At 72.6% G+C, this 57,671-nt stretch carries 46 protein-coding genes, 1 tRNA gene and 2 pseudogenes (2 of these 49 only partly in view); 24 read left to right on the forward strand and 25 right to left on the reverse strand.

The genetic code is table 11. The features are described 5' to 3' along the window. On the reverse strand, positions 1-1,200 hold the 5' portion of the coding sequence (gene eccD / locus BXA10_RS02955; protein ID WP_076467156.1) for a type VII secretion integral membrane protein EccD. Its footprint begins 198 nt before the window's first position; the window shows 1,200 of its 1,398 coding nt (coding positions 1-1,200); it begins with the start codon at positions 1,198-1,200; its stop codon lies off the left edge, out of view. A gap of 101 nt (positions 1,201-1,301) precedes the next feature. Between eccD and eccCa the strand changes: the two genes are divergently transcribed. From eccCa to BXA10_RS02970, 3 genes are all read left to right on the forward strand, one after another. Beyond that, a complete protein-coding gene (eccCa, locus tag BXA10_RS02960; RefSeq protein ID WP_076467158.1) occupies positions 1,302-5,294 on the forward strand; it encodes a type VII secretion protein EccCa in 3,993 nt (1,330 codons plus the stop codon). Between the two features lie 75 nt (positions 5,295-5,369). Continuing rightward, positions 5,370-6,701 carry a type VII secretion-associated serine protease mycosin gene (gene mycP / locus BXA10_RS02965; RefSeq protein ID WP_076467160.1) on the forward strand — a complete coding sequence of 444 codons (1,332 nt, stop codon included), beginning with the start codon at positions 5,370-5,372 and terminating at the stop codon, positions 6,699-6,701. A 40-nt stretch (positions 6,702-6,741) separates the two neighbouring features. Then, on the forward strand, positions 6,742-7,476 hold the full coding sequence (locus tag BXA10_RS02970; protein ID WP_076467162.1) for a phosphatase PAP2 family protein: 735 nt from the start codon (positions 6,742-6,744) through the stop codon (positions 7,474-7,476). A 131-nt stretch (positions 7,477-7,607) separates the two neighbouring features. Here the strand turns inward: BXA10_RS02970 and BXA10_RS02975 are convergent, their stop codons facing one another. The 6 genes from BXA10_RS02975 to BXA10_RS03000 all read right to left on the reverse strand — a co-directional run bounded on the left by BXA10_RS02975 (position 7,608) and on the right by BXA10_RS03000 (position 12,871). Then, positions 7,608-8,786 carry a MarP family serine protease gene (locus BXA10_RS02975; protein WP_076467164.1) on the reverse strand — a complete coding sequence of 393 codons (1,179 nt, stop codon included), beginning with the start codon at positions 8,784-8,786 and terminating at the stop codon, positions 7,608-7,610. A gap of 63 nt (positions 8,787-8,849) precedes the next feature. Continuing rightward, a complete protein-coding gene (locus tag BXA10_RS02980) occupies positions 8,850-9,542 on the reverse strand; it encodes an NUDIX hydrolase (protein ID WP_076467165.1) in 693 nt (230 codons plus the stop codon). Further along, positions 9,539-10,174 (reverse strand): TlpA family protein disulfide reductase, encoded by a 636-nt coding sequence (locus tag BXA10_RS02985; protein ID WP_076467166.1) that lies wholly within the window; start codon positions 10,172-10,174, stop codon positions 9,539-9,541. Before BXA10_RS02985 ends, BXA10_RS02980 begins: the two co-directional genes overlap by 4 nt. Continuing rightward, complete coding sequence (gene nth, locus BXA10_RS02990) at positions 10,171-10,992, reverse strand: endonuclease III (protein ID WP_139337865.1); 822 nt, start codon at positions 10,990-10,992, stop codon at positions 10,171-10,173. Before nth ends, BXA10_RS02985 begins: the two co-directional genes overlap by 4 nt. Continuing rightward, positions 10,989-12,152, reverse strand: a complete 1,164-nt coding sequence (locus BXA10_RS02995; protein WP_076467168.1) for a CapA family protein — start codon at positions 12,150-12,152, stop codon at positions 10,989-10,991. The genes nth and BXA10_RS02995 overlap by 4 nt, the downstream gene beginning before the upstream one ends. A gap of 56 nt (positions 12,153-12,208) precedes the next feature. After that, on the reverse strand, positions 12,209-12,871 hold the full coding sequence (locus BXA10_RS03000) for an adenosylcobinamide amidohydrolase (RefSeq protein ID WP_076467171.1): 663 nt from the start codon (positions 12,869-12,871) through the stop codon (positions 12,209-12,211). 216 nt (positions 12,872-13,087) lie between these two features. Between BXA10_RS03000 and BXA10_RS03005 the strand changes: the two genes are divergently transcribed. From BXA10_RS03005 to BXA10_RS03045, 9 genes and pseudogenes are all read left to right on the forward strand, one after another. Next, positions 13,088-13,765, forward strand: a complete 678-nt coding sequence (locus BXA10_RS03005; protein WP_076467173.1) for a Crp/Fnr family transcriptional regulator — start codon at positions 13,088-13,090, stop codon at positions 13,763-13,765. Positions 13,766-13,879: 114 nt separating this feature from the next. Continuing rightward, positions 13,880-14,623, forward strand: coding sequence for a metallophosphoesterase family protein (locus BXA10_RS03010; RefSeq protein ID WP_076467175.1), 744 nt, complete (start codon positions 13,880-13,882; stop codon positions 14,621-14,623). 833 nt (positions 14,624-15,456) lie between these two features. Then, a pseudogene (locus BXA10_RS03015) lies at positions 15,457-16,063 on the forward strand (TetR/AcrR family transcriptional regulator). 39 nt (positions 16,064-16,102) lie between these two features. Further along, a complete protein-coding gene (locus BXA10_RS03020; RefSeq protein WP_076467177.1) occupies positions 16,103-16,939 on the forward strand; it encodes a TIGR03084 family metal-binding protein in 837 nt (278 codons plus the stop codon). Between the two features lie 56 nt (positions 16,940-16,995). Continuing rightward, positions 16,996-18,606 carry an acyclic terpene utilization AtuA family protein gene (locus tag BXA10_RS03025; RefSeq protein WP_245828112.1) on the forward strand — a complete coding sequence of 537 codons (1,611 nt, stop codon included), beginning with the start codon at positions 16,996-16,998 and terminating at the stop codon, positions 18,604-18,606. Further along, on the forward strand, positions 18,603-19,799 hold the full coding sequence (locus tag BXA10_RS03030; RefSeq protein WP_076467181.1) for an acyl-CoA dehydrogenase family protein: 1,197 nt from the start codon (positions 18,603-18,605) through the stop codon (positions 19,797-19,799). Before BXA10_RS03025 ends, BXA10_RS03030 begins: the two co-directional genes overlap by 4 nt. Beyond that, entirely contained in the window at positions 19,796-21,397 is a 1,602-nt protein-coding gene (locus BXA10_RS03035; protein WP_076467183.1) for an acyl-CoA carboxylase subunit beta, read from the forward strand. Before BXA10_RS03030 ends, BXA10_RS03035 begins: the two co-directional genes overlap by 4 nt. A gap of 67 nt (positions 21,398-21,464) precedes the next feature. After that, positions 21,465-23,579, forward strand: coding sequence for an acetyl/propionyl/methylcrotonyl-CoA carboxylase subunit alpha (locus tag BXA10_RS03040; protein WP_076467185.1), 2,115 nt, complete (start codon positions 21,465-21,467; stop codon positions 23,577-23,579). Next, positions 23,576-24,739, forward strand: a complete 1,164-nt coding sequence (locus BXA10_RS03045) for an acyl-CoA dehydrogenase family protein (protein WP_076467187.1) — start codon at positions 23,576-23,578, stop codon at positions 24,737-24,739. Before BXA10_RS03040 ends, BXA10_RS03045 begins: the two co-directional genes overlap by 4 nt. 7 nt (positions 24,740-24,746) lie before the next feature. Here the strand turns inward: BXA10_RS03045 and BXA10_RS03050 are convergent, their stop codons facing one another. The 3 genes from BXA10_RS03050 to BXA10_RS03060 form a co-directional block, all read right to left on the reverse strand. Continuing rightward, positions 24,747-25,841 (reverse strand): hypothetical protein, encoded by a 1,095-nt coding sequence (locus tag BXA10_RS03050; protein ID WP_076467189.1) that lies wholly within the window; start codon positions 25,839-25,841, stop codon positions 24,747-24,749. Then, complete coding sequence (locus BXA10_RS03055; RefSeq protein ID WP_076467191.1) at positions 25,838-26,776, reverse strand: transporter substrate-binding domain-containing protein; 939 nt, start codon at positions 26,774-26,776, stop codon at positions 25,838-25,840. The genes BXA10_RS03050 and BXA10_RS03055 overlap by 4 nt, the downstream gene beginning before the upstream one ends. A 122-nt stretch (positions 26,777-26,898) precedes the next feature. Continuing rightward, complete coding sequence (locus BXA10_RS03060; RefSeq protein WP_076467193.1) at positions 26,899-28,698, reverse strand: alpha/beta hydrolase; 1,800 nt, start codon at positions 28,696-28,698, stop codon at positions 26,899-26,901. Between the two features lie 214 nt (positions 28,699-28,912). Between BXA10_RS03060 and BXA10_RS03065 the strand changes: the two genes are divergently transcribed. Further along, entirely contained in the window at positions 28,913-29,236 is a 324-nt protein-coding gene (locus BXA10_RS03065; protein WP_139337866.1) for a hypothetical protein, read from the forward strand. A 10-nt stretch (positions 29,237-29,246) separates the two neighbouring features. On the opposite strand, the gene BXA10_RS03070 is transcribed toward BXA10_RS03065, so the two are convergent. From BXA10_RS03070 to BXA10_RS03095, 7 genes are all read right to left on the reverse strand, one after another. Further along, positions 29,247-30,785, reverse strand: a complete 1,539-nt coding sequence (locus BXA10_RS03070; RefSeq protein WP_076467197.1) for a serine/threonine-protein kinase — start codon at positions 30,783-30,785, stop codon at positions 29,247-29,249. A gap of 30 nt (positions 30,786-30,815) precedes the next feature. Further along, the gene (locus BXA10_RS03075; RefSeq protein WP_076467199.1) at positions 30,816-31,298 is read right to left on the reverse strand and encodes a hypothetical protein; all 483 of its coding nucleotides are present in this window, start codon (positions 31,296-31,298) and stop codon (positions 30,816-30,818) included. Between the two features lie 132 nt (positions 31,299-31,430). Next, positions 31,431-35,021, reverse strand: coding sequence for an adenylate/guanylate cyclase domain-containing protein (locus BXA10_RS03080; RefSeq protein WP_076467201.1), 3,591 nt, complete (start codon positions 35,019-35,021; stop codon positions 31,431-31,433). Then, complete coding sequence (locus BXA10_RS03085) at positions 35,018-35,851, reverse strand: MBL fold metallo-hydrolase (protein WP_076467203.1); 834 nt, start codon at positions 35,849-35,851, stop codon at positions 35,018-35,020. Before BXA10_RS03085 ends, BXA10_RS03080 begins: the two co-directional genes overlap by 4 nt. Positions 35,852-35,980: 129 nt before the next feature. Beyond that, a complete protein-coding gene (locus BXA10_RS03090; RefSeq protein ID WP_076467205.1) occupies positions 35,981-36,442 on the reverse strand; it encodes a RidA family protein in 462 nt (153 codons plus the stop codon). Continuing rightward, a complete protein-coding gene (gene sp36, locus BXA10_RS30685; RefSeq protein WP_132350902.1) occupies positions 36,439-36,594 on the reverse strand; it encodes a Sp36 family protein in 156 nt (51 codons plus the stop codon). Before sp36 ends, BXA10_RS03090 begins: the two co-directional genes overlap by 4 nt. 43 nt (positions 36,595-36,637) lie before the next feature. Beyond that, positions 36,638-37,126: a hypothetical protein gene (locus BXA10_RS03095; RefSeq protein ID WP_076467207.1), complete on the reverse strand. Its 489-nt coding sequence runs from the start codon at positions 37,124-37,126 to the stop codon at positions 36,638-36,640. Positions 37,127-37,832: 706 nt separating this feature from the next. On the opposite strand from BXA10_RS03095, the pseudogene BXA10_RS03100 reads away from it, so the two are divergent. From BXA10_RS03100 to bagB, 3 genes and pseudogenes are all read left to right on the forward strand, one after another. Further along, positions 37,833-38,396, forward strand: a pseudogene (locus BXA10_RS03100) (Rv0361 family membrane protein); the annotation flags it as partial. A gap of 26 nt (positions 38,397-38,422) precedes the next feature. Next, a complete protein-coding gene (gene bagA, locus BXA10_RS03105) occupies positions 38,423-39,400 on the forward strand; it encodes an ATPase BagA (protein ID WP_076467209.1) in 978 nt (325 codons plus the stop codon). Positions 39,401-39,454: 54 nt separating this feature from the next. Then, a complete protein-coding gene (gene bagB, locus BXA10_RS03110; RefSeq protein WP_076467211.1) occupies positions 39,455-40,606 on the forward strand; it encodes an ArsA family ATPase in 1,152 nt (383 codons plus the stop codon). Here bagB and BXA10_RS03115 read toward each other — a convergent pair. Then, entirely contained in the window at positions 40,593-40,904 is a 312-nt protein-coding gene (locus BXA10_RS03115) for a WhiB family transcriptional regulator (RefSeq protein WP_076467213.1), read from the reverse strand. The two genes, bagB and BXA10_RS03115, sit on opposite strands and share 14 nt — an antisense overlap. Before the next feature lie 404 nt (positions 40,905-41,308). On the opposite strand from BXA10_RS03115, the gene BXA10_RS03120 reads away from it, so the two are divergent. Further along, positions 41,309-43,750: a penicillin-binding protein gene (locus tag BXA10_RS03120; protein ID WP_076467411.1), complete on the forward strand. Its 2,442-nt coding sequence runs from the start codon at positions 41,309-41,311 to the stop codon at positions 43,748-43,750. A 196-nt stretch (positions 43,751-43,946) separates the two neighbouring features. Here the strand turns inward: BXA10_RS03120 and BXA10_RS03125 are convergent, their stop codons facing one another. After that, complete coding sequence (locus tag BXA10_RS03125) at positions 43,947-44,402, reverse strand: GatB/YqeY domain-containing protein (RefSeq protein WP_076467215.1); 456 nt, start codon at positions 44,400-44,402, stop codon at positions 43,947-43,949. A 25-nt stretch (positions 44,403-44,427) separates the two neighbouring features. Between BXA10_RS03125 and BXA10_RS03130 the strand changes: the two genes are divergently transcribed. The 3 genes from BXA10_RS03130 (at position 44,428) to mraY (ending at position 47,261) form a co-directional block, all read left to right on the forward strand. Continuing rightward, positions 44,428-45,321, forward strand: a complete 894-nt coding sequence (locus BXA10_RS03130; protein WP_076467414.1) for a metallophosphoesterase — start codon at positions 44,428-44,430, stop codon at positions 45,319-45,321. A 272-nt stretch (positions 45,322-45,593) separates the two neighbouring features. After that, positions 45,594-45,670, forward strand: a tRNA-Pro gene (locus BXA10_RS03135). 487 nt (positions 45,671-46,157) lie between these two features. After that, entirely contained in the window at positions 46,158-47,261 is a 1,104-nt protein-coding gene (gene mraY, locus BXA10_RS03140; RefSeq protein WP_076467216.1) for a phospho-N-acetylmuramoyl-pentapeptide-transferase, read from the forward strand. Between the two features lie 105 nt (positions 47,262-47,366). Here mraY and BXA10_RS03145 read toward each other — a convergent pair whose 3' ends face one another. Beyond that, entirely contained in the window at positions 47,367-47,891 is a 525-nt protein-coding gene (locus tag BXA10_RS03145; protein WP_076467416.1) for a GNAT family N-acetyltransferase, read from the reverse strand. A gap of 55 nt (positions 47,892-47,946) precedes the next feature. Here BXA10_RS03145 and BXA10_RS03150 point away from each other — a divergent pair, with 55 nt between their 5' ends. After that, on the forward strand, positions 47,947-48,372 hold the full coding sequence (locus BXA10_RS03150; protein ID WP_076467218.1) for a glutaredoxin domain-containing protein: 426 nt from the start codon (positions 47,947-47,949) through the stop codon (positions 48,370-48,372). A gap of 27 nt (positions 48,373-48,399) precedes the next feature. Here the strand turns inward: BXA10_RS03150 and BXA10_RS03155 are convergent, their stop codons facing one another. Together BXA10_RS03155 and BXA10_RS03160 are read right to left on the reverse strand one after the other, a co-directional pair. Then, on the reverse strand, positions 48,400-49,596 hold the full coding sequence (locus BXA10_RS03155) for a low temperature requirement protein A (RefSeq protein WP_076467220.1): 1,197 nt from the start codon (positions 49,594-49,596) through the stop codon (positions 48,400-48,402). Between the two features lie 87 nt (positions 49,597-49,683). Next, positions 49,684-50,157, reverse strand: coding sequence for a hypothetical protein (locus BXA10_RS03160; RefSeq protein WP_076467419.1), 474 nt, complete (start codon positions 50,155-50,157; stop codon positions 49,684-49,686). Positions 50,158-50,283: 126 nt separating this feature from the next. Here BXA10_RS03160 and BXA10_RS03165 point away from each other — a divergent pair, with 126 nt between their 5' ends. Further along, the gene (locus tag BXA10_RS03165; RefSeq protein WP_076467222.1) at positions 50,284-51,564 is read left to right on the forward strand and encodes an MFS transporter; all 1,281 of its coding nucleotides are present in this window, start codon (positions 50,284-50,286) and stop codon (positions 51,562-51,564) included. A 381-nt stretch (positions 51,565-51,945) separates the two neighbouring features. Here the strand turns inward: BXA10_RS03165 and BXA10_RS03170 are convergent, their stop codons facing one another. Next, the gene (locus BXA10_RS03170; RefSeq protein ID WP_076467224.1) at positions 51,946-52,725 is read right to left on the reverse strand and encodes a phosphodiesterase; all 780 of its coding nucleotides are present in this window, start codon (positions 52,723-52,725) and stop codon (positions 51,946-51,948) included. Between the two features lie 215 nt (positions 52,726-52,940). Between BXA10_RS03170 and BXA10_RS03175 the strand changes: the two genes are divergently transcribed. After that, on the forward strand, positions 52,941-54,362 hold the full coding sequence (locus BXA10_RS03175; protein WP_076467225.1) for a GGDEF domain-containing protein: 1,422 nt from the start codon (positions 52,941-52,943) through the stop codon (positions 54,360-54,362). A 41-nt stretch (positions 54,363-54,403) separates the two neighbouring features. Here BXA10_RS03175 and BXA10_RS03180 read toward each other — a convergent pair whose 3' ends face one another. Next, the gene (locus BXA10_RS03180) at positions 54,404-55,465 is read right to left on the reverse strand and encodes an aspartate-semialdehyde dehydrogenase (protein WP_076467227.1); all 1,062 of its coding nucleotides are present in this window, start codon (positions 55,463-55,465) and stop codon (positions 54,404-54,406) included. Between the two features lie 5 nt (positions 55,466-55,470). Continuing rightward, on the reverse strand, positions 55,471-56,736 hold the full coding sequence (locus tag BXA10_RS03185; protein ID WP_076467422.1) for an aspartate kinase: 1,266 nt from the start codon (positions 56,734-56,736) through the stop codon (positions 55,471-55,473). 341 nt (positions 56,737-57,077) lie between these two features. On the opposite strand from BXA10_RS03185, the gene BXA10_RS03190 reads away from it, so the two are divergent. Continuing rightward, on the forward strand, positions 57,078-57,671 hold the 5' portion of the coding sequence (locus tag BXA10_RS03190) for a hypothetical protein (protein ID WP_245828097.1). Its footprint extends 300 nt past the window's final position; only the first 594 of its 894 coding nucleotides appear in the window; it begins with the start codon at positions 57,078-57,080; its stop codon lies beyond the right edge, outside the window.

Consider the following 57,671-nt stretch of genomic DNA (forward strand, 5'->3'; position numbering starts at 1 on the left):
GCCCACGTCACCGGCACGCTCGGCGTGCACGGCGCCGAGCACGGCGTACCCGAGCAGGCCGCCGACCACCGGCGGCACCCGGTGCCGGACCGCCACGAACAGCCGGGAGCGAAGCAGCAGGACCGCGCCGGTGACCGCCACCAGCAACGCACCGGCGGTACCGCCCGTGACCGCCAGCACCGCCGCAGCCACGACGGCCAGCACGGCATGCCCGAGCAGCATCCCGGTGAGTATCTCCTCGGTGCGGGCCACCGCGGCGTACACCCGGCCCCGGTCGGGCAGGTCGCGGGCCGGCGCTCCGCCGTCGCTCGGATTCGGCAGGGTGATCGGCGGCAGTGGCAGCTTGCCGAGCCGGATCGCCAACAGCGGAATCACCCCGACGGCGAAGACCAGCACGCAGAGCAGCACCGCGGCGGTCCCGGCCGGGCCGAACGCCAGCCCGCCGAGGGCCGTCGGCGCGGCCACCAGCCCGACCGTCGCCCCGGCCACGAAGACGCGTAGCCGGGTCGCCACCCCGAGCAGGCCGAGCACCGACGCCAGCAGCAGGGCCACCGCGGCGGCCAGCACCTCCGCGGCGCCCATCCAGCGCAGCGGCCCGAACGGGCCGACCGGGTCTCCCGAGCCGACCGCCAGCGCACCGGCCGCGGCCGCGTACGGCAGGGCGTAGCCGCCGAGCGTCGCGGCGCTCACGCCGTCGCCGTGCGCCCGGGACGCGACAGTTCCCGCGAGCACCAGCAGCAGCGCCACGACGGCCGCGGCGAGCCAGCCGCCCCGGTGCTGCGGCCCGCCACCGAGCAGGGCGAGCAGCCCGACGGCGAGCGGCACGCCGGCACCGGCCAGTACGACCCCCCGGGTGGCCACTGACGACCACGCCCCGCCCCGGCGCCGCGCGCCGTCGACGATCGCCTCGACCACGTCGTCGTACTCCAGTTCGGGCCAGTGCGCCCGGGCCGGGACCAGGTACAGCACCTCGCCGTCGCGGACGCCCTGCGGATGCAGCGCCTGCGCGGTCGACAGCGCGGCTCCGTCGGTGCGCCGCAACACCCAGCCCTCGTGCCGCTCACCGTCGTCGGCCAGCCCGACACCTGCGTGTCTCAGCATGTCGGGCAGCAGCTCCGCGAGCGGGACCTGCTCCGGCAGGGCGACGTCCAGCCGCCGTCGCGGGGCGCTGATCGTGACGCGGGCCAGCCCGGTTGACATCGGCCTGTCTCCATATCGAGCGGGATCGGTGGCTGCGCGGACGACAGGACTTTACCTACGATGAGCCAGCTTCGGGTTACCGAGCGTTCTGGGGAGGGTTCTTGTCCACCGTCGTCGTCAAACGGCCGCCCCGCCGGCCGGCACCGGAGATCCCGGTAGGTGAGCTGCCCGTCGAAGCCCCACCGGAGATCCCCGCGGTGGCCGGCGGTCGCTGGCAGCAGCTGCTCATGCTGCTGCCCATGCTGGGCGGCACGGTGGCGATGGCGATGATGTTCGGCCGCGGTGGAGGCGCCTACTCGTACGTGGTGGGCGCGATGTTCGGGCTCTCCTCGCTGGCGATGCTGGTGACCTCGTGGGGCAGCGCGTCCGGCACGCCACGCAAGTCGGAGATGATGGCCGCCCGCCGGGAGTACCTGCGGCACCTGACCTCGCTGCGCCGCCGGGTCCGGGAGACCGCCGAACGGCAGCGGGCCGGGTTGCACTACCGGCACCCCCATCCCGGGCGGCTCTGGTCGACGGTGACCAGCCACCGGGTCTGGGAGCGCCGCCCCACCGATCCGGACTTCGCGGTGGTGCGGGTCGCCGTCGGGCCGCAGACCCTGGCCACCCCGCTGATCCCGCCCGTGACCCGCCCACTCGAGGAACTGGAACCGATGACCGCGGGTGCCCTGCGCCGCTTCCTGGACGCCTACTCGGTCGTGCCCGACCTGCCGGTGGCTCTCTCGCTGCGCAGCTTCGCCCGGGTCTTCGTACGCCAGGTCAGCGGCTCCGAATCCACCGACGGCACGGTCGCCGGCCCGGCTACCGACGGCGGGCCCGTCCAAGGCTCGTCGGCCCGGGCGATGATCCGCGCGGTCCTCACCCAGCTGGCGGTCTTCCACGCCCCGGACGAACTGCTGATCGCGGTCTGCGCCGGCCCGGAGCGGCGAGCCGCCTGGGAGTGGGTCAAGTGGCTGCCCCACGCCCGGCATCCGGACCGCACCGACGCCCTCGGCCCGGTACGTCTGGTCACCAGCTCCGCCGCCGAACTGGAAGGGCTGCTCGACGAGGTGCTGGGCAGCCGCTCCCGGTTCAGCCCGACCGGTCCGGCGACTGACGGGCCGCACGTGGTCGTCGTACTCGACGGCGCCGACCTCACCGGGGCCACCGACATGACCGGCGACAGCGGCATCGACGCGGTCACCGTGCTCGACCTGGACACTCCGCCACCCCGACTGCTCGACCGGTACGCGCTCCTGCTCGAACTGCGCGACGGACGGTTGCACTCGTACTCGGCGGAGGGGCACGCCGAGGTGGGCCTTCCGGACCAGCTCGACGCAACCGACGCCGAGGCGGTCGCCCGCCGGTTGGCCCCGCTGCGCCTCGCCGGCACGGTCCGCAACCCGGACGCCCCGCTGCACGCCGAACCGGGCCTGCCGGAGCTGCTCGACCTCGGCGACCCGCAGGCCTTCACGGTCGAGCAGGGCTGGGCACCCCGTTCGGCGCGGGACCGGCTGCGGGTACCGATCGGAGTGGGCGCCGACGGCGGCACCGTCGAGCTGGACCTCAAGGAGTCCGCGCAGGACGGCATGGGCCCGCACGGGCTCCTCATCGGCGCGACCGGCTCCGGCAAGTCCGAGCTGCTGCGCACGCTGGTGCTGGGGCTGGCCGCCACGCACAGCTCGGAACAGCTCAACTTCGTCCTCATCGACTTCAAGGGCGGGGCCACCTTCGCCTCGTTCGACCGGCTGCCGCACACCGCCGCCGTCATCACCAACCTGGCGGACGCTCTGCCGCTGGTCGACCGGATGGTCGACGCCCTGAACGGCGAACTGATGCGCCGGCAGGAGCTGCTCCGCCGGGCCGGCAACTTCGCCAGCGTGCGGGACTACGAACGGGCCCGGGTCGCCGGCAACGCCCTCCCCCCGTTGCCGTCACTGCTGCTGATCTGTGACGAGTTCTCCGAACTGCTCTCCGCCAAGCCGGACTTCATCGACCTCTTCGTGCAGATCGGCCGGTTGGGCCGGTCGCTCGGGGTGCACCTGCTGCTCGCCTCGCAGCGGCTCGAGGAGGGGCGGCTACGTGGGCTGGACACCCACCTGTCGTACCGGATAGGCCTGCGCACCTTCTCGGCTCTGGAGTCCCGGACGGTGCTCGGCGTGCCGGACGCCCACGAACTGCCACGCACCCCCGGGCACGGCTACCTGCGTTCCGGCACCGATCCGCTGGTCCGGTTCAAGGCCGCGTACGTCTCCGGCGCGCTGCCCCGCAGCGGCCCGGCGGCAGGCCCCGACCTGGACGGCCCACCTCGACTGCTCGCCTTCACCACTCACTTCGTGCCGGTGCCCGAGCCGGACACGCAGCCCGCACCGGCCGCTGCGGAGGAGGGCCGGGAGAGCCTGCTGGACCTGCTGGTGAACCGGCTGGCCGGTCAGGGGTCACCGGCGCACCAGGTCTGGCTGCCCCCGCTCGATGAGCCGTCGGCCCTGGACGAGCTGCTCGGCCCGGTGGGCGTGGCTGCCACGCGTGGCCTCACCACCGGCAACCCGGAGCTGCACGGCGCGCTGAGCGTCCCGGTGGCCCTGGTCGACAAGCCCTTCGAACAGCGCCGCGACCTGCTCTGGCTGACGCTCGACGGCGCGGCCGGGCACGTCGCGGTGGTCGGGGCTCCGCAGAGCGGCAAGTCGAGCGTGCTGCGGACGCTGATCTGCGCGCTGGCGCTCACCCACACCCCGGCGGAGGTGCAGGTCTACTGCCTCGACTTCGGCGGCGGTGGGCTGGCCGCGCTGCGGGACCTGCCACACGTCGGCGGCGTGACCGGGCGCGCCGATCCCACCGCCGTCCGACGCACGATCGGGGAGGTCGCCACGCTGCTCGCCGAGCGGGAGCGGCGCTTCACCGAGCTGGGCGTCGAGTCGATGACGGCGTACCGGCAGCGGCGGGCCGCGCTGGCCGCCTCGGGCGAGCGGGACGTCGACCCGTTCGGCGACGTGTTCCTCGTCGTGGACGGATGGACGACGCTGCGCGGCGAGTACGACGACCTGGAACCCCTGATCACCGAACTGGCCACCCGGGGGCTCTCCTACGGGGTGCACGTGGTGACCACCGCGCTGCGCTGGCTGGACTTCCGCCCTGCGATCCGGGACCTCTTCGGATCCCGCCTGGAGCTGCGTCTCGGCGACCCGAACGACTCGCTGGTGGCCCGCCGGGCGGCGGCGAACGTGCCGGAGAAGGCCCCGGGGCGGGGCCTGACGGCTGGGAGCCTGCACTTCTTGACGGCCCTGCCCCGGCTCGCCGGCGCGGACACCGTCGACCTCGTCAAGCAGGTCGCCGGGGCGTGGCCCGGGCCGCCCGCTCCGCGGGTACGGCTGCTGCCGCCGGTGCTTCCGTACGCCGACCTGGACCTCGCCGCGACGACCGGCCTGCGGCTGCCGGTCGGGATCGCCGAGGCCGACCTACGACCGGTGGTGCTCGACTTCGCCGCCGAACCGCACTTCGTGGTCTTCGGCGACGCCGAGTGCGGCAAGTCCTCGTTCCTGCGTGCGCTGGGCGCCACCATCACCGCCCGGTTCACCCCGGAGCAGGCCCGGGTGATCCTGGTCGACTACCGGCGCAGCCTGCTCGGCGCGATCGCGACGGACCACCTGATCGGTTACGGCACCGCGGCCGCGCACACCGCCGAACTCGTCGAGTCGGCCGCCGGCTACCTCGCGCGCCGGATCGCCGGCCCCGAGGTCACCCCGCAGCAGCTCCGCGACCGCTCCTGGTGGTCGGGGCCGGAGCTGTTCGTGCTGGTCGACGACTACGACCTGGTGGCCACGGGGCCGACCAACCCGCTGCACGCCCTGGCGGAGTACCTGCCGCAGGCCCGGGACATCGGCCTGCATCTGGTGCTCGTCCGCCGTTCGGGGGGCGCCGCCCGCGCCCAGCACGAGCCGATCGTCCAGCGGCTGCGGGAACTCGCCACGGCCGGACTCGTGATGGCCGGCAGTCCGGAGGAGGGGGCACTGGTCGGGCCGGTCCGCCCTGGGCCGCTGCCACCCGGTCGTGGTCGGCTGGTCACCCGCCGCGAGGGGGTGCGCCTGGTCCAGCTGGCACACCTGCCGGCACCGTGAACCGTCTCCCCGGATCGTCCCTCGATCGGGGCGAGAACCGGTAATCTCCGATCGTTGTGGTTCCGCAGGCGACGAATGGCTGAGGATGTGACTGGGGTTCGGCACAGCTGCCCGGCAGCGGGCCGGCGGGTGGCCGGCCGGGCGCTGCTCGGCGTGACGGCAGCCGTCGTCGCCGTGGCGGGTTCCGCGGTGCCGGCGACCGCCGCCCCGGTCCACGCGAGCGCGGTCGTCGCCACCCCGTTGGCGTACGTGCCGGACGAGGCACCGGACCGGCCGGACCAGATCCGTGACGAGCAGTGGCAGATCGACGAGTTGAATGCGACGACCGCCTGGCGCAGCTCGACCGGCCGCGGGGTCACCGTCGCCGTCATCGACTCCGGAGTGGACGCCACCCACCCCGACCTGGTGGGGCAGGTGCTGCCCGGATACGACCTGGTGTCGCCGGGTGGCGGCCCGCAGGCGGACCCGGTGGGCCATGGCACCACGGTGGCCGGGCTGATCGCCGGTCGGCGGGACGACAAGCAGGGCGTGGTCGGCCTCGCGCCGGACGCACGCATCCTGCCGGTCCGGGTGCTCGACGACGAGAACCGGTACGACGACGCGCTGATCGTGGCCCGTGGGGTCCGCTGGGCGGTCGACCACGGCGCGCGGGTGATCAACCTGTCGCTCGGCGGCAGCGGTAACAGCCCCGCTCTCGCCGCCGCCCTGGACTACGCCTTCGCCCGCGACGTGGTGGTGGTGGCCTGCACCGGCAACGTCGCCAGCTCGACGACCTCCGAGGTCTGGTACCCGGCCCGGGAGCCGGGCGTGATCGCGGTCGCCGGCCTGGAACGCAACAGCGAGAACCTCTGGTCCGGTTCGATCACCGGCCGGGAGGCCGTGCTGTCCGCACCGGCCACCGGGCTCGTCGGCGCCCGCCCCGGCGGCTACTGGCGGGTGCAGGGCACCAGTTTCGCCGCGCCGCTGGTGTCCGCCACCGCGGCTCTCGTACGGTCCCGCTACCCGCAGATGTCGGCCGGTGACGTGGTGAACCGGCTGATGTCCACCGCTCGCGACCTCGGCCCGACCGGACGCGACGACCGCTTCGGCTTCGGTCTGGTCGACCCGGTGGCCGCGCTCACCGCCGACGTGCCGCCGGTGACGGGCAACCCGCTCGACGACAACGCCTCTCCCGGCGTGGTCGGTTTCGGACCGGCGCCGGGTCGCGAGCAGAGCGACCAGGCGGCCGGCTTCGGTGATCCGCTCGGCCACAACGTCCCGCAGCAGCAGGCCCGCTGGACCGCCCGCGCGGCCGGCAGCCAGGACGATTCGGCACCGGAACGGCTCTGGACGGGGGCCGCCCTCTTCGTCGCCCTACTCACCGGGGCGGCGCTGATGGTCCGCCGGCTGCGCCAGCAGCACCGCTGAGACCGGCTGATCGCCCGCCCGGTCGGGTAGAACGGACGCCATGAGCACGACGGATCCGCGCACCCTCGCCCCCGGCGACGCGGCGTCCTGGCGGCGACGCCGGCTCGACCCGGTCCAGCCGCGCGGGCTGCGTCTCACCCTGGCCGTGGCGGCCGCGTTCCTGGTGCTGGTGCCCTTCACGTCGCTCGCCCTGCTCGTGCTCGGCGCGTGGCCTCCGCTGCGCCGGATGGACACCTCGGTGACGGAGGCGCTGCACGGCTACGCGCTGGAGCACCCGGGCTGGGTACGGCTGACGAGCGTCTGGACCGAGGTCTTCGCACCCATGCCGCTACGCGTCGCCGCCCTGGCTGTCGTGGTCTGGCTGGTCCGCCGGGACGCCCGCCGGTTGGCCCTCTGGGTTGCGGTGACCATGCTGGCGGGCGGGCTGCTCGGCGCCCTGCTCAAGCTGCTGGTCGCTCGGGACCGGCCGGAGCTGCTGGATCCCGTCGCCCGGGCCGTCGGGTACGCCTTCCCGTCCGGGCACGCGGTCAACGCCGCCCTGGCCGCCGGGGTGCTGCTGGTGGTCTTCCTGCCGCTGGCCCGGCGCCGGGCGCAACGCGCGGCTCTCTGGGCCACGGCACTACTGCTCACCGTGCTGACCGGAGCGAGCCGGGTCGCCCTCGGGGTGCATTGGACCAGCGACGTGATCGGCGGATGGCTCCTCGCCACGGCCGTCCTGGCGGGCACCGCCGCCGGCTTCGCCGTCTGGCAGCACGCCCCCGCAAACCGCCACTGACCGCACGCCGCGGATCCCCTCCTCCGCGACCCGCTCGCTGCCGTTGGCCACGCTTTCCGTGAAAGGGGCCCCTTGCCACCGTCGGTGGCCACTCTTTCCGCGAAAGGGACCGTGTCGGGGGTGGGGGTGGGTCAGGTGCATTCGCCGGTGTCGACGGATCGGGTGCGTTGGGCGCCCGCCAGGGCCACCGGACGCGCCTCCGCCGAGGTCACCGCGAACCCGGTGTTGGGGTCGTCCGCCGCCGCCGCGAAGATCACCCCGAGCACCAGCCCGTTCGCGGAGACCAGCGGCCCGCCGGAATTGCCGCTGCGGACCAGGGCGCGGATCGTGTAGATCTCGCGGGTCACGTCGCCGGAGGAGTAGATGTCGGGCCCGGTGATCCGGTCCACGTCGCGGACCCGGGCGGACTGCGCGTTGTACGGCCCGTCGAGCGGGAAGCCGAGCACGATGGCGTCCGCGCCGGTGCCCGCGTTGCCGGCGGCGAACCGCATGGACGGGCCGGGCAGCCCCGGCACGTGCAGCACGGCGAGGTCCCGGTCCGGGTCGTAGACGACCACCTCGCCGTCGTACCGGTCGCCGCCGAGTTCCACGGACACCGAACGGGTGCCGGCGACGACGTGGGCGTTGGTCATCACCCGGTCGTCGGCGTACACGAAGCCGGAGCCCTCGATGCGGCGGGAGCAGCTCGGCGCCGAGCCGAGCACCTTGACCACCGAGCGCTGCCCGTTGACCACCACCTGCGAGCCGGCGAGCGCCGGGTCGGGCGGCTCCACCTGCCGCGCCCGGGTAGGCGCGAGGTCACCGAAGACGTCCGGGAAGCCGTTCGTGTCGACGGTGTCCCGCAACGCGGTGGAGAGCCGCTGCGCCTGGTCGGGCAGGACCCGGTCGACCACGTTGAGCAGGGCGCTGTTCCGCACGGAGGACGCCAGCCAGGGCAGCGAGGACGAGCCGAGCGGCACCGCGACCAGCCAGGCGACCAGGAGCACCGCGAAAAGGGAGACGAACGCGCCGCCGACGTCGTCGATCTTGCGGAAGACGGGACCGGTGATCGCGGCCCGGAGGTTCGATCCCAGCCAGCCGGCGAGCGCCTGCCCGGCCACGGCGAGGCCGAAGACCGCCACCAGGGAGATCAGCACCCGGGTGCCGCTGTCGACGAACTGACGGGCGAGTATCGGCCCGGCCTGGAGCCCGATCAGCGCGCCGAGGAAGAACCCCGTGAACGACAGGATTCCGATGACGAAGCCCTGTCGGTATCCGCTGATCGCGAACACGAGAATGAGCAGCAGTAGAACGAGATCGACGGCCGACACGCGTCAAGCGTACGGGCCGGGGGCCCGTCGGATGACCACCGCTTGCGGAAGGTGACCGTGCGGTCAGCGTACGGACGTCTCGTCGACCTCGTCGGTGCCCGCGGAGGGGGCCGGCGTCGCCCCGGTGGGCGGCAGCTCGACCATCCGCCCCGGGGCCCACGGCCGGGACCAGCCGCCCAGGTCGAGCAGGGTGCTCAGCACCCCGGCGGTGAAGCCCCAGACCAGCATGCCGCGTACGGCGAAGGCCGGGCCGATCCAGCCGCTCGGATGGCGTACGCGGACCCGGTTCGCCGGGTCGACCAGTTCGGCGATCGGCAGCCGGGCCACGTGTGCCACCTCGGCCGGCTCGCAGGGGTGCACCGGGTGCGGCGCGTGCCACCAGGCGAGGACGGGGGTCACCACGAAGTCGCTGACCGGGATCCAGAGTTTCGGCAGCTCGGCCAGGACGGTGACGCTACGCGGGTCGAGGGCGACCTCCTCGTTCGCCTCGCGCAGCGCGGTCGCCCGGGCGTCGGCGTCCTCCGGGTCCGCGGCACCGCCCGGGAAGGCGGGCTGACCGGCGTGGGTCCGCAGGGTGGCCGCCCGTTGCAGGATCAGTACGTCCGGGCCGGTGTCGGCCTGCTCGCCGAGGAGCACCAGCACGGCGCTCTCCCGCCCACCGCTTTCCGGCGTCGCCAGCCGGGTGAAGTCCTCGGCCCGGGCCGTGCCGAGCCGGTCGAGCAGCGGCGCCATCCACTCCGGTGGTCTCCGGGTCACGCCGGCACCGCCACCCCGAGGTGTTCACGGACCAGCTCGCCGAGGCTTGCGTCGTCCAGCGCGCCGGACGCGTCGGTGTGCACGACCCGGCCCTGCGCGTCGACGAGGAGGGTGAGCGGGAAGGCGTTACGGTTCAGCGCCCGTTGCAGGGCGGTGCCCTGGTCGACCAGCATCGGGAAGCCGATACCCAGGTCCTCGCCGATGGACTGGGCCGCACTGCGGCTGTCCTGGCTGTTCACCCCGATCACGTGGATCCGGTCACCGGCCCGTTTGCTCAGCCGCTGGAAGGCGGGCAACTCCTTACGGCAGGGCGGGCACCAGGACGCCCAAACGTTGATCACGGCGGGTCCGCGTACGTCGCGGAGCGCGATCGGCGCCCCGCCCGTGAAGCAGGCGAGGGTCAGCTCGGGCAGCGGATCTCCCGTGTGACCGTTCGCGTCGGTTGCGGCGCTCGGCGTCCCGGCACCGGCGGTCGGGGTCGCCGGGGTGGTCAGCCTCGCGCAGTCCTCGAACGGTGACGGCCGTTCGGCCCGCGGCCGGGGCGGCGCGGGTTCCTCCGTGCCCGTGGCGGTGCAGCCCGCCGCGGCGGCGACCAGCAGGGGCAGGAGCAGTACGGCGATACGGCGATTCATGGCACCTCCGCGGTGACCGCCTGGACCGGCACCAGCTGCGGGTCGATTCCGGCGGCGACCGCCAGGTCACGGGCCCGGGGGCCCTTGAGCAGCTTGACCGCGACCGTCGGGTCGGTCGGCCCGGTGCCGTACGACGGGCAGAGCTTCGCCAGCGTGCAGGCCCCGCAGGCGGGCTTGCGCGCGTGGCAGACGCGACGGCCGTGGAAGATCACGCGATGGGAGAGCATGGTCCAGTCACGCTTCTCGTAGAGCGCGCCGACCGCATGCTCGATCTTTACCGGGTCGGTCTCGGACGTGAGCCGCCAGCGGTGCACCAGGCGCTGGAAGTGGGTGTCGACGGTGATCCCGGGCACGTCGAACGCGTTGCCGAGGATGACGTTGGCGGTCTTGCGACCGATTCCGGGCAGCGCCACCAGGTCGATCATCCTGCCCGGCACCCGGCCCTCGTGCCGCTCCACGAGCGCCTGTCCCAGCTTGATCAGTGAGTCGGTCTTGTTCCGGTAGAAGCCGGTCGGCCGGATCAGCTCCTCCATCTCCCCCCGGTCGGCAGCGGCGTACGCGGCGGCGGTCGGGTAGCGCAGGAAGAGCTTCGGGGTGACCTCGTTGACCCTCTTGTCGGTGGTCTGCGCCGAGAGGATCGTGGCGACGGCCAACTCCAGCGCGCTGGAGTGGTCCAGTTCGCAGTGCGCGTCGGGATGGGTCTCGGCGAGCACCCGGCCGATCCGCCGAGCGCGCCGCTTCCGCCCGAGGTCGGTCTCGCTGGCACCGGGGGAGCTACGGGTCACGACGGCCAGCGTACGTCGCCGGGCGGGCGTCAGGCGTCAGGTGGTGTGATCTTGCCGGCATCGTCGAGGCGGGCGCCGGTCTTCGGAAAGTCGCTGCGAGTGAGCTGCTTCACCAGTCCCAGGCCCCGGTCGTCCGGGTCGAGGGTCGGTTTGCCGGCCCCGTTCATGTACGTCGAGGTGAACGAGCCGCCCGCCCAGCTGCCGTCGGAGCGCAGCGACACCTTGAGGACGCCACCCCAACCGAGACGACCGTTGTTGCTCAGCGAGTTGCCCCCGCCCGCGAAGTTCCCCAGGCTGTACGCGATCAGCCGGCCCTTGTAGAACTCCATTCCGCGCAGCACGTGCGGGCCGTGCCCGACGATCAGGTCGGCCCCGGCGTCGATCATCGCCTTGGCGAACTTGACCGGATCGCCCCGGTTCTCCCCCAGGAACATCTCGGTGCCGGGCCGGACTCGGGTCTTGTCCGAACCCTCGGCCCCCATGTGCACCTGCACGACTACCAGGTCGGCCATGGTGGCCGCCTTCGCGACGACCTTCTTCGCGGCGGTGATGTCCACAACACTGTTGGACCAGACGTACGACGAGAAGCCGGCAACGGCGATCTTGACGCCGTTGCTCTCCACGACGGTGATCTGGTCCGGCGCGCCGGTGTGCGCCAGGTCGTACTTCTCCAGGGACCGCTGGGTGTTCTCGTAGCCCTTCGGACCGTAGTCGTAGCCGTGGTTGTTGGCCTGGTTGAGCAGGTCGAACCCGGCGTCGCGCAGGTGGGCCGCGTACTCCGGCGGGGCGCGGAACTGGAAGCAGCGGGTGGAGTCGGCGCCGCACTTGCCGGTGCCCGTGTCCACGGTCAACGGCTCCTCCAGGTTGCCCATCACCACGCCGGCGGCGAGCGCCTTGGTGACCGAGGCGAAGAAGCCCTTGCCGCCGTTGGGGGGCAGCCGATTCGGGGCGTTACCCATGATGATGTCGCCGGTCGCGGAGAGCGAGACGATCTCGCCCGCCGCCGGGGAGCCGCTCGCCGAGGGGGTGGTCACCGGCGCACCGGTGGCCCCGCCACCCGCACCGGCCTGCCAGACGGGAGCCGCGACGGTCTCGGCGCAGCCCGCCACGAGCAGCGCGAGCAGCGCGCCGAACACGAGGGTGATCCGGCGACGGTATGAGGGGAGGCGCGAGGAGCGCGCGGCAGCGTACATCGCTGGCGACCCTACCGGGCGGGTTTCGCCGATACGACGGCCGATCGGACGGAAGTTCAGCCGTTCAGACGGTCTGACCAGGGCACGACGGCGCCGGACCCGCCGGCGAGCACGGCCGCGTGCACCGCACGGGCGAGCGGCGCACCCCACGTCGAGCGGGGCCCTCCGTAGGCGAATTCGGGGCCGTCGACCGGGCAGAGCACGGCGACCGCGTCCGTCGGGGTGCCGGTGGCCGCCAGGCCCAGCTCCGTGATCGCCTGCGCCTTCGCCTCGGTCGCGGTGGCGACCGCGTTGACCAGGGCGGCGTCGCTGAGCCGTACCGGCACGTACACCACGATGTTGACGGTGCCGACCCGCTCGCCGAGCGCCACCGGCGCCGGCTCGGCGGCTCGGATCGGGGTGCCGAGCCCGACCGTCGCCCAGACCCGCACGCCGCCGTCCGTCCGGGCGACCACCTCGGCGACGTCGACACCGGTCAGCAGCCCCACCCCGGGCCCGTCCAGCCCGAGCCCGTGGGCGAGCGCGGCCAGGTGGACCGCGGGGTCGTCCCGGTCGTACGACATCGGCACCGTCGCGTTCACGACCCAGTGGCGTACGCCGATCCCGCCACCGAGCGACGCGGAACTGACCGCGCGCAGCGGGTCGGTGGCCCGCCACACCAGCAACGGAACGTCGAGCCCGTCCTCGTGGCGGGTGGTCAGCAACGGCTCGCTCAGCACCCGGTGACCCTACGGCCCGACTGGTCCGGACAGGTACCGACGGTCGGCGGACGGTGACCATCTGGCCAGGCGAAACGTACCGATTACGCCCAACGATCACGTTTCCAGGGGCCACCTCTGATTCCGGCTCACGTGCGCCTAGACTTGTCGGCGCGCGAGGGACCAGCGGACGGCGGACCCGGCCGAGGGACGGCAACGCGCAACCGGAGGTGCGCGATGGACGAGGTACTGGCCCGCAGCGGGATCTTCCAGGGTGTCGACCCGGAGGCTGCCGAGGCGCTCGCCAAGGAGATGGAGACGATCGAGGTCCGCAAGGGCGAGGTCGTGTTCAACGAGGGCGAGCCCGGCGACAGTCTTTACATTCTGCTGTCCGGCAAGATCAAGGTCGGCCGCCGTGCGGCGGACGGCCGGCAGAACCTGATCGCGGTGATGGGCCCGTCGGACATGGTCGGCGAGCTGTCACTCTTCGACCCGGGCCCCCGCACGGCGACGGCTACCGCGGTGACCGACACCCGCCTGGTCCGGCTGCGCAAGCAGGCGCTGCGGCCGTGGCTGGCCAATCGGCCGGAGATCGCGGAGCAGCTGCTCCGGGTGCTGGCCCGCCGGCTCCGCCGGACCAACGACTCGCTGGCCGACCTGATCTTCACCGACGTGCCGGGCCGCGTGGCGAAGAACCTGCTCCAGATGGCCGGCCGGTTCGGCACCCGCGACGGCGGCGTGCTGCGGGTCACCCACGACCTCACCCAGGAGGAGATCGCCCAGCTCGTCGGCGCCTCCCGGGAGACGGTCAACAAGGCGCTGGCGGACTTCGCCTCGCGGGGCTGGCTGCGCCTGGACGGCAAGAGCATCATCATCCTGGACCCGGAGCGCCTGGCCCGCCGCGCGCGCGTCTGACTTCGGCCGCTACGGCCCGGACCGCTCCGCCGGTTCGGGCCGTTTTGGCGCGGGACGTGTCTGCCCGGCGCAGAATCCCTGGATTTCGCCCGGACGGGTCGCCACTCTGTGGCGATGCTGACCAACGTCGCCGTCCTCTCCGACATCCACGGTGTGCTTCCCGCGTTGGAGGCCGTGCTGGCCGAGCCGGACGTGGCGGCCGCCGACCTGATCGTGCTCACCGGTGACATCGCCGCCGGCCCACAGCCGGTCGAGGTGCTCGACCGGCTCGCCGACCTCGGCGACCGGGCCTGCTGGGTACGCGGCAACGCCGACCGGGAACTGGTGGAGGCCCGGGCGGGGCGCAGCATCCCGTTCGAGGTCTCGAACTGGGCGGCGGCTCAGCTCCGCGACGATCAGGTCGACCGGCTGGCGCAACTGCCCAGCACTGTGACGATCACCATCGACGGCCTGGGTCCGGTGCTCTTCTGCCACGCCACGCCTCGGGACGACGAGGAGGTCGTGCTGGTCGACACCCGGATGGCGCGCTGGGCGCAGGTCTTCGCCGACGTACCGCCAGAGGTACGCACGGTGGTCTGCGGGCACACCCACATGCCGTTCACCCGGCTGGTCGACCGGCGGCTGGTGGTCAATCCCGGCAGCGTCGGGATGCCGTACGGCGGGCCCGGCGCCTACTGGGCGCTGCTCGGTCCGGGTGTGCAGCTGCGCCGCACCGACTTCGACGTGGACGCGGCCTGCGCCCGAGTGGCCGCCGAGTCGACGTACCCGGACGCCGCCGGCTTCGCCGACGAGTACCTGCGCTCCCGGCACAGCGACGCCGACGCGCTCGCGGTGTTCGCTCCCCGCGACGGCCGCTGAGCGGGCCGGTCCCAGCTCTCTCCGAACAGCGCGCCGGACGACCCGACGAAGGGCGTAGGGACATGGTGCGAGCTGCCTTTGGATCTGAATCGTCTAGGACATCGGACCGGGGACCGGAGGGCCAGGGCCGGAGCCGGAGGGCCAGGGCCGGAGGGCCAGGGCCGGAGCCGGAGGGCCAGGGCCGGAGGGCCAGGGCCGGAGCCGGAGGGCCAGAGCCGGAGCCGGAGGGCCAGGGCCGGAGCCGGAGGGCCAGAGCCGGAGCCGGAGGGCCAGGGCCGGAGCCGGAGGGCCAGAGCCGGAGCCGGGAAGCCGGGGTCGGAGGGCCCGGAAATCTCCTGCCGTCCCATGCCTAAGCAACCCGCTCGGCCCGCTTCTGCAGAACGGTTCCTGGTCGCCTGCCGGTCGGTCGTGGTGAGCTCGAAGCCGCCATAGCGCGCACGGGGAGCGTGGTGTCCTGGACGCGGTCGGCCGGGAGGTCGCTACAACGCCTCGGTCTGCGCGTCACGGCCGCCGCCTGCCGGCTGCACGCAGCACCGGCCACGACGTTGCGGCACCGCCCACGGCGAAGCAACACTCCCAAGGGCGAAGCGGCACCGCCCACAGCGAGGCAACACTCCCAAAGCGACGCAGCACCGGCAACGGCTGGGCACACCGGCATGCCGTTGACCTCCCAACGGCTGCGCGCTGACTCGCCTACGACATCAGTTCCAAAGGCTTCGCACAGCAGCACTCGGTCTCGGGCGGCGCCGACCGGCGACCCGCGTGGACGGGCCGATCGCACGGACGAAAAAGTCAAGCTTGACTGTTTGTTTCGCGGCTTGCACGCTGTCCCCGTGTCCACCGCATCGATCCGCGTCCCTCAACAGGAACGCAGCCGCGCCACCCAGGCGCGACTGCTGGAGGCGACAGTCGAATGCCTGGTGGAGCATGGCTGGGCGGGCACCACGACCACCCTGGTCGCGGCACGGGCCGGGGTTTCGCGCGGCGCGCAAGCTGCACCACTACCCGACGAAGGCCGCTCTGGTCACCGCAGCCGTCGACCACCTCGCCGAGCGCCGCGCGGCCGAGCTGCGTGCCGAGGCGGAGGCGCTACCGACCGGGCCGCAGCGGCTCGACCGGGTGATCGACCTGCTCGGCGTGGCGTTCACCGGTCCGCTCTTCGTGGCCGCACTCGAACTCTGGGTCGCCGCCCGCACCGATCCCGAGCTGCGTCGGGCACTGGTGCCGCTGGAAGCCCGGGTGGGCCGGGAGATGCACCGGCTCACCGTCGCACTGCTCGGCGTCGACGAGCGACGTCCCGGCGTACGGGAGGCGGTGCAGGCCACCCTGGACCTGCTCCGCGGGCTGGGCGTGGCCAACCTGCTCACCGACGACACGGTCCGCCGTACCGCCCTGCTCGCCACCTGGAAGCAGCAACTCTCCACGCTCCTCACGCCCTGACCTGCCCCCGCGTCGGGGCATGACCAGACCGGAGGCACCATGGTCGACCTGTCGGACCTGCTCGCCGACCTGGCCGGGGAGTCCGAGGCGCTGGAGGCACTCGTCCGGCCACTGCCGCCGGCGGACTGGGCCCGCCCCACCCCGGCGGCCGGCTGGACCGTCGCTCACCAGGTAGCCCACCTCGCCTGGACCGACCATGTGGCGCTACTCGCCGCCACCGACGCCGAGGCCTTCTTCGCGTCCGTGGCCTCCGCCCCGGACCCGGCCCGACTCGTCGACCACGGCGCGGAGGAGTTCCTCGCCCCGCCGACCGACCTGCTCCCCCGCTGGCGCAGCGGCCGGGCGGCACTGGCCGCCGTCCTCGCCCTCGTTCCGCCCGGGGAGAAGCTGCCCTGGTACGGCACCCGGATGTCGGCCACTTCGATGGTCACCGCCCGAATCATGGAGACCTGGGCGCACGGCGAGGACATCGCCGACGCACTCGACGTACGCCGGCCCGACACCCATCGGCTCCGGCACGTCGCCCACCTCGGCGTGCGTACCCTCGGTCACGGTTTCGCCGCCCACGGCCGGCCCGTGCCGGCGACGCCCGTGCGCGTGGAACTGGCGGGGCCGGGCGGCGAAACCTGGAGTTGGGGCCCCGCGGAGAGCACGGACCGGGTCACCGGGCCGGCGCGGGACTTCTGCCTGCTGGTCACCCAGCGCCGGCACCGGGCCGATCTGGCACTCACCGTCACCGGCCCGGTCGCCGACGAGTGGCTCGACGTGGCGCAGGCGTTCGCCGGCCCACCCGGTGCCGGCCGGCCGCCGCTGGACCCGCCACCCGCAGGCGGGCCGCAGACCCGCGCTGCCGGCTCGAACGGGGTGCCGGTGTGATCCGCATCGGCAACGCCTCCGGCTTCTACGGTGACCGCTCCACCGCCTGGCGGGAGATGCTCGACGGTGGCGAACTGGACGTGCTGACCGGCGACTATCTGGCCGAACTGACCATGCTGATCCTCGGGCGGGACCGGATGCGCGACCCCTCGCTCGGGTACGCCCGGACCTTCCTCCGGCAACTCGAAGGTTGCCTCGGCACCGCGCTCGAACGCGGGGTCAAGCTCGTGACCAACGCCGGCGGGCTGAACCCGGCCGGGTTGGCCGCCGCGATCGACGCGCTCGCCGACCGGCTCGGCCTCGCCGTCCGCGTCGGGTACGTCGAGGGCGACGCGCTGCACCGGCCCGACGCACTCACCGCCAACGCGTACCTGGGTGCGTTCGGGATCGCCGCCTGCCTCGACGGCGGAGCCGACGTGGTGGTCACCGGCCGGGTCACCGACGCCTCGCTGGTGGTGGGTCCGGCGATCGCCCGGTACGGCTGGACCCGCGACGACCTCGACGCACTCGCCGGCGCCACCGTCGCCGGGCACCTCATCGAGTGCGGCGCGCAGGTCACCGGCGGCAACTTCAGCTTCTTCACCGAACTGCCCGACGGCGGCCACCGTCCCGGCTTCCCGATCGCCGAGGTGCACCGGGACGGCTCGTGCGTCGTCACGAAACACCCGGGCACCGGCGGCGCGGTGACCGTGGAGACCGTCACCGCGCAACTGCTCTACGAGGTGGGCGGGCCCGCGTACCTGGGGCCGGACGTGGTGACCCGGCTGGACACGGTGGCCCTGCACGCCGACGGCGCGGACCGGGTGCGGGTCACCGGCGTACAGGGGACACCGCCCCCGGCCACCCTCAAGGTCGGCGTCAACAACCTCGGTGGCTTCCGCAACTCGATGACGTTCGTGCTCTGCGGGCTGGACATCCCGGCCAAGGCGGCCCTCGTCCGCGGCCAGTTGGAGTCCTCGGTGGGCAAGGAGGGGCTGGAGTTCAGCCTGGCCCGCACCGACCATCCCGATTCCGCCGACACGGAGACGGCGAGCGCGCTGCTGCACGTACACCTGCGCGACGGCGACAAGGCACGGGCCGGGCGGGCGTTCTCGGCGGCCGCGGTGGAGCTGGCGCTCGCCTCCTACCCGGGATGCACCCTGACCACCCCACCCGGCGACGCGACGCCGTACGGGGTGTTCACCGCGGAGTTCGTGCCGCAGGACGCGGTGCCGCACACCGCGGTGCTCCCCGACGGCAGCCACGTGCCGATCCCGCCGCCGCCCGACACCCGTCCACCGGAGAGCGCCGCGCAACCGGATGCGCCGGCAACACCGCTCTCCGGGCACCGCACCCGCCGTGGTCCGCTCGGCGAGCTGGTCGGGGCACGGTCGGGAGACAAGGGCGGTGACGCGAACCTGGGTGTCTGGACCCGCGGCGACGCGGCATACGACTGGCTGCGCGGCTGGCTGACCGTGGAGCGGCTGGCCGAGCTGCTGCCGGAGACCGCCACGTTGACCGTCGAGCGGTACGAGCTGCCGAACCTGCGCGCCGTCAACTTCGTGATCCGGGGCCTGCTCGGGCAGGGAGTAGCCGCGTCCACCCGCTTCGACCCGCAGGCCAAGGCGCTCGGCGAGCTGCTCCGCTCGCGGATCATCGACCTGCCGATCCTGGAGGCGACCGCATGACCATCGTGGACACGCCGGAACGGCGCCAGCTGCGTGAGCTGACCCGCGCCTTCGTCGCCCGGGAGGTGCTGCCGTACCTGGACGACTGGGAGCGGGCCGGTGAGGTCCCGCGCCACCTGCACGCCACCGCCGCGAAGATCGGCCTGCTCGGCGTCGGGTTCCCCGAGTCGGTCGGGGGCAGCGGCGGCGACCTGCTCGACACGATCATCGTGACCGAGGAGATCATCCGGTCCGGGGGCTCGTCGGGGCTGGTCGCCGCGCTCTTCACGCACGGCATCGCGCTGCCGCACATGGTCGCCGCCGGCGGCAACCGGACCGGCGGTCCGCTCGGCGGCCGGCTCGGCGCCGTCCCGGCCCCGGGCGACGACGATCTGGTCGACCGGTACGTCCGCCCGACCCTGGCCGGGACGATGATCGGCGCGCTGGCGATCACCGAGCCGGACGGCGGCTCGGACGTCGCGGGGATCCGCACCACCGCCCGGCGGGACGGCGACCACTATGTGGTGAACGGGTCGAAGACCTACATCACCAGCGGCGTCCGGGCCGACTTCGTGACCACCGCGGTCTGCACCGACTTCCCGGGCAGCGGTGAGCTCACCCTGCTGGTGATCGAGAAGGGCACACCTGGCCTCACCGTGGGCCGCCGGCTGGAGAAGCTGGGCTGGCACTGTTCGGACACCGCCGAGCTGTCCTTCGTCGACGTACGGGTGCCGGTGGCTAACCGGATCGGCGCGGAGGACACCGGCTTCCTGGCGATCATGCAGCACTTCGCCGCCGAGCGGATCTCGCTCGCCACGCAGGCGTATGCGATCGCCCAGCGCTGCGTCGAGTTGGCCGTGCGCTGGTGCCGGGACCGCTCCACGTTCGGCCGGCCGCTGGTCAGCCGCCAACTCGTCCGGCACCGGCTGGCCGGGATGCACACTCGCGCCGAGGCGGCCCGCGCGTACGTGCACGACGTGGCGGCTCGGGTCGCGGCCGGCGAGCCGGTGGTCACCGAGGTGGCGATGGCCAAGAACGTCGCGGTGGCCGCCTGTGCCGAGGTGGTGGACCAGGCGCTCCAGCTGCACGGAGGGTTCGGTTATCTGCGCGACGCCGAGGTGGAACGGCACTACCGGGACGCCCGCATCCTCGGCATCGGCGGCGGCACCACCGAGATCATGAACGAGATCATCGCGAAGGGGATGGGGCTGTGACCGTACTGGGCAGCACCATCGATCCGTCCTCGCCGGGTTTCGCCGGCAACCGGGCGGCGCTGCTGGAACGGCTGGCGGAGCTGGATGCCGCAGTGGACCAGGCCCGGGCCGGGGGTGGCGAGAAGTACGTGGCCCGGCACCACGCCCGGGGCAAGCTGCTCCCCCGGGAACGGATCGAACTGCTGCTCGACCCGGACAGTCCGTTCCTGGAGCTGTCGCCGGTGGCCGCGTACGGCACCGACTTCCCGGTCGGGGCGAGCGTGGTGACCGGCATCGGTGTGGTCGAGGGCGTCGAGTGCCTGATCGTCGCGAACGACCCGACGGTACGCGGTGGCGCGGTGAACCCGTGGTCGCTGGCCAAGACCCGGCGGGCCGGTGAGATCGCGCTCGCCAACCGGCTGCCGATGGTGAACCTGGTCGAGTCGGCCGGAGCCGACCTGCCCACCCAGGCGGAAATCTTCATCCCGGGTGGCCGGGTGTTCCGTGACCTGACCCGGCTCTCCGCGGCGCGGATCCCCACGGTCAGCGTGGTCTTCGGCAACGCGACCGCGGGTGGCGCGTACGTGCCGGGGATGTCCGACCACGTGATCATGATCCGGGACCGGTCGCAGGTCTACCTGGCCGGGCCGCCGCTGGTGAAGATGGCCACCGGCGAGGTCACCGACGACGAGTCACTCGGCGGCGCGGCGATGCACGCCGGAACGTCGGGGCTCGCGGACTTCCTCGCCGCCGACGAGCGGGACGGCATCCGGCTGGCCCGGCAGTGCGTACGCCGGTCGAACTGGCGCAAGCAGGGCCCCGGGCCGCGTGACCCGTCGCCGCAGCCGCCGAAGTACGACCCGGAGGAGCTGCTCGGCATCGTCAGCTCCGACCTGAAGGTGCCGTTCGATCCGCGCGAGGTGCTCGCCCGGATCCTGGACGGCAGCGAGTTCGACGAGTTCAAACCGGCGTACGGCCGCGCGCTGGTCACCGGCTGGGGCGAGCTGCACGGCTACCCGGTCGGGGTGCTCGCCAACGCCCGGGGCGTGCTGTTCAGCGAGGAGGCGCAGAAGGCGGCGCAGTTCATCCAGCTCGCGAACGCGTCCGACACCCCGCTGCTCTTTCTGCAGAACACCACCGGCTACATGGTCGGCACCGAGTACGAGCAGCGCGGAATCATCAAGCACGGCGCCCTGATGATCAACGCGGTCTCCAACTCGACGGTGCCGCACCTGACGGTCAACCTGGGCGCCTCGTACGGTGCGGGCAACTACGGCATGTGCGGGCGGGCGTACGAGCCGCGGTTCCTCTTCACCTGGCCGAACGCCAAGTCGGCGGTGATGGGGCCGGCCCAGCTCGCCGGGGTGCTCTCGATCGTGGCCCGGCAGGCCGCGGCCGCCCGGGGCCGGCCGTACGACGAGGACTCCGACGCCGCGATGCGGCTGATGGTCGAGCAGCAGATCGAGTCCCAGTCCGGAGCGCTGTTCCTCTCCGGCCGCCTCTACGACGACGGGGTGATCGACCCCAGGGACACCCGTACGGTCCTCGGCCTCTGCCTGTCCGCCGTCCACAACGCACCCGTGCAGGGCGCGCACGGCTTCGGCGTCTTCCGGCTGTGATCGGCGTGAGCGCGAGGAACGCGGCGCAGCGGAGTCCCGCCGTCGCGAACGAAAGGCAGGCCCCCAGATGATCAACCGGCTCCTGGTGGCGAACCGGGGCGAGATCACCCGCCGTGTCTTCGCCACCTGCCGTCGGCTCGGCGTCGAGACGGTGGCCGTGCACTCCGACGCGGACGCCGACGCGCCGCACGTCGCCGAGGCGGACCGGGCGGTTCGGCTGCCGGGGAACAGCCCGGTCGAGACGTACCTGCGGATCGACCTGATCCTGGACGCGGCCCGCCGGACCGGTGCGGACGCGGTCCACCCCGGCTACGGGTTCCTCGCGGAGAACGCCGAATTCGCCGCGGCGGTGATCGACGCGGGCCTGACCTGGGTCGGGCCGTCGGCGAAGGCGATCGCCACGATGGGCGACAAGGTGGCCGCGAAGGCGCTGCTCGCCGATGCCGGCGTACCCATGCTGCCGACCTGGACCGACCTCGACCAGGTCACCGACTTTCCGGTGCTGGTGAAGGCGGCCGCAGGCGGCGGAGGGCGCGGCATGCGCGTCGTCCGCGAAGCGGCCGGGCTCGCCGAGGCCGTCGCCTCCGCGCGTCGCGAGGCGGCTGCGGCGTTCGGCGACGGCACGGTCTTCATCGAGCGGTACGTCGAGCGGGGCCGGCACGTCGAGGTGCAGATCTTCGGCGACACGTTCGGTACGGTCGCCGCCCTCGGCGTGCGGGAGTGCTCGATCCAGCGCCGGCACCAGAAGATCGTCGAGGAGGCGCCCGGCGTCGTCCCGCCCGAGGTGCGCCAGCGGCTGCACGAGGCGGCGGTGGCCGCCGGTCGTGCCGTCGACTACGTGGGCGCGGGCACGGTGGAGTTCCTGCTGACGCCCGGCGGAGACATCCACTTCCTGGAGATGAACACCCGGCTCCAGGTCGAGCACCCGGTCACCGAACTGTGCACCGGGCTGGACCTGGTCCGGCTGCAACTGCTGGTCGCCGCCGGTGAGCCGCTGCCGGAGGAGGCCGTGTACGCGAAGACCAGCGGGTACGCCGTAGAGGTGCGGCTCTGCGCCGAGGATCCGGCCCGGGGCTTCCGGCCGGCCACCGGTGTGCTGCACCGGTTCGCCGTTCCGGGCGTGTCCGCCGAGTTCGGCGAGCTGACCCGCGCTGGGCTGCGGCTGGATTCCGGCGTGGTCGACGGCTCGGCGGTCGCCGTCCACTACGACTCGATGCTGGCGAAGGTGATCTCCTGGGCGCCGACCCGGGGCGAGGCGGCGCGGGCACTGGCCGGTGCGCTGGCCCGCGCCGAGCTGCACGGGGTGACCACCAACCGCGACCTGCTGGTCCGGGTCCTGCGCAGCCCGGAGTTCGCCGCTGTCGAGGTCGACACCGGTTTCCTCGACCGGCATCCGGAGCTGTTCGCACCGCTGGTGCCGTCCGATCGGATGCCGCTGTACGCGTTGGCCGCGGCGCTGGCCTCGGCGGCCGGCCGGCGGGCGAGCGCCCCGGTGCTCGCCGGGCTCCCGTCCGGCTGGCGGAACGTGCCCGCGTACCCGCAGGTCACCCGGCTGCTCGCCCCGGACGGCGAGGTCGAGGTGCGCTACCGACTGGACCGGACGGGCGCACTCGCGCAGTGGTCGGTGCGAGCGGCCGGGCCGCGCGCGGAGGGCCCGCCGACCGGCACGGTCGACCCAGCCGGTGCGGCCGGCGCAGACGGTGCGTTGGGCCCGCCCGGCGCAGGCGGCGCGGTCGGCGGAGGCGGCACGGTCGGGCCGGTCGGCGACGGCGGGTGGCCCGCGGTGGCGCTGGTGTCGGCCACCGCCGAGCGGGTCGTGCTGGACGCGGCCGGCGTGCGGTGCGCGTACCGGGTGCACGGGATCGGCTCGGCGGTACACGTGGACGGCCCGGAGGGTTCGGTCTCCCTCACCGAGCTGCCGCGCTTTCCCGAGCCGGCCACCGAACTCGCCGCCGGCTCGCTGCTGGCGCCGCTGCCCGGCACGGTGACCCGGGTACACGTGGCGGCCGGTCAGCAGGTCGTCACCGGCGACCTGCTGCTGACCCTGGAGGCCATGAAGCTGGAACACCCGGTGCTCGCCCCGATCGACGGCACGGTCGTGGAGCTGCCGGTGCCGGCCGGCGGCCAGGTCGACACCGGGGCCGTGCTGGCCGTCGTCAACCCTCTGGAGGACGTGCGATGAACTTCGACCTCACCGACGAGCAGGAGCAGCTGCGGGACGCCGTACGGGCGCTGGGCCGCCGGTACGGGCACGACTACTTCGTGGCCAAGGCGAAGGCCGGTGAGCACACCACCGAGCTCTGGGCGGAGGCGGGACGGCTCGGCTACCTCGGGGTGAACATCCCCACCGAGTACGGCGGCGGGGGCGGCGGCATCACCGAGCTGGCGATCGTCTGCGAGGAGCTGGCCGCGGCGGGCTGCCCCCTGCTGCTGCTCGTGGTCTCCCCCGCCATCGCGGCCACCGTGATCAACCGGCACGGCACCGAGGCACAGCGGAAACGGTTCCTGCCCGGCTTCGCCGACGGCTCGCTGAAGGTGGTCTTCGCGATCACCGAACCGGAGGCCGGTTCGAACTTCCACCGGCTCGGCACGGTGGCCCGGCGCGACGGCGACGACTGGCTGCTCTCGGGGCGCAAGTGCTTCATCTCCGGCGTCGACGAGGCACGGTACGTGCTGGTCGTGGCGCGTACCGAGGACGCCACGACCGGACGGCTGAAGCCGGCGCTCTTCGTCGTACCGAGCGACGCGCCGGGGCTCACCCGATCCAAGCTGGACATGGAGATCGTTTCGCCGGAGAACCAGTTCCTGCTCTACCTCGACGAGGTGCGGCTACCGGCCGACGCGCTGGTCGGAGAATCGGTGGACGCCGGCCTGCCGGCGCTCTTCACCGGGCTCAACCCGGAGCGGATCACGGTGGCCGCGATGGGCGCGGGCACCGGCCGGTATGCGATCGAGCGGGCCTCGACGTACACCGCGTCCCGGAAGGTCTGGGGTGGGCGGAGCATCGGCGCCCATCAGGGCGTGTCCCACCCGTTGGCGCACGCCGCCGTGCAGGTGGAGCTGGCCCGGTTGATGATCTACAAGGCGGCCGCCCTCTACGACGCCGGGCGCGACCTGGAGGCCGGGGTGTCCGCCAACATGGCCAAGTACGCGACCGGCGAGGCCGCGGCGCTCGCCGTGGACACCGCGGTACAGGTCCACGGCGGGGCCGGCATGACCACCGAGTACGGCGTGGCGACGCTGCTCGGCGCCGTCCGGGCCGGACGGATCGCCCCGGTGAGCCGGGAGATGATCCTGAACTACGTCGCCCAGCACGTCCTCGGTCAGGAGAAGTCGTACTGAGGGAGGGTCAGCCGACCGCGCGGCAGGCGGCGTCGATGCGGTGCACCGGGCGGACCCGCCGACCCAGCCCCTCCATCAGCGAATCCTCCACGTGGAAGTCGTGGATCCGCAGCTGGTGCCGGGGCAGCTCCTCCTCGCTCGGGCAGAGCACCTGCGCTTGCACCTGGTCGACCGGCACGTACCGCACGCCGCCCTGCTCCTGCAGGATCACCATGTTCACGTCGTCGGTGGTCACCACGTGTCCCCGTACGTCCTCCGTCGGGCCGTTCGCCGGCCCCACGGTGGTGACGGTCAGCGGCAGCACCGGTGTGCTGATCACCGGCAGGGCCGCCCAGACCAGCACGACCAGCACGGCGACCTCGGTGAGTGAGGCGAGCGGCCCGATCACGATGCGCGGCAGCGGCCCGGAGATGCTCAGGGCGAGCAGCGGCGGCAGCACCAGCAGCGCCACCACCAGCGGCTTACCCTGCCGGGCGGCGTCCAGCAGGGTGGGCAGCAGCAGCCAGGCGTACCCGGCGAGCAGGGCAGCGATCAGCAGCACCCGGGGCGCGACCCGCTCGTGCAGCTGTTCCGGACGAAGCTGGAACGCGGCCACGAACGCCGGGAGGAGCAGCGGCAGGTAGAGCAGCGGCCAGGTGACCAGGGCGAGCAGGAAGCTCGCCAGCACCAGCCAGGCCGGGGTGATCTCGGCCCAGCGGGCGAAGAGCGGACGACGCCGGGTGCCGGGCGGTAGCCGGTCCACACTCGCGCCGAACACCGCGCCCAGGGCGAAGACGGCGACCAGCGCGGTGGCGAGCAGCCGGGCGGCGGTGGTGAGGAAGCCGGCGAGCAGGTTCACCGGCCCGACGTTCGCGACCAGCAGCAACGTGGTCTGCAGCTCACCGCCGGCCTCGACGCCGAGCCGGAGCACGGAGAAGACGGCCGGCACGCCGACCAGCGCCGTCCAGAACGACTGGCTGGCCTGCGCCCGCCGCTCCACCTTGTCCAGCCGGTCGCCGCCGGGCCAGCTGCGGTCGTACCAGGCCGTCGGCTCCTCGACCCGGCCACCGTCGTCCGCCCCCGGTTCACCGACGGGGGCGGTGGCCGCCGAGGGGACCGTCATCGGGGGGCCTTGTCGTCGAAGTCGACGAGCTTCGGCACCTCGAGCGGCTGGGGCTGCGGCTTCTCCGCCCGCAACCACGGGCCGAGTGTCCGGTTGTAGGCGGTCTGCCATGGGCTGGCACGCCCGGCCCGCTCCAACTGGTAGCTCTTGTCGAGGAAGAAGGCGACCAGATCCCGGAGGGCCGGGTCGCTGATCGGCACCCCGACACCGATCAGTTCGCTGGTGCCGAAGGGCATGTCGACGATCTCGAACTCGGTCGGGTGCCGGGACAGGAAGCCGGCCAACATCGTCTCGTCGGAGCTGACCGCGTCGTAGCGACCGGCCCGGATGCCGGCGACGCAATCGCCGACGTCCTTCACCACGAAGGTGCGGACCTGGTGCTTCTCCAGCTCCGCCTCGGTGGTCGAGCCACCGCTGGTGCAGATCTTGTACGCCGGGTTGCGGAGGTCCTCGATGGTGCGGATCTTGTCCTTGAGCCGGACCGGCACCATCGCCTCCTGCGTGGTGACGAAGTATGGTCCGGCGAAGCTGACCAGCTTCTTACGCTCCTCGGTCATCGAGAAGCTCGAAACCACCAGATCGACCGTGCCGCCCTGCAGCGCGGGGATGCGGTCCTCGGTGGAGACCGGGACGAATTCCAACCGCTGGTCGCCCTCGTAGCCGAGGGAGGCGGCGATGTAGCGCGCTATCTCCACGTCGAAACCGACATGCACACCGTCGCGCAGCTCACCCATCAGTGGCTCGTTGCTGGCCACTCCGATCCGCAGCTTCGGCTGGCCGTAGATGTGAGACTCGCGGAGCTTCTCCTGCACCGACGGAAGCTCCGGCTTCTGCCGGCTGTCGCAACCGGCGGCGGCGGCGAGGGTGAGCGTCAACGCCACGGAGAGGGTGGTGGCGACCGAGCGGAACCGGAGCCCGGTGGACGATTCGTTCATCGGCGACCTCGCTGACGCGTACAGCCTGCGGGACACCGAGCGTAGCGACCATCGTCCATTTCTGGTGGTCGCCGGGCCGGGGTACGGCGGGCGCCCGATCGCCCGTCGTACCCCGGCGGTCCTCAGCGGACGGTGAGCGCGCCCACCGCGGGAAGCGGTGCCACGACCGGCGGGAGCCGCTTGGGCTCGCCCCGACGTGGCGCACCCTGGTCGGCCAGGGTGCGCTTGGCCGTCTCCGCCCGTTCGGCCGCCCGCTCGCCGGCCGCCTCGGCGAAGGGCTGTGCGTCGCCGACACAGGTCGTACCCTTCGCCGGCAACTTGCCGTCGAGCAGGTACTCGTCGATCGCGCCGGTGGCGCAGGCCGAGGTGCCGTACGCGGTGTGCCCCCAGCTGTCACTGCTCAGCAGCCGGCTGTTCGGCAGCAGTGCCGCCGAGCTGACCGCGCCGTGGTAGTTGGTCGCCGGGTCCCAGTAGTTGCCGACCACCAGCACCGGGGCGCTGGTGCGGCGGTCGAAGGGGCCGGTGTAGGCGTCCTCGTCCCGCACCGTCCAGGTGCTCCGGGCACAGGGCGACGTGGCCCAGGCCCAGACCCGGCCGAAGTACGGGTCCCGCTGGTCGGCCTTCGCGGCGCGGGCCGGCCAGGAGGCCGCGTCCTTCGGGTGGTTGGCGTCGGTGCAGTCCACCCCGAGGAAGGTCTCCAGGTTGTTGTCGTACGGGAAGTCGTACCGGCGGGCCTGCTGGCGCGCCTCGGCGGCGAGCCGGGTCACGGCGGTGCGGGCCAAGTCCTGGGCCGGGGCAGCCGCGGCCGGGTCGGTGAGCACCAGCAGCTCGGCGGTGAGGGCGGCGACCTGCTGGTAGCCGTACGGGTCGTAGAGCGCGCTCATCGTGGCGGCGACGAAGTCGGCGTAGCCGATCGTGAAGCTGCCGAGATCCGGGTCCTCGATCACCACCGGCTTGGCACGCAGCCGCTGCGCCACCAACTCGTAGGTGTCGGCCGCCCCGCCGGCGATCGGGCACGCCGCCGGGCCGGCCGCGTCGCAACGCACGAATATCTCGCTCAGGGCCCGGTACGCGCCTTCGGCGCTGCGCATCCGGTCCTCCTGGAGCAGGTCACGGGCCTTTCCCTTGCCCAACCAGGCGTACGGGTCGAGGACACCGTCGATCACCAGGGCGCGCACCCGGTCGGGGAACATGTTGGCGTAGTACTGCCCGAGCACGCTGCCGTAGCTGAAGCCGAGGTAGCTGAGCTTGCGGTCACCGACGGCCCGGCGCAGGACGTCCATGTCCCGGGCGACCTCGGCCGTCGACATCGCCCCGGAGAGCGGGCGACCAGTCGTGGAGCAGCCCTTGCCGACCGCCTTCGAGGAGGCCACGTACGCCTTCTCCTCGGCCTTCGTCACCGGGAAGGCCACGTTGAGCCCCGCGTACGCCCGGCTCTGGTCACCCACCGTGGCGAAGCAGCGCACCTGCTCGCTGTTGGCGACGCCGCGCGGGTCCACCCCGACGACATCGAAGCGATCCAGCACGTCGTCGCCGAAGAAGTAGGGGGCCGCGAGCGCGATACTGGTGCCGGAGCCGCCCGGCCCGCCCGGGTTGACGAAGAGGCTACCGATGCGGTTCTGCTGGTCGCGGGCCTTGACCCGGAGCAGGGCGACCTCGGTGGTGGCGCCCCGGGGCTGGTCGTAGTCCAGCGGGAGGCGGACGGTGGCGCACTCGGCGTAGTCGTAGCAGGGGTACCAGTCGAGCCTGGGTGTGGGCACCCGGTCGACCCGGCGGGCCTCGATCGGACTGGTCCGGTCGTTGGTGGCCGATGATCCTCGACCATGCCCGACCGGCGCGGCGGCGGCCGGCGCGACCGCCGATCCGGCGAGGAGGGTGCCGATGATTCCTGCTACGGCCAGGGACCGGGTTCGTCGTTGCATGTGGACGCCTTCCGGTGGACGACAGGGAAGGTCGGGACGCCGCCCGACTTCCGCCACTATATGGATAGCAGGCAATGAATGCGGCACGCAAAACGCGCACAAAGCCGACAACCGGCGTTCTGCTGTAACGTTTTCCGCAACGCGGACGCTGCGCGACGCACGCGTCGGCGGTTGACAGCAGCCGCGCCGTCGACATGCTGGACGGGTGGACCGGTTGACCAGGCCCGACGCGCGGACCCTGGCCGTCGTCACGGCGGTCGCCGCGCTCTGCCTGCTGGTGACGCTGATCGTGTGGCGGCGGCAGGATCTCGTCGGCGTGGTGCTGGCCCTGCTCTGCGTCCTGTTCGCGATCGTGGCCGGAGTGTCGGTAGCCGCAGCGCGTCAGAGCGACGATGAGACGGCGGGGGAGACTCCACCGGCGGCTGCGTCACCCCTACCCGAGCCGCTCGGCATCGACGCGGACACCCTCGACGCGTTGGACAGCCGGGACGCGCTACGCGCGGTACGTGACCGGCGGCGCGGGCTCGACGAGGGGTGACCGCCGGAGCTCAGTGGCCGGTCAGCGTCGGGCCGCCGAGCGCGTCGACGCCTCGCCCCGCCAGGCAGCGGAACGTCCGGTCGATGCTGCCGTCCACCGGCGGCAGCACCTCGAGATGCCAGCCGGCGGTCGAGTCGACCCGACTGGTCAGCCGGAAGGTGGTAGGGCTGCACACTTGCTGGACGACCGGGTCCGCGGTCACCTCCGGGTAGCCGGCGCCGACCAGTCGCACCGGCAGCACGCCCTCGGCGTACGACTCCCAGGTGTGTGGGCCGTCGCAGGTCACCTGGGTCGCCTCGGCCCGGGTGCCGCGCACCCGCACCGGCCCGAAGCACTCCAGTCCGGCCGAGCACTTCGCCCCCTCGGGCAGCGTCACTGCCACGGCCGGATCGGTGCAGCCGGGCAGTCTGCGATCGGTCGCCGGCCCGGCGGCCCGGCTCACCGACTCGGACGGCTCCGGCCGCCGCGTACCGTCGGCGACCCATGCTCCGGCGGCGGCCGAACCGGCCAGGGCGAGCACCAGGGCGCCGCCGAAAAACCAACGCCGGCGCCAGCGCCGACCGGCCGTCGAGGTGGGGGCGGGCAGCGTGGGGTGGGCGTCCTCGGCCGGTGGGCGGGGCGTCGGCTGCCCGGAACGGCCGGCGGTGTACGGGCCGGAACCGGTCCCGCCGCCCCGGGTCGGCCTTCCCCCGACCGGCGCCCCGCTGACCGGCGTCGCGACGGGCTCGATGGGCAGCGCGGCGAGCAGCCCGAGCAGTTCGACAGCGGTGGGTCGCTCGCCCGGATCGTTCGCCATCCCGACCCGCAGCACGTCGATCAGCTCGTCGGGGATGCCGGGCAGCCCGGGGATCGGCTGGTTGAACATCTCCAGCACGGTGACCAGGCTCGGGTTGCGCTCGGACTGCCAGCGCGGCGGTCGACCGTGCATGACCGCGTAGAGGGTGGCGCAGAGCGCGTAGACGTCCACCGCCGGCGACGGCGGGCTGTGGTTGAACATCTCGGGCGGCGCGTACGCCGGGGTCAGCACCTCCAGGGTGACCGTGGGATCACGCACCTCGGCCAGTACGGCCAGCCCGAAGTCGGCCAGCACGGCCGGGTTGAAGTGCGAGTGGAGGATGTTCGCCGGCTTCACGTCGCGGTGCAGCACACCGGCCTCGTGCGAGTGGGCGAGCGCGTCCGCGATCTTGATGCCGAGGTCGCGCGCCTCGGCCGCGCCCAGCGGTGAGTTGCGCATCCGCTCCGCGTACGATCCGTCGCAGAGCTCCATGATCAGATAGGGGTGCTGATCGACGGTGACGCCGACGTCGAAGAGGTCCACCACGTGCGGGTGGGACGACATCCGGCCGGCGGCACGCGCCTCGCGCAGGAACCGGGCCTGGTCCCGTTCGCTGTCCAGCGTGCGGTTCTCCACCTTGACCGCGACCTCGCGGCCCACCGAGATCTGGGTGGCCCGGTAGACGGTGGCGTAGCCACCCCGGGCGAATACCCGTAAATCAGTCAGACCAGGCACAATGGGTGCCGGCAGGCTGCCGGACGGGGTGTCGGTCACAGCTCGAAAATACCCAACCGTAATGACGGGTCAGCGGACCGCGTCGGCTGCGGGCGCCTCGCCGGCCGCCCGGGCGTCGTCCCCGCCGCTCGAATCGGCCGCCCCGGCACCACCGGCCCGGCGGGCGTCCCACCACAGGCCGGCGGCGGTCGCCAGCGCGCCGACGCCCTCCCACGCCGCCACCCCGAAGAACCGGCCCGGCGCGATGTCGGCCAGCACCGCGATGCTGAAGACAGTGAAGGTGACGAGCCGGAAAACCACGGTGAAGCGGTAGAAGACCCGCCATTCGGTGGCGGTGGCCAGCAGGTAGTAGACGCCCATGTTGAACGAGGCCATCGAGGAGGCCATCAGGAAGGTGCCGGTGTGATCGCCCGGCGCGCGGGTGGCCGGCACCTCGAAGCCGAGCGAGCGCAACATCGCCTCCGGCCAGAGCAGCCCGACCCCGCCCATGATCAACGCCAGCACGCCGAACACCGCGATCGTCCAGCCGGCGACCGAACGCGGCAGCCTCATGACGACCCTCCCCAAGCCGGTACGGCAGCCACTGTGGACCACCGCGTGAAACTGACACGCTAGCCGGTGCTCGACTCCCGGTACATCACCGAAACCGGCACAAGCCCGGACCGCACCGGCCGGGGCCGGGGGTCAGCCGATCGCCAGGCGGGCGCGGAGGGCCTCGGCCCCGCGCCGCTCGCTGCGCTGTTCCGTGGCGTACGCCAGACGGACCGCCTCCTCCGCGCTGGCCAGCGCCTCCGCGGGACTGCCCGCAGCGGCCAGCGCCTCGGCCAGCGCCATCGCTCCGATCACCTGGCTGCGGACGTCCTCAGCCGGGGCCGCCATCGCCCGGCGGGCCCAGTCGAGCGCCTGGTCCGGCTGCCCGTGGGCGAGCAGCGCCGAGGCGTACCGGGCGAGGGTCTGCCGGCGGGAGAAGAGCATCGACGGGGTACTTCCGGCCGCAGTGGCCACCGGCGCGAGCAGCCCCACCGCGGTCGCCGAGTCGCCGGTCGCGAGCCGGGCGGTGGCCAGCAGCACCCGGGGCGCGACCTGGGCCGGCGCCTGGGGGTTGTTCGGCTCGACAGTGGTCAGCACCGCCTGAGCGTCCCGCTCCGCCGCCGCGACGTCGCCCATCTCCAGCGCCACGAAACCGCGCAGCGTGCCGGCCATCCCGGTCAACAGCGGGTGAGCGGTGCGATCGGCGTACCCCAGCGCGTCGGTGAACAGGTCCGCGGCGTGCGCCGGCTCGCCCAGCCCCCGCGCCACCACACCCCGCACCACCAGCGCGAACCCGCACCCCCACTCGTCCGAGGCGGCGACGAAGTCCCGGTACGCCCGCCGGGCCTCCCGATCCGCCTCGGCCAGATCGCCCATCTCCGCGGTGGCGAACGCCTCGACGGCCCGCAACGTCCCGACCGCCCACGCCTCGCCCACCCGCTCACCGAACGGCAGGAAGACCCGCGCCAGCCGGTCGGCCTCGCGCAGCCGCCCGGCCAGCAGCCGCGCGAACGCCGTGGTTCCGCGCAGCCAGGCCCGCCCGTACGGGTCCTTCAACTCGGCGAAGAGTCGTGCGGCGCGGTTCAGGACGGCGTCGGTACCGGCGAAGTCGCCCCGGGTGGTGGTCACCCAGGCCAGGTTCTGCAACGACCAGGCCTGCCCGCGCCGATCCTTGGCGGCGAGGCTGACCTGGTACGCGGCCGCCAGCCGGCTGCTCGCCTGGCTCAGCCGTCCGGCGACGAAATCGGCCATGCCCAGCCGGCGCATCGCGGAGGCGCGCAGCGTGGGCAACCCACCGGCGGTGGCGACCTGCAGGGCCTCCTGCCACGCCTCGACCGCCCGATTCTGGTCGCCGAGTGTCTGGTGCGCCTGGCCGGCCAGCAGGAGGGCGCTGGCCCGGGTCGCCTGCTCGCCCGCGTTGGCGGCGATCTTCTCCGCCGAGGCGAGGGCGTCGGCGGCCCGGCCGATCTGAAGCAGGGCGCGGGCGTGGACCACGAGGTCATTGGCCGGCACACCGTCGCGGGCCAGCTCGGCTGCGCGTTCGGCGTACTCGACGGCCAGTGCCGGCTCTCCTGCGGCGAGGGACCGGCGGGCGGCCTGGCCGAGCGCCGCGACGCCGAGCGGGACCACCGCGCGGGCCGGCGCGTCGGGGCGCAGCTTCACCGCGTCGGCGAGCGCCGCTGCGCGCTCGACGTGGGCGGCGACGAACTCGTCGCGGTCGATGTCTGTGAAGGTGCCGGCCGGCGTCGGGGCGTTGTCGTCCCCGACCGCGCACGGCGCCGCCCAGCGGGCCAGTGCGGCGTGCCGCTCGGCCAGCTCCGCCTTGCTGATTCCGGCATACGCGGCTTCCCGCATCAGCGGGGTGGCGAACGCGAATCCGGTACGCGTTCGGTGCAGCATGCGCCGTTGCAACAGCTCGTCGACCGCTCGTTCGAATTCGACCGCGACCACGGCGGCAGGCCGGCCGTCCAGCCCGGCGTGCTGCTCGCGCAGTGCCTCGAGAGCCCCGGCGGGCACCGTGTCACCGACCACCGCGGCGTCACGGAGGACCGATCGGGCCTCCGGCGGCAGCGCGTCGATCCGGGCCGCCAGCACGGCGGCCAGGTCCCGGGAGAGCAGCCGGCTGCCCAGCGAACCGGGCACCAGCCGCCAGGCGACGCTGGAGGTGCCGGCACGTTCGGCGACCGCGGTGAGAGCGCCCCGTTCCCTCAACAGGGTGACCAGCTCGGCGAGGTAGAACGGGTTGCCCTGGGCGGTGGCGAGCAGCCGGTCGGCATCCGCCTGCGGCAGCTTCCCGCCGTTCAGGTAGGTGGTCAGCAGCCGGGCCGCGTCGGCGCCGCGCAGCGGCGGCAGCGCATGCACCTCGGCGTCGGCGACCCGGGTCAGCGCGCCCGCCGTGCGGACCAGCTCCGGCCGGCCGAGCAGCAGCACCAGCACCGGGCCGGCGAGCCGGGACAGGGCCAGGCCGAGCGCGCGGATGGTCTCCGCCGTGGCGTCGTGCAGGTCGTCGACGATCACCACCAGCGGCGCCTCGCCGGCGAGCGCGCTGAGCAGGTCGGCGACCGCGGTCGGCACCGCCTCGGCATCGGCGGGCAGCTGGGCGGCCATCCACCCGTCCTGGTCGGTCGCGTCCGGGGGCAGCTCCGCGTAGCCGAGCAGGGCGAGGAGCTGGTCGACGGCGATCGGCGCCGGCTCGCCACCGCGTCCCAGCCGTTGACCGAGCCGGCGCAGCCGCTCCTCGACCGCCGGGCGGGTCAGCGCGGTGGACGCGTCGTTGGGCAGCCCGACCGCGGCCCGGACCAGGTCGGCCAGCGGAGCGAGCCGCCGCCGCTCGCCGAAGGCCGCGCAGCGCACCGAGAGCACCCGGGCACCGGTGTGCGCCGCGTACCGGCCCGCACCCACGTCGTACCCCGCGGCCAGGCGCTCCACCTCGGCGGCGAAGCGGGACTTGCCGATGCCCGCCTCGGCCGTCATCAGCAGCACCCGCGGCTCGCCGCGGTCGATCACCTCGGCGAGCCGGCCGGCGACCCGGCCGATCTCCGTCTCCCGCCCGACGAACGGCGCCTCGTCACCGAGGCCCGAGCGGGTGCCGGGAGCGTCCAGGAGGCCGAGCAGCTCGTACGCCTCGACCGGATCACGCTTGCCCTTGAGCCGCAGCGGCCGCAGCGCCCGCCAGGACGCGACGTGCCGGGTGGCGGCGGCGGTCCGGGCACCGGCGTAGACCGCGCCAACGGCGGCGGCGTCGGCGAGCCGCGCGGCGGTGTTCACCGTGTCGCCGATGACCGTGTATTCGATGGCGGCCTGGATGCCCGCGATCACGTCGCCGGTGTTCAGCCCGACCCGCAGGCCGAGCGGCGCGCCGCCACCCCGCTCGTCGTCGAGCACCCGGCGCACCGCCCGCTGCATCGACAGCGCGGCGCGGACCGCACGCTCGGCGTCGTCCTCGTGCGCCACCGGCGCGCCGAAGACGGCCATGATCCCGTCACCGGTCAGCTTGTCGACGTGCCCGCCGAAGGTCTTCACCGCGCCGGCGAGAGCGGCGAGCACCCGGTCCGTGACGGCCCCGACCCGTTCCGGGTCGAGGTCCTCGGACCAGGAGGTGAAGTCGGAGAGGTCGCCGAAGAGCACGGTCACCACCCGGCGTTCGGCGGCCGGCAAGGTGGCGGCGGCCGGCAGCGCGGCGCCGCAGTTGTGGCAGAACCGCGCGCCGGGGACGGCTACGGTTCCGCACACCGGGCAGGTCACGGAAGCTCCAACTCCGTGTCCCCGGTCACGAATTCCCGGATCTCGGGACCGAGGTACTCCAGTTGCGCGCGCACCGACCATTCGGCCGCCCACCACAGGGACCGGTCGACGTCGGCGTAGACCACGGCGACCACCTCGGCAGCGGTGGTGGCGCCGGCGACGACCGCCGCCCGGACCTGGTCCAGGCGGGCCCGACGGTGGGCCAGGTAGAAGTCGGCCGCCGCACCGCAGTCGGCCAGCGCCGGGCCGTGACCGGGCAGCGCCGGGACGCCCCGGTACGTCGAGAGCAGCTCCAGGCTCGCCAGGTAGTCACCGAGGTGCCCGTCCGGGTGTGCCACCACGGTGGTGCCCCGACCCAGGATGGTGTCGCCGGTGAGCACGACCCGCCCGTCGCCGTGCTCGACGAGGAGACAGACCGAGTCACCGGTGTGCCCGGGGGTCGGCACGACCTGCAGGGTCAGCCCGGGAACCTCCGGGGCGGCGTCGGCGCCGAGTGGCCGGCCGTTGGTGGTGTGCGCCGGGTCGACAGCGCGTACCGGCACCCCGCCGAGCAGGTCACTGAGCCTCGGCGCGCCCTCGGTGTGGTCCGCGTGGCCGTGCGTGATCAGCACCAGCGCGACCGGTCCGTGCGCGGCGATCGCGGCCAGGTGCGCCTCGTCGGCCGGGCCCGGGTCGACGACGATCGCGTGCTCCTCACCCGGGGCACGGAGCACCCAGGTGTTGGTGCCGTCGAGGGTCATCGGCCCCGGGTTGGGCGCACGCAGCAGCGTCACCCAGGTCGGCAGCTGGTCGGCGAGCGCCGCTGCCGGCGCGGTCACGTGCCCGGTCATGGCTGCGATCGTACGGCCCCGCCCGCCCCTCCCCGCGATCTTGTGGAGACCCTGTGCGGGTTTGTGCCCGTTCGCGATTTTCGTCCCGGACGGGCCTGCGGGTGATGGGGCGGAGCGGGGCCGCTCGGGTCAGCTGACCTCGACGATGACCTCGACCTCGACCGGGGCGTCGAGGGGCAGCTCGGCCACCCCGACGGCGCTGCGCGCGTGCCGGCCGGCCTCCCCGAAGACGGCGCCGAACAGGTCGGAGGCACCGTTGATCACGGCAGGCTGGCCGGTGAAGCCGGGAGCGGACGCCACGAAGCCCGTCAGCTTGACGATCTTCACGACGTTCTCCAGGCCGACCAGCGAGTCGATCGCGGCCAGCGCGTTGAGCGCGCAACGCTGGGCGAGATCCTTCCCCTGCTCGGCGGAGACACCGGCGCCGACCTTGCCGGTGGCGAGCAGCTTCCCCTCCGCCATGGGCAGCTGGCCCGAGACGTAGACGTGATTGCCGGACTGCACCGCCGGCACGTAACTCGCCACGGGCGGAACCACCTCGGGCAGCTCGTAGCCGAGTTCAGCGAGCTTCGCGTGCGGACCGTTGCTCATGCCTTCGGCCGCTTCAGGTAGGCGACCAACTGGTCCGGGCTCGGACCGGGCACCACGGCGACGAGTTCCCAGCCGTCCTCGCCCCAGTTGTCGAGGATCTGCTTGGTCGCGTGGACCAGCAGGGGGACCGTGGCGTACTCCCACTTTTGCATCGGTGCAGGGCTCCCTCGAAACGTGGATCGTTCGAGGCACAGCCTACGGACCGACGGAGGGCCGGGACGAAGGACGCTGCTCTGGCGCGGCGGGCAGTTCGCCACAGGGGCCGCTGTGCTCGTACCGCTGGGGGCAGCGGGAGCGGTCGGCCAGCAGGAGGTCGCAGAAGACCCGGTACCTGTTGTTCTGGTCATCGGCGTTGGAGACGGTCGTCTCGCCCGCGTCCAGTTCGGGCAGGAAGCCGAGGGAGACCGCGATCCGGCCGGCGAGAGCGGTGGCCGAGGCCAGATCGGGCACCCGGATCGGCAGATGGATCACGTACCCGGGCTCCTCCTCCTCCCGACCGTGCTCCGCGGCGCGCCGCAGCGTACGCACCACCTCGACCGGTTCCGCGATCGGACGGTACGACCGCTCGTTGATCGGCAGGCTGCCGACGGGCCCCTCGCCGTCGCCGGCGGAGCCGGTCCCGGCCCGGCACGACCGATCGTTCGCCGGGAATTGGGATCGAGGGGTGTTGTCCACGTCGCGCATGCACTTCCTCCGGGCGTCGTACCTGCTCAAGTCCCTGCTCACCCGGTCCGGACGGGATGACCGGACGGGCTCCCCCGCGACGGCACGACGGTAGGTCCGGTGCCGGAGTCCCGCCAACAGGACGCGCACGTCCTCCGCACCGCCAGTCACATATGCGACACATGCCGTGTACGTGACAGACATTTGGCCGCGCTCCCACCCCACCGGTCGCCACGGGCGACACCGACCGGTAGATCGACCGCTACCCTTCCGGTCGGACGGCGCGACACGGCCGCCCACTCGACTTCACGCTCGACGCCGGGTGGCGGCGGGCGCCGTACCCCCGGGGGAAGAGATGAGCCAGCCACCCAACGACGACGCGAGCGGAGCCCCGGCCGTACCGCCGGCCCACCCCGGCGCCGAGCCACCCCTCCCCCCGGCCCACCCGGGACAGCCGATCCCGCCGGCGCCCCCGGCCGGCATCGGTGGTCCGGTCGCCCCAGGAGCTCCGGCCGTCCCGCCGCCGGCCACCTCCGCCGGCGCCCAGGCCGGCCAGCCGGGCGGTCCGGCGGGGCAGCCGGGAGGTCAGCCCTGGACCGCGGCCGGCTACCCGGCGGCACCGGGCGGTCAAGCAGGTGGGCCCGCCGGATACCCGGGCGGGCAGGCAGCCGGGCCCGCCGGATACCCGGGCGGGCAGGCAGGGGTTCCCGCCGGCTACCCGGGTGGGCAGCCTGTCGCCGGCTATCCGGGCGGCCAGCCTCCCGCCGGTTACCCGGGGGCCTCGCCGGGCTTCCCGCCGGTTGATCCGGCGGCGGCCGTCCCGGGCTTCCCGCCACCCGCCGCGCCGAAGAAGAAGCGTGGCGTGCTGATCGCGGCGATCGCGCTGGCGGTGGTCCTGGTGCTCTGCGTCGGCGGTGGTGTCACCGCGTTCCTGACCCTGCGCAACGTGGAGACCGGCGAAGGGGCTGACGAGCCGGCAGCCGCGGTGGACCAGTTCCTCACCGCGGTCTACAAGGAGCGGGACGCGACGAAGGCGGCGAAACTGGTCTGCGCCTCGGCCCGCGACGACGACAAGATCGCCGCGAAGGTGGCCGAGGTGGAGAAGTACGCGTCGGCGTATCAGAACCCCCGTTTCCGGTGGAGCACCCCGAAGGTGGACAACCGGAACGCCGAGCGGGCCACCGTCTCGGCCAAGGTCACCATGACCACGTCCGACGAGAAGGTCGCCGACCAGGAACTGCGCTTCACCGTGGTGCAGAAGACGGGTTGGTGGGTCTGCGAGGTCGCCTGACCGCCGTGGCTGGATAGGCTCGACGGGTGCGAGCAGCTGAGCAGCCGGCCGACCCGGCAGGTACCGCGTGGCCGGCCCGCCTGCACGTGGTCACCGGGAAGGGCGGCACCGGCAAGACGAGCGTGGCGGCGGCCCTGGCCCTGGCCCTGGCCGCCGGCGGGCGAAGAACGCTCCTGATCGAGGTCGAGGGACGGCAGGGCATCGCCCAGCTGTTCGGCATCGACCCACTGCCGTACGAGGAGCGGCACCTCACCGACGCACCCGACGGCGGCGAGGTGCGGGCTCTGGCGGTGGACGCCGAGGAGGCGCTGCTCGAGTACCTCGACATGTTCTACCGGCTCGGCGCGGCCGGGCGAGCGCTGCGCAAGTTCGGTGCGATCGACTTCGCCACCACCATCGCCCCCGGGCTGCGGGACGTGCTGCTGACCGGGAAGGCCAAGGAGGCGACCACCCGCACCGTCGACCAGCGCCGGGTGTACGACGCCGTGGTGCTGGACGCCCCGCCCACCGGGCGGATCGGCCGGTTCCTCAACGTGACCGCGGAGACCGCCCGACTGGCCAAGGTCGGACCGATCAAGACGCAGAGCGAGGGTGTCGCGGCGCTGCTGCGCTCGCCGATCACGGCGGTGCACGTCGTCACGCTGCTGGAGGAGATGCCGGTCCAGGAGACGGTGGACGCGATCGCCGATCTGACCTCCTTCGGCTTCCCCGTGGGCCGGATCATCGTCAACGGCACCCGTCCGCCGCTGCCGGCCGGCCGGGTGGTCAGCGCCGCCGAGCTGCGCCGCGGCCTGCTCGCCGCAGGCCTACCCGCGGACCGGGAGACCGTCGCCGGTCTCCATACCGAGGCACACGACCAGGTCATCCGCCGGGAGCTGGAGGATTCGCTCCGGGCGGACCTGGTCGAGCTGGGGCTACCGATGACCGAGTTGCCGTTGTTGCCCGACGGGGTCGACCGGGCCGGGCTGGCCACGCTCGCCGACGCCCTGCGACGAGCCGATTGACTCACACCTGTCCTCGGCACGGGCGCACGGACCCAGCCGGCCCGATACGCTCGATTGGTGCCTTCTGCAGACGCGGCGCCACAGCTGGACGTCGACCAGATCCTCGCTGATCCGGGCGTCCGGATCGTGGTGTGCTGCGGTGCGGGCGGGGTCGGGAAGACGACCACGGCCGCCGCGCTCGCACTGCGGGCCGCGGAGCAGCACGGACGCCGCACGGTGGTGCTCACCATCGACCCGGCCCGCCGGTTGGCCCAGTCGCTCGGCCTCACGGAACTGGACAACACGCCCCGCCAGGTGAAGGGCATCGACGTCGAGACCAGCGGCGGCGAGCTGCACGCGATGATGCTCGACATGAAGCGGACCTTCGACGATGTGGTGCTGCAACACACCGATCCGACGAAGGCCGCGGAGATCTTCGCCAACCCCTTCTACCAGGCCATGAGCTCGACCTTCGCCGGCACCCAGGAGTACATGGCGATGGAGAAGCTGGGGCAGCTGCACGCCCGGGGCGAGTGGGATCTGATCGTGGTCGACACCCCGCCGTCCCGCTCGGCGCTGGACTTCCTGGACGCGCCCGCCCGGCTCTCCCGTTTCCTCGACGGCCGGATGCTGCGCATGCTGCTCGCTCCCGCGCGCAGCGGCGGCCGGAGCGTGTTCAGCCTGGTCACCGCGTCGTTCGGGATGTTCTCCAAGGTCGTGCAGAAGGTGCTGGGCGCTCAGTTGCTGACCGACCTCTCCGGCTTCGTGGCGGCGCTCGACTCGATGTTCGGCGGTTTTCGGCAGCGCGCCGAGCAGACGTACCGCATCCTCCAGGCCCGCGAGACGGCGTTCCTGCTGGTCGCGGCACCGGAGCCGGACGCGGTCCGGGAGGCCGCCTACTTCGCCAGCCGGCTGCGCGAGGAGCGGATGCCGCTGACCGGTCTGGTGCTCAACCGGGTGCATCGGCCCGCGGTGCCGACGCTGGACGCGGCCAGCAGCCGGGCCGCGGCGGACCGGCTGACCGAGCTGGGTGGGCACGAGGGCGCCGCCGACGTGCTGCGGGCACACGCGGCGCTCGCCCGTCAGGCGGTACGCGAGCAGCAGGTGGCGGCCCGGTTCACCGAGGCGTTCCCGCTGGTGCCGACGGTGTCGGTGACAGCACAGCCCGCCGACGTCCATGACGTCGACGGGCTGCGAACGATCGGCGCGGCGATCAGCCGGTCGTGACGAGGTCCTTGGCGGCCTTCTCCTTCGCGTTCTTCTTCATGGCCGCCTCGAACATCTTGCGCCAGCTCGTCACCTGCGGGTGACGGCGCAGCAGCGCCCGCCGTTCGCGTTCGGTCATGCCACCCCACACACCGAATTCGATCCGGTTGTCGAGCGCGTCGGCCAGGCACTCGTACCGAACTGGGCAGCTCCGGCAGATCCGCTTCGCCACGTTCTGTTCGGCGCCCTGTACGAACAGCGCGTCCGGGTCCCCGTTCTGACACGCCGCCAGCGACGGCCAGTCAGCAATCATGCCCATGCGTACACGTCCCCCCTTGCAGTACCTACCGACCTCGTTACGCGTCAGCCGGCAATCCCCCCGATCGCCCGCCCGGCCTTCCCCTAGGCGGCACGGACGACATGTGGCGCTGTCGCCGTCCACCATCATGCTCTGTAGTCACCCGATTACGCAACGTTGTCGGCCAAATCCATCATTCCGGACACTCCCGGCTTCCCGGGCCATCGAGCGCCGCTTACCCCGCCTCAGTACGCGAAAACGCTGCGAAGACCCGTCTCGGCAAGGAAAACTCTCGGCAGGTCCCACGCAACCACGCACCAGGGGTCGTGCGTTTAGCACAACGAGGGCAGCGCGCGCAGGAAATGGGGAAAGAACGCCCCAGCGCCCCTCGTTCCCTACTCGCGTACCCTGTCGAGGTGACCTGGATGCGGAAACGTGACCACAATGTGCTGACCAACGCCGCATCGCTACTCATATGTGGCCTACTGGCCGGCGTGGTGGTCGCAGCGGCGGCCTTCCCCGCGGTGGCGATGTCCGGACTGGCCGCAAAGGCCGGCGCGGAGACATTCGGCGCTCTGCCCACAGAGCTGACCGTGGCCCGCGCCCCGCAGATCACCTATCTGTACGCCAAGGACGGCAAGACGCCGCTGGCCGCGATGTACGACGAGAACCGTAAGGACGTCAAGCTGTCCGACGTCTCGCCGTACATGCAGAAGGCAATCGTCGCGGCCGAGGACCACGACTTCTACAAGCACAACGGCGTCGACATCAACGGCGTCGCCCGCGCCTTCGTCAACAACCAGTCCGGCGCCAACTCGCAGCAGGGTGCGTCCACCCTGACCATGCAGTACGTCCGGCTGGCCATCGCGTACTCGGCCACCCACCCGGCCGACGTCGTCGCGGCGACCGAGGACACCAGCGCCCGCAAGCTGCGCGAGATGCGCTACGCGCTCCAGATCGACAAGGAGCTCTCCAAGGACGAGATCATGGAGCGCTACCTGAACATCGCGTCGTTCGGTAACGGCGCCTACGGGATCTATGCCGCGAGCCAGGTCTACTTCGGCAAGAGCCCCAAGAACCTCACGATCCCGGAGGCGGCCATGCTCGCCGGGATGGTCAAGGCGCCCAGCACCAACGACCCGACCACCAAGAGCGGTTACCCGCTCGCCCTTCAGCGGCGCGACTACGTCATCCAGAACATGGTCGACATCGGCGCCATCACCAAGGAGGAGGCGGAGGCCGCGAAGGCCACCAAGCTGGTGGTCAAGGGCAAGCGGGCACCGAACGGTTGCGTGGCCACCAACAAGAAGGAGTGGGGCTTCTTCTGCGACTACTTCTACCGGTGGTGGTTGCAGCAGGAGACCTTCGGCTCCACCTCGTACGACCGGGAGCGGCGCCTCAAGAGCGGCGGCTACGCCATCACCACCACCCTCGACGTCCAGGCGCAGACGGGGGCGGACAAGGCCGTACGCAAGGCGAAGAGCGTCAACAGCAAGGAAGCCGCCATGGTGGCCGTGGTCGAGCCGGGCACCGGTCGGGTACGCGCGCTCGCGGTGAACCGGAACTACAAGCTCGACGACCCGAAGAACCCGCAGAACAAGCCGCACAGCGACCCCAAGCAGCGCGCGAAGGGCAAGCGCGGCAACTACCCGAACACGGTGAACCCGCTGCTCACCGGCGGTGACGGCATCACCGGTTACCAGGCCGGGTCGACCTTCAAGATCTTCACGATCGTGGCGGCGCTGGAGAAGGGCATCCCGCTCAGCTACACCTTCAACTCGCCGCAGCAGTTCAAGTCCGAATACATCATCGACTCCAGCAGTCCGGCCGCCTGCCCGGGCACGCACTTCTACTGCCCGACCAACTCCGGCCTGAAGGCGGGCGGTGTGCAGAACATGTGGAGTGCGTTCAGCGCCTCGACCAACACGTTCTTCGTGCCGCTGCAGCAGAAGGTCGGCGCGGAGAACGTGGTCGACGCGGCCAAGCGGATGGGCATCCAGTTCCGGGCCTCCAACGACGCCAAGTTCGCCAGCACCAAGGACGCGGCCCACCAGTGGGGCGCGTTCACCCTCGGTGTCTCACAGACCACTCCGCTGGAGCTGGCCAACGCGTACGCCACCCTCGCCGCGGACGGCAAGTACTGCGAACCGATTCCGGTGCAGGAGATCCGCGACCCGGACGGCAAGAAGCTGGACATCGCCAACCCGCGTTGCGAGAAGCGGATCAGCACCGAGGTGGCCCGGGCCGCCGTGGACGCCGCCCGCTGCCCGGTCGGTGACAACTCGCCGACCACCAAGTGCGGCAGCAGCCGTACCGCAGCGAACGTACGCGGCGTCGTCGGCAAGCCGGTGGCCGGCAAGTCCGGCACCACCGACTCGGAGAAGACCGCCGCTCTGGTCGCCATGACCAAGCAGTACGCGGTGGCCGGCATCATGGCCGACCCGGACTGGCCGCAGACCAACAAGAAGATGGGGCACAACGTGCCCGACGGCATCAACCCGCCGGTCTACGAGACGCTGCGCGCCGCCATGCAGGGCAAGAAGGGCATCGAATTCGAGCCGCCCGGTCAGAAGATCTCCGTCGGTGACCAGCGCTCCATTCCCGACGTGAAGTGCCAGTCGGTCGACACCGCGAAGTCCCGGATCGAGGGCGCCGGCTTCGAGGCGGTCGTTTCCGACGCGAGGGTCGCCTCCAGCTGCCCGCCCGGCACGGCCGCCGGCACCAGCCCCGACGACCGGACCATCAAGGGCGGCGTGGTCACCATCCAGATCAGCAGCGGCGGTGGGGGTGGCTCACCCGGCAACCCGCCGGGCAACCAGCCTGACCGCCCGGGCAACGACCGTCCGGGCAACCGTCCCGGCGGCTGAGCCGCGACGGTCCGGACACCCAGCCTGAACGAGAACGGGCGGGCACCCTTCGTGGGTGCCCGCCCGTCCGCACGTAATGAACCCCACCGCGCGCACCCGAAGCGCGCCCGCGCCGCAGGGCACTCCTTCAGTGAAAGAGTCGCCATCACCCGCGCGCAGGGCACTCTTTCAAAGAAAGAGTGGCCATCGGTCGGTGTCAGAGGCCGAGCTGGCGGCGTACCTCCGCAGCCACCCGGCCACCCTCGGCCCGGCCCGCCACCGCGGCCTGGGCCGACTTCATGGCCGGGCCCATCTGCGCCTTGCCGGTGAAGCCGCCCGCCGCCAGCGCCTGCGAGACCAGCTCGGCCAGCTCGGCGTCGGAGAGCTGCTTCGGCAGGTAACGCTCCAGCACCTCCCCCTCGGCGGTCTCCTTGGCGGCCTGCTCGGCGCGGCCGGCGGCGGCGAACGCGGCCGCCGACTCGCGGCGCTTCTTCGCCTCCTTGGTCAGCACCGCGAGCACCTCGTCATCGGAGAGCTCGCGCTTCACCTTCCCGGCGACCTCGGCGGTGCCCACGGCGGCCAGCGCCAGCCGCAGGGTGGACGTGGTCAGCTCGTCACGCGCCTTGAGGGCGTTACGCATGTCCGCGGTCAGGCGGTCCTTCAGCGTGCTCATGGACGGTCAAACTACCCTGATCAGCATGCGAAAGCGCACAGTATTCCGGCTCGCGGCCACCACCGCCGCGGTGGGCGCGGCCACCCTGGCGTACGCGTCGCTCATCGAGCGCAACCTGTACACGCTGCGCCGGTACGACGTACCGGTGCTGCCGACCGACGCGGAGCCGCTGCGCGTCCTGCACATCTCGGACCTGCACATGACGCCCGATCAGGCGCGCAAGCAGCGCTGGGTGGCGTCGTTGGCGGCACTCGATCCCGACCTGGTCGTGGTGACCGGCGACAACATGGCGCATCCGGAGGCCGTGCCGGGGGTGCTGCGCGCCCTGCAACCGTTGCTCGACTATCCCGGAGTCTTCGTGTTCGGCTCCAACGACTACACCGGCCCGGTCTGGAAGAACCCGTTCACCTACTTCCTTCCCGATCGGGAGTACGTCGAGGGCGTCGAGCTGCCGTACGAGGAGCTGCGCGAGGTGTTCACCGGCGCCGGCTGGATCGACCTCAACAACGCCCGAGCGACGTTGAAGGCCGGCGGGCGGCTCATCGACCTGGTCGGCGTGGACGACCCGCACGTCGAGCGGGACGACTACGCCGCCGTGGCCGGGCCGGTCGCCGCGTCCGCCGACCTGTCGATCGCGCTCACCCACTCTCCCGAACCACGCGTGCTCGACCAGATGGCCGCGGACGGCTTCGGCCTGCTGCTCGCCGGTCACACCCACGGCGGGCAGGTCTGCGTGCCCGGAGTCGGGGCGCTCGTCACCAACTGCGGGCTGCCCCGATCGATGGCACAGGGGCTGCACCGCTGGCCGGGCTCCGACTCCTGGCTGCACGTCTCGGCCGGACTCGGCACCCACCCGACCGCACCGATCCGGTTCGCCTGCCCACCGGAGGCGAGCATTCTCACACTCATCCCCCGCTGATCACTCACTCGCCCGTGGGCGGGCCGGTCTGGCTCGCCCACGGGTCCGTGTCCGCGGCAGCGCGGCCGGCTCGGGACCCGCCCCCTTTCCCCGGCATTCTCGGCCCTTGGTGGATCTCGGGCACCGACTTCGAGCCACTTGTCCGGATCTTGGCCCGGCCTCGGCGGCGACCGGCCCATCCGACTGGCGGGACGGTCCGCGGAGGCGGCCCGGCCCAGGGGGTACCGAGTTGGAGCGCCAGGGCGGGTGGGCTACTATTTGTCGGCACGCCTCGGGGTGTGGCGCAGCTTGGTAGCGCGCTTCGTTCGGGACGAAGAGGTCGTCGGTTCGAATCCGGCCACCCCGACCAGAGGTAACAGCAGGTCAAGGCCCCTCCACGGAGGGGCCTTGATTCGTTTCCAGGGGGCCGCCGCTCCTCCTGAGGCAGCGAACGAGGCGAGCACACCGCGGTCGCGTGTCGAGTGCCTGCCTGCTCGGGCCCCATGACCTTCGCAACGTCTTTGATCGGTACGTGAGGTGGGACGACATCCCGTCCGCCACCGACCCGGACAGCCGCGCCGGCATGCCTCACGTTGAACGCCGTGGCGCTCGGCCGTGTACCGCCCCTGCACGGATCGCCTCGCCCACCACATTGGATTCGTGTCGGCGAGTTACGAACCACGGCACTGTTAGGTCCAGGGCCCTCCGCTCGCCGTTCGGATGGCAAGCTCATGTCTCGTGATCGACGATCTTGTTCAAGACGATCTGCGCGGCCCGCTCACTTCGATACGTCCGGCACCGGCCCGGAAGCTCGGTGAAGGCGCCGTGAGAAATCCGGATCTCGTGGAGGTTCGCCCGTGAGGGCCGCCATCGTCGCGGCCGCAGTCGCGTTCATCATCTCCCTGTTCGGCACACCAGTGGCAGTTCGCGTCTTCACCGCGCTCAAGGCAGGACAGCCGATCCGTTCCCTCGGCCTCGCCTCGAACGAGGGCAAAAGGGGCACGCCTGCGATGGGTGGCGTCGTGTTCATCGTGGCGACCGTCGTCGCCTACGTCGCCGGGCACTTGACGCTGACCACGCTGCCCGATGGGCAGATCGCGCAGGTGAAGCCGACCATGACGGCCCTCGTCCTGCTCGGCCTCTTCGTCTTCTGCGGCGCGGTCGGCTTCGTCGACGATTACCTCAAGGTCCGCCGGCGCAATTCCGACGGCCTGTCCGCCAAGGGCAAACTGCTCGGTCAGGCGATCATCGGCACCGGATTCGGCATCGCCGCGCTCTACGTGGCGAGCGCCAACGGCCAGACCGTGGCCAGCGAGCACATCTCATTCATCCGGGACATCAGCTGGCTGAACGTCGGCAAGGTCGGCTCGGTGATCGTGTTCGTATTCGTGATCACGGCGATGTCGAACGGTGTGAACCTCACCGACGGCCTCGACGGCCTGGCCACCGGCGCGTCGACCCTGGTGCTCGGCGCATACGCGCTGATCGGGTACTGGCAGTACCGGCACTGGTGCGCCGACGAGACGTACGCCCGCGCGAACGACTACTGCTACCAGGTCCGCGATCCTCTGGAGATCGCCATGATCGCGGCCGCGGCCGCTGGCGCCTGCGTGGGCTTCCTGTGGTGGAACACGTCCCCGGCACGGATCTTCATGGGCGACGTGGGCGCGCTCGGGCTCGGCGCCCTGATCGGCGGGCTCGCGGTGGCGACCCGCACCACGCTGCTGTCGATCCTGATCGGCGGTCTCTTCTTCATCATCACGGTCACCTGGGTGATCCAGATCGTCTCGTACCGGACCACCGGAAGACGTGTCTTCCGGATGGTGCCGTTGCATCACCACTTCGAGCTGGCTGGATGGAGCGAGGCCAACATCGTGGTCCGGTTCTGGATCGTGGCCGGCGTCTGCGCGGCCGTCGGCCTGGGCCTGTTCTACTCGGACTTCTTGGCGGTCGTCGGATAGAAGCCACGCGACGAGGCTGGGTCTGCCGCCGACGGCGATCCGCCGGGCGGCCTGGTCAGCGGAGAAGCTGCTGCTGCTTCCCGCCCCGGACCGAGGGGCCTGCTGCTACAGCTCGACCCAGTACCGCCGCACCGTCCCGAGTTCGGTGTCCCGAATGTCCTCCAGGACGCCGCCCTGGCGCTCGATCGTCCGCCCCGAGGCGGTGTTGTTCACCTCGCAGGTGATCAACACTCGGTTCATGCCGAGCGTGCGTGCCTCGTCGAGCATCCGGCCCAGCGCCCAGGTGGCCAGCCCGCGGCGGCGCGCGGACGGTCGGATGCCGTAGCCGATGTGGCCACCGACCCGCAACAGGAAGTCGTCGAGCCCGTGCCGCAGGGCGATTCCGCCGAGCACCTGGTCACCCTCGACGATCCATCGGTACGTGCAGTGCACCCGCCCGGCATCCAGGGGCTTCGTCGGATCCGACTCCTCCGTGAGCCGGGCCACCCAGGCGGCGAACCCGTCGGACGAGTCCACCTCGTCGGACGGCCGAAGGCCGAAACCGTCCTCATGAACGCCGGAGCCCCAGTCGTCACGCGCCTCCAGCCAGGCGGTGTGGAGACGGACGGTGGGGGCGATCAGCTCGGGCACCCGGCGACGATACCGGCCGACGCCGATCACGCGGCGGCGACTAGCATCCGGGGCTGTGCTGCGCAGTTGGGGTCCGCCGGGACTGCTGCTGGCGAGCGGACTGTTCGCCGCGTCCGGCCAGCGGTCGCTGTGGGCCGGTGCCGTCTGGCTGGCGGTCCTCGCCGCGCTGGCGTTCGTGTTGTCGCCGCTGGCGTTCCCGCGTGCCGTGACGGCGGCACAGGCGCGGCAGCGCAGCGCGGCGGACGGTCGGCCGGTCGTCTACTGGCGGCCCGGTTGTCAGTACTGCCTCCGGCTGCGCTTCCGGCTCGGCCGTGCCGCCCGCCGGGCGTACTGGGTCAACATCTGGAGCGACCCGGCCGGGGCGGCGGCCGTCAGGGCGGTCGCCGGTGGGAACGAGACGGTGCCGACGGTGGTGCTGTCCGACGGTGAGCCGGCCGTCAATCCGAGCCCGGACTGGTTCCGACGCCGGCTGGGACCGTAGCCCTACGACCCGGGTGACGCGGGCCGATCAGCGCGCCGGCTCGGCGGCGAGTGGCGCTGCCAGCTCGCCGTACCTCCGCTCCACCGCACACTGCACGACCAGTGCCACCGCCAGCAGCGCCAGGGCGGAGAGCGCGGGCAGCAGCCGGGCCGGTGCGATGAGCAGCAGCAGCACGACGGCACCGACGACCGGCGGCAGCGCGGTGATGCCGGCGGTGAGCCGCAGGCAGAGCCCTCGGCCGACGAGGTACAGCGCGCCCCCGCCGTAGAGGGCGACGATGCTCGGCAGGCCCAGTTGATCGACGGTGCCGTGGTGCATGAGTATGGCCAGCACCTGCTCGATGCCGAGCGCGAGGTACATGATTCCGGCGATCATCGGCAGGTGGGCGAGGCTGAAGGCGTCGCTGGCGATGGTGCCCCGCCGCATCCGGGGCGCGGTCGCCATGACGTGCTCGATGGCCCGCGCGAACCGGTCGAAGTACAACCGCCACAGGCATACGGTGACCACGAAGCCGAGCAGCGCCGCCAGCAGCACCCACCAGCTGGCCAGCTCGGCACCGGCACCGAGGCCGATCGAGATCAGCGACTCGCCGATCGCAATGATGATCACGAGGCGGTGCCGCTCGGTGAAGTGGCTGACGCTGCGTAGTTCCCACGGGCTGTAGCCGGAGGCGATCCGGCCGCCACCGACGTCGACCAGGAACGCCACCGCCCAGAGCATCGTCTGCACCGTGCCGCCGACCAGCGCGCCGGCCACGAGCGGGAGCGCCGCCAGCGCCAGCGGAATCGCGCTGAGCCGGAGCGTGCGGGTGAGCTGAGGACTGCGGGACACGTACAGGTAGAGCGTCAGGTGCAGGACCCGTACGGCCAGGTAGGCGGCGGCGAGCAGGAGCGGGGCCGGCAGCGGGCTCTCCTCCTGCCGCCAGGCGTCCGAAATCGCCAGCGCCGCCACGAAGAGTGCCGCCATGGCGGTCAGGGTGCCGGTGCGGATCAGGCCGACGTCGGCGCGCGCCTCGTTGCCCAGCCAGGCGTACGCGGACCAGGAGAACCACAGCAGCAGGATGAGGATCAGCCCGCGGAGCATCGTGACGGCGGAGGGAGTCTCCGCCATGAACTCGACGATCCGGGTGAGTGCGAAGACGAAGACGAGATCGAAGAAGATCTCGAAGTTGGTCGTCCGGTGCGTCTCCTCGGTCGTGTCGTACCGGTACCGAGGGATGCGCACCCCGTCATCTTCGTGGCCGCAACGAGGCGACGCGGCCGGTTCGGCAAACGGGCCGTGGCGACGCGGCCGGTTCGGCGGCGACGGCGCTCAGTCGTGCCGTTCGGCGCGCTCGATCTCGGCGAACGCCGCGACGAGGTAGGCGTCGAGCGGCCGACTGGTGTGGGCCGACAGGTCGGCGACGAGCAGCGGGGCGTGCCGGGCGATCGCCGGTGGGTCCGGCGGCGACTCGTCGCCGTCCGGGTCGTACACCCCGAGCGCACCGGCGAGCAGGACCAGCAGCACGTGCGGATCGATGTCGGCGCGCCACTGCGCCGCGCTGCGGGCGCAGCGTTCCAGCACCTGTCGGACGTCGTCGCCGTCCACGCCGTCCGGGTGGCTCTCCTCGAGCAGGAGCCGGACCACCGCGCCGAGGACCAGCCCCGACCGATCGGCCGTCGCCAGGCGGGCCACCGACTCGTCGTACGCCCGCGCGTCACGCTGCTGCGCGGCGCTGACCGCTTCGACTGCGCTCTCCGCGATCTCGCGGGCGGCTGCGGGCAGATGACGCCAGGTGGTGCTCACCCGGTCAGCATCGCAGAGGGGTCGGACACCGGCCGGGGTGGGTTCGGTCACGAACCCGCGTTCCGCCACGCGGGCCGGCGATTAATCGAGTCGCACACTGTCACAGCCAACGCAGAGAATGCGGACATGTTGCGCCGCGCCCTACCCCGCCGTCCCGAAGCCCGACGCATCCTCGTCGGCACCCTGCTCTCGGCGATCGGGCGCGGTCTCACCCTGCCGTTCCTCTTCATCTATCTGACCGACGTGCGCGGGCTCACCGACGCACGCGCCGGGCTGGTGATCGGTTGGTACGGCGCGGTCACGCTGGCCTTGTCGCCACTCGGCGGCACTCTGATCGACCGGTTCGGTGCTCGCCGGGTGGTGCTGCCCTGTCTGCTGATCGAGGCGGCGGGCACCGGTGCGCTCGCCCTGGTCCACTCGTCCGCGTCCGCGTTCCTGGTGGTCACGGTGATCGCGATCGGCAGTTCGGCCATCTGGTCCGGGCAGAACACCATCCTCGCCTCGCTGACCGACGACGGCGAGCGGCAGCGCGTCTTCGGGCTGAACTTCGCCCTGCTCAACCTCGGCATCGGCATCGGCGGCATGACCTCGGGCGCGATCGTCGACATCGGCCGTCCGGTGACCTTCCAGACGATCTACCTGCTGGACGCGGTGAGCTACCTGATGCCGGCCCTGATCCTGCTCACCCTGCCCGGTGTCGGCCGCCGGATCAGCTCGGCTGCGGCGGGCGACCGGCCGTCCGGGGGCGGCTACCTCACGGTGCTGCGGGACCGCCCGTTCCGCCGACTGGTGGTCTTCGGTCTGATCCTCACCACCTGCGGCTACGCGCAGATCGAGGTCGGCTTCACCGCGTACGCCGTCCGGGTCGTCGAGGTGAGCCCCCGGGTGGTGGCCTGGGCCCTCGCCGCCAACACCGTGATGATCGTGCTCGCGCAGCTGGTGGTGATCCGGCGACTGGAGGGGCGGAGCCGCACCGGCGCGCTCGCGGCGGTGGGTGCGGTGTTCGCCACCGCCTGGCTCGTCCTGGGTGCCGCCGGCCTGGTCGGTACGGGCAACGCGCTCGTCGCCGCGCTCGGCGTGGTGGCCTGCTCCGCGATCTTCGGCTTCGGCGAGACGATGCTCTCGCCGGTCATGCCGGCGCTGACCAACGCGCTCGCCACCGACGAGCTTCGCGGCCGCTACAACGCGATGAGTTCGATGATCTTCGGGATCAGCGGGGTCATCGGCCCGGTGACCGCGGGCCCGTTGATCGGCGCGGCCGACGGCAAGGTGTGGGTCGTGGCCGTCGTCGGCGGTTGTCTGCTCGCCTCCGTGGTGGCGCTCTCCCTGCGCCGCCTGCTCGCCCCCGCCGAGGACGGCCGCGCCCGCGACGCGGTCATCCCCGAGCCCGCCCCCGTTTCGGCCTGACCCCGTACAGGGCGCACGCCCCGCGCGCTCGCACGCCCCCGCGCGCCACACCGCGGACACGCAGGCGTCATACCACGCGTGCACCGCATCGCCCACCCCGGACGCGCACGAGCCCTACCGGGCGCACCGGATAGCGCCACACCGCGCTGCGTCTTCCGGCCGGGAGTGCAGATCACGCTGGAACTAGGAAGTAGTGGCATCCCGGGCCGCAGGATGCCACTACTTCACGGAACGAGCGCGATCTTCACGGCAGCCCGCAGCGCCCGGCGCAGCACGCGGCAGGGTTGGCGCGGTGCGGCCACAGTGAGTGGCTCGCAGTTGCCGCCGTGGTGCGGCGCGTGGAGGGATAGGCGCGCGTATTCGGCCGGGGCCGACGGTCGCTCAGAATCCGCAGGTCTGCCCGGCCGAGTGGCTGACCTGGACGGTGTGCGTCACGCAGTTGCCACCGACCACCAGGTGCAGCAGGAACCCGGTGGGCTCGGTGACCCAGCCGATCGGTTCGTCCGAGGTCATGGTGAGCGACGCCTGCCGCCAGGTGCTGGGCGCGGTGGTGAGCACGGTGCCGGCGAACGCCGCGGTCACCGGGCGGTGCAGGTGGCCGGCGCCGATCCGGACTACGTGCCGGTGCCGGCCGACCACCTCGGCGAGCGCGTCGGCGTCCGCCAACCCGATCGCGTCGGCGGCCGGTAGCCCCACGGCCACCGGCGGGTGGTGCAGGAAGACCAGTGCCGGCACCTCCGGCCGCCCGGCGAGCACGCCGTCGAGCCAGCCCAGCTGTTCCTCGCCGAGCTGCCCGCCGTCTGCGCCCGGCACCAGGGAGTCCAGGACGATGACGGTGGCCGCCGGGTGGTCGACGTGGTAGTACGCGGAGAACCCGCCGCCCAGCCACTGCGTACCGCCGAACTGGTCGAGCAGCGACTCGCGGTCGTCGTGGTTGCCCGGTGCCAGGTGCACCGGCAGCGGAAATCGGCCGATCACCTCCCGAAGCGTGAGGTACTCGTCGGGTCGCCCGCGGTCGACGAGGTCACCGGTGATCACCACGCAGTCGGGCCGGGGCCGCAGCGCGAGTATCCGGCCGAGCGCCTGGTGCAGCCCGGTGGCCGGGTCGGCGGCGAGCGGACCGGTGGTCAGGTGCGGATCACTGAGCTGGGCGATCAGCATGCGCGCCTCCTCGCGGCCGGGGTTCTCACGCTATCGCCGCCCAGGCTCGTACGGGGCCCCGCCGCATCCACCGGCGTCGTCCACAGCCTGTGGATAGCACATGTGTACGAAGGGCATGCGCGATCTTGATCGGTACGGGGCTGGTCACGTCATGAGTACGCTTGGTCGCAGGTTCGGCACCGGCCGACCCCACCCCTACCTGGAACGACGAGCGAGTGGATCACCAGCGGATCATCCGTGACGTCACGGCCGACCTTCCCGCGGCCACAACCGCCCTCGATGCCTGCCAGCGTTTCGTCACGGCGCTCGCCGGGCACACCCCGGCGGCCATCTCCTTGCTGCTCCAGGTCCAGGGCCGGTTGCGCTGCGTCGCGGCCACCGGCGCCTGGCAGATCTTCTCGACCGTGCCGCCGAAGACCGGCATCGTCGGCCGGGTGTACGCCACCGGCGAGACCGCCGTCGTGCCCGACGTCGCCGCCGACCCCGACCACCTGCCGATCCGACCGGACGTGACCGCCGAGATCTGCGTACCGGTGGTCGACCCGGCCGGGCGGACCGTCGGCGCACTGGACCTCCAGTGGAGCGCACCGGTCGACCTGGCACCGTGGCGAGCCACCGCCGAGCGGCTGGCCTCCCGCCTCGGCGCCCGGATCCTGGCGCTCGGCGGACCGCCGCCCGAGAGCCGCAGCGAGAAGCTGCTCCGGCACGCCGCCGCGCTCTCCGCCGCGACGACGGACTGCGATCTGATCACCACGGCCGTCTGCGCCGCCCGTGACGTCTCCGCGCTCTCCGCCGCGGTGCTGCTGCTGGACGGTCCCGAGGAGTCCCGGCTCTGCCGGGCGCCGCGCACCCCGGGTGAGCTGGAGGGCCGGATCCGCGCCGAACTGACCGAGGCCGGGCCGGCAGCGGTCGACCGCATCGTCGAGCGGGTCCACCGGTACGGCGCCGGCTACACGCTCGGCGAGGCCGGGCAGCCACCGACGGAGGAGTACGTCCCGCTCTCCCGCGCGGGCGTACGCACGCTGGTGGCGGTCCCGCTCGGCCCGCCCGCCGGCGGGGGCGTGCTGCTCGTCGCCGACGAGCGCCTGCTCCGCCCTGACCCCACCACGGTCAGCCTGATGGAACTGCTCGCCGGTCAGGCCTGGAACAGCCTGGACCGGCTCCGCACCCTCGACCGGCTGCGCGAGCAGGCCAGTTCCGATCCGCTCACCGGGCTGCGGCACACCGGTCCGTTCGGCAAGCGGATCGCGGCGGCCACCCCGGGGCGTACGGCGCTGCTGGCGATCGACGTGGACGGCTTCAAGACGGTCAACGACACGTACGGGCACCAGGCCGGCGACCGGCTGCTGATCGGCCTGGCCCGGGCGCTGGAGAGCGCGCTGCGGCACGGCGACGAGTTGTACCGCATCGGTGGCGACGAGTTCGTCGCGGTGATCGAGGTGAACCGTCCGGAGGAGGCGGTCCGGATCGCCGAGCGGCTGACCGAGGCGGCCCGGCAGACCGGCCGCACGATCAGCGTAGGGGTGGCGCTACCGCGCCCGGGCGAGTCCGCCGAACTCACCCTTCGCCGCGCCGACCAGGCTCTCTACATGGTCAAGCGGCAGGGACGCGACGGCGTCCGGCTGGCTCCGGCCTGACCCACCCGGCGACTGCGGGGCAGCCCACCGGGCGGCTCGGATCAGGAGCGGGTCAGCTCGGTGGCCAGGAGTTCGGCGATCTGGGCGGTGTTCAGCGCCGCGCCCTTGCGGAGGTTGTCGCCGGTGATGAAGAGGTCCAGGGCGCGCGGGTCGTCCAACGCTCGGCGGATCCGGCCGACCCAGGACGGGTCGGTGCCGACCGCGTCGATCGGCATCGGGAACTCGCCGGCGGCCGGGTCGTCGACCAGGATCACACCGGGGGCGTTCCGCAGCACCTCGCGGGCTCCCTCGGCGTCGACCTCGGTGGCGAAGACCGCGTGCACGGCCACCGAGTGGCCGGTCACCACGGGCACCCGTACGCAGGTGGCGGAGACCTTCAGGTCGGGCAGGCCGAGGATCTTGCGCGACTCGTTGCGGACCTTCATCTCCTCGGACGACCAGCCGCCGTCGGCGGGCGAGCCGGCCCAGGGCACCACGTTCAACGCGAGGGGGGCCGGAAACGGGCCGAGTTCGTCACCGACCGCCTGCCGGACGTCGCCCGGCCGCGAACCGAGCACCCGGTCACCGGCGATCTTGCCGAGCTGGGCGTGCAGGGTGTCCACGCCGGCCTGACCGACGCCGGAGACCGCCTGGTACGAGGAGAGCACCAGCTCACGCAGGCCGTACTCGCGATGCAGCGGGGCGACCGCGACGATCATCGCGAGCGTCGTGCAGTTGGCGTTGGCGATGATGCCCTTCGGCCGGTTGCGTACCTGCTCGGGGTTGATCTCAGGGACCACCAGCGGCACGTCGCGGTCCATCCGGAAGGCCCCGGAGTTGTCCACCACGACCGCGCCACGGTCGACCGCGACCGACGCCCACTGCGCCGAGATCTCGTCCGGTACGTCGAACATCGCGACGTCGACACCGTCGAACGCCTCCGGGGTCACGGCCTGGACGGTCAGCTCCTCGCCCCGGCAGCGGACCTGCCGCCCGACCGATCGCTCGGAGGCGAGCAGCCGGATCTCGCCCCAGACGTTGCGGCGGCCGGTGAGCAGCTCGCACATGACAGTGCCGACGGCACCGGTCGCCCCGACGACGGCGAGGGTGGGCAGTTCGTCCATCGGCCCTACCGCCCGGTGCCCGCGTAGACCACGGCCTCGGTGTCGCCGCCGAGGTCGAAGGCGTCGTGGATGGCGCGGACCGCCGCGTCGAGGTCGGTGTCCCGGCAGACCACGGAGACCCGGATCTCCGAGGTCGAGATCATCTCGATGTTGACGCCGGCGGCGCCGAGGGCGGCGAAGAAGCCGGCCGCCACGCCCGGGTGGGAGCGCATCCCGGCACCGATGAGCGAGACCTTGCCGACGTGGTCGTCGTAGAGCAGGCCCTTGAACTTGACCGACTCCTGGATCTTGCTGAGCGCGGCCATCGCCGTCGGGCCGTCGGTCTTCGGCAGCGTGAAGGAGATGTCGGTGCGGCCGGTGCCCTCGGTGGAGACGTTCTGCACGATCATGTCGATGTTGATCTCGGCGCCGGCCGCGGTGTCGAAGATGCGCGCGGCGGCACCCGGCTCGTCCGGCACGCCGACGATCGTGATCTTCGCCTCGCTGCGGTCGTGGGCGACCCCGGTGATCAGTGCTTGCTCCACAGGAAGGTCCTCCATCGATCCGGTGACCATCGTGCCGGTGTTGGTCGAGTATGACGAACGGACGTGGATCGGCAACCCCGCCCGGCGGGCGTACTCCACACTGCGCAGGTGCAGCACCTTGGCGCCGCAGGCGGCCAGTTCCAGCATCTCCTCGTAGGTGATCTGCTTGATGTGCCGTGCGTTGGGCACGATCCGCGGATCGGCGCTGAAGATGCCGTCCACGTCCGTGTAGATCTCGCAGACGTCGGCGTGCAACGCGGCCGCCAGCGCCACTGCCGTGGTGTCCGAGCCACCCCGACCCAGCGTCGTGACGTCCTTGGTGTCCTGGGAGACCCCCTGGAAACCGGCGACGATCACCACCGAGCCCTCGTCGAGCGCGCCCTTCAGGCGGCCCGGGGTGACGTCGATGATCCGCGCCTTACCGTGCACCGAGGTGGTGATCACGCCGGCCTGGGAGCCGGTGAACGAACGCGCCTCGTAGCCCAGGTTGTGGATGGCCATGGCGAGCAGCGCCATGGAGATCCGCTCTCCGGCGGTGAGCAGCATGTCCAGCTCACGGCCCGGCGGCAGCGGACTGACCTGGTTGGCCAGGTCGAGCAGTTCGTCGGTGGTGTCGCCCATCGCGGAGACCACCACCACGACATCGTCACCGGCCTTGCGTGCGGCGACGATCCGCTCCGCGACCCGCTTGATCCGCTCCGCGTTGGCGACGGAGGACCCGCCGTACTTCTGCACCACGAGTGCCACGAAGTGCACTCCCTCCCAGTGACCCTGAGCGTGCCGACGCCGCCGGTCACGGGGCCGGCGGCGCGTGTCAGACCTCCCCAGGGTATCGGGCCGGCCGGACCGCCGGGTCAGGTGATCCCACCATCCGGCCCGACCGCGCCGGCCCGCCCCGCTACGCAGCGCCCGTGACCAGCGTCGATTCGGACACCGGGGAACGCCCCGCCCAGACACCGCCCGCGACACGCCCGGGGCGGGGCCGACCCGGACGGGCCCGGCCCCGCCGACGGACGCCGTCCGCGACACGCCGGGCCGCCGGCCCGAGCAGGCCAGCGCCGTGAGCGCGAGCGCCGGAGAATGAGGCGGTGTACGACCTCTCCCGACCGATCCGACGCGCGACCGGCCCGCGCACGCCCGTCCGCCGTTCGCCCCGCACCCCCGCGATCGAGGCGGCGGCGACCCGCCCGCGCGCGGCCGGCCTCCGTCGCCGCCGACCCTCCGCCCCGCTCGCGCTCTTCGCGCTCGCCCTGCCGGCGCTCCTCGTCGCCTGCAGCGCCGACCCGCCGCCCGCTCCCCCGCCGCCCGACGCCGGGCCGGTCGCGGTGGACGCCGCGCGGGACGAACTGGCCGCGCTGGCCGCAGCGGCGCAGGATCGGCACCTGACCGCCCACTACAAGTTCAGCCGCGGCGGCGAGGCGGACCGGACGATCCTCGTGACCAGCGCGAACGACGGCAGCTGGCGGATCGACGTACCCGGTGGCGCGCTCGGCGGGGCCTCGGACATCGCGTTGGCCGCCACCGCGGACGGGCTCTTCCAGTGCGCCCTGCCCTCGGCCGCCCGGCCGGAACCGCCGAGCTGCGTACGCCTCGGCGACCCCGACGACGCGCTCCCCCGCCGGCTGGATCCGCGGGTGCAGCACCCGTTCACCGACTGGCTGGACGTGCTCACCGATCGGCGT

The sequence above is a fragment of the Micromonospora avicenniae genome, assembly GCF_900156065.1.
GTDB classification, from domain to species: Bacteria; Actinomycetota; Actinomycetes; order Mycobacteriales; family Micromonosporaceae; genus Micromonospora; species Micromonospora avicenniae.

Bases quoted from the DNA above. Each gene is read 5' to 3' on its own strand.
- mycP (WP_076467160.1), top strand. From the start codon at position 5,370: ATGGCTGAGGATGTGACTGGGGTTCGGCACAGCTGCCCGGCAGCGGGC.
- BXA10_RS02970 (WP_076467162.1), top strand. From the start codon at position 6,742: ATGAGCACGACGGATCCGCGCACCCTCGCCCCCGGCGACGCGGCGTCC.
- BXA10_RS02985 (WP_076467166.1), bottom strand. From the start codon at position 10,174: ATGAATCGCCGTATCGCCGTACTGCTCCTGCCCCTGCTGGTCGCCGCC.
- BXA10_RS02995 (WP_076467168.1), bottom strand. From the start codon at position 12,152: ATGTACGCTGCCGCGCGCTCCTCGCGCCTCCCCTCATACCGTCGCCGG.
- BXA10_RS03005 (WP_076467173.1), top strand. From the start codon at position 13,088: ATGGACGAGGTACTGGCCCGCAGCGGGATCTTCCAGGGTGTCGACCCG.
- BXA10_RS03010 (WP_076467175.1), top strand. From the start codon at position 13,880: ATGCTGACCAACGTCGCCGTCCTCTCCGACATCCACGGTGTGCTTCCC.
- BXA10_RS03020 (WP_076467177.1), top strand. From the start codon at position 16,103: ATGGTCGACCTGTCGGACCTGCTCGCCGACCTGGCCGGGGAGTCCGAG.
- BXA10_RS03025 (WP_245828112.1), top strand. From the start codon at position 16,996: ATGCTCGACGGTGGCGAACTGGACGTGCTGACCGGCGACTATCTGGCC.
- BXA10_RS03030 (WP_076467181.1), top strand. From the start codon at position 18,603: ATGACCATCGTGGACACGCCGGAACGGCGCCAGCTGCGTGAGCTGACC.
- BXA10_RS03040 (WP_076467185.1), top strand. From the start codon at position 21,465: ATGATCAACCGGCTCCTGGTGGCGAACCGGGGCGAGATCACCCGCCGT.
- BXA10_RS03045 (WP_076467187.1), top strand. From the start codon at position 23,576: ATGAACTTCGACCTCACCGACGAGCAGGAGCAGCTGCGGGACGCCGTA.
- BXA10_RS03050 (WP_076467189.1), bottom strand. From the start codon at position 25,841: ATGACGGTCCCCTCGGCGGCCACCGCCCCCGTCGGTGAACCGGGGGCG.
- BXA10_RS03055 (WP_076467191.1), bottom strand. From the start codon at position 26,776: ATGAACGAATCGTCCACCGGGCTCCGGTTCCGCTCGGTCGCCACCACC.
- BXA10_RS03060 (WP_076467193.1), bottom strand. From the start codon at position 28,698: ATGCAACGACGAACCCGGTCCCTGGCCGTAGCAGGAATCATCGGCACC.
- BXA10_RS03075 (WP_076467199.1), bottom strand. From the start codon at position 31,298: ATGAGGCTGCCGCGTTCGGTCGCCGGCTGGACGATCGCGGTGTTCGGC.
- BXA10_RS03085 (WP_076467203.1), bottom strand. From the start codon at position 35,851: ATGACCGGGCACGTGACCGCGCCGGCAGCGGCGCTCGCCGACCAGCTG.
- BXA10_RS03090 (WP_076467205.1), bottom strand. From the start codon at position 36,442: ATGAGCAACGGTCCGCACGCGAAGCTCGCTGAACTCGGCTACGAGCTG.
- sp36 (WP_132350902.1), bottom strand. From the start codon at position 36,594: ATGCAAAAGTGGGAGTACGCCACGGTCCCCCTGCTGGTCCACGCGACC.
- BXA10_RS03095 (WP_076467207.1), bottom strand. From the start codon at position 37,126: ATGCGCGACGTGGACAACACCCCTCGATCCCAATTCCCGGCGAACGAT.
- BXA10_RS03115 (WP_076467213.1), bottom strand. From the start codon at position 40,904: ATGGGCATGATTGCTGACTGGCCGTCGCTGGCGGCGTGTCAGAACGGG.
- BXA10_RS03120 (WP_076467411.1), top strand. From the start codon at position 41,309: ATGCGGAAACGTGACCACAATGTGCTGACCAACGCCGCATCGCTACTC.
- BXA10_RS03125 (WP_076467215.1), bottom strand. From the start codon at position 44,402: ATGAGCACGCTGAAGGACCGCCTGACCGCGGACATGCGTAACGCCCTC.
- BXA10_RS03130 (WP_076467414.1), top strand. From the start codon at position 44,428: ATGCGAAAGCGCACAGTATTCCGGCTCGCGGCCACCACCGCCGCGGTG.
- BXA10_RS03165 (WP_076467222.1), top strand. From the start codon at position 50,284: ATGTTGCGCCGCGCCCTACCCCGCCGTCCCGAAGCCCGACGCATCCTC.
- BXA10_RS03170 (WP_076467224.1), bottom strand. From the start codon at position 52,725: ATGCTGATCGCCCAGCTCAGTGATCCGCACCTGACCACCGGTCCGCTC.
- BXA10_RS03180 (WP_076467227.1), bottom strand. From the start codon at position 55,465: ATGGACGAACTGCCCACCCTCGCCGTCGTCGGGGCGACCGGTGCCGTC.